Consider the following 56,013-nt stretch of genomic DNA (forward strand, 5'->3'; position numbering starts at 1 on the left):
ATCCTCGAAGTGATCGTGCGTGCACCCGCCTACGACATCGACTCCGGCACCCCCACCTACCCCGGCCAGGCGGGCAAGCTGCTGCCCGGCGTGAACCTCACCGGCTACCGCACCTTCCGCGACGCCAAGTTCGCCGGCACCTTCGAAGGCCAGTCCCAATTCGGACTCGGACTACGAGCCCGACTGCCCTTCCGCGTACTCCAGCAGGCCGGACACCTCGTCGTGGACGTCGCCCACACCTGGTGAACCAGCCACCACCCCGTACCCGAACCGAGCCGCGCTGCCACGGTCGCTGGCTTCCCGATGACTTCGTCCCCCCTGTCCGGGTGCCGCTCCGCCTCGTACGCGGCATCCGCCTCCGCTACGGCGTCCTCGTTCGCCATCAACCGACGGTGCTGCGCGCGCGGCTGGCGGCCAGCCGGTCGCACCGCGGCGTCGCGTGACGGCTGTGGGAGCGTCAATGCCTGCCGTTGGCCCGGGAGTTGTCACATTATGTGCTGTCTGGCCGCATTTCGCGGCCGGGCTGCCGGGCTGCCGGGCTGCCGGGATGCGTGTAACGGGAGGCTGAGCCGACGTGGGTGTTCCTGCCCGGCAGGGTCCGGGCGAGGATCTGGCCCCTGTGTGGGGGCGGAAGCTGACGGTGCCGTGTCCGCACTGCACCCTGGCGACGCAGCGTCACCGCACCCTGGGCTTCGACGGTGTGAACATCTACCGGTCCCAGGCCGGTCCTGATCCGGCTCGTGTGGTGGAGGGCGAGGATCCGTCGCTGCAGCGGGTGTGGATCGCGCTGACGCCGGGTGACTATCTGGCGAGGCTCTTCGCGGACACCGAGCTCGACCATCTGGTCGGCGGGATTGCCTGGCCAGGCCCGCATCACCGTGACTACGGCAACGCCAAGGTCGACCACAACGCGTGCAGTCCGGGGCAGCCTTCGAGCCGGCCCACGACCACTGGGGGGCGGCGGAGCTGTGGCAGGCCATGCGAGTGCGGCTCACCCGCAGCACCCGTCGTGGTGTCGGATGACGGACGAAGGCGACCAGCCTGGTGGCCGCCTTGCTGCAGAGGCTCGCCACACCACCTATTTGCGCGAGCTCTTACGGGTTGGTCTCGGACGGGCGTCGGCGGGCGAGAGCGAGGCTAGTCAGCGTCGTGATCGCCATGGCGCCGATGCCGACCAGCGCCGCGGTGGTGTAGGCCCTGTCGCCGGGGAAGAGGTGGCCGGGGCCGGTGCCCGCGGCGAGGATCAGACCGCCGATGGCACTCCCAGGGAGTACTCGATGCTGCGGACGACGTAGTTGAAGCTCATGGCGCTCGACGTCTCGCCATTGAGGGTGACGGCCAGGATGACGCCGGGCATCGCGGCCGAGAAGCCGCCGACGCCGAAGCCGAGCACGCCCATCGCCACGAACAGTTCGGCCAGGTCCGACCGGGCCGCCGCGAACAGGGCGAACCCGCCGCCGACCACAACGGCGCTGCCCGCCAGGAGCAGGGGGCCGGCGACCCGCTTCCGGACCCGCGGCGAACTTGCCAGCGACGAACCCCAGCACCAGGAGCAGCGCAGCGGCCAGGACGACCGCGCCTGCCACGTCCACGTGGGCCAAGCGGCCTTCGGGGGCTGCGGGCATGGAGCGCCACGCGGTCAGGAGGGCGGCGGCGGTGACGATCAGGCCGAGGCCGTAGGCGGCCCGTACCCCGCCGAGCTCGGCGAGCAGTGCGGCCAGCGGGTAGCCGACGCCGGCCCCAATGATCGAGACCACCGAGATCAGGGCGATCACGGCCGCGCTGCGCTCCTCGGGGAGGTGGTCCCGGGCCACGCCGATCATCAGCGCCGTCAGCCCGATCCCGGCGCCCTGGGCTGCCCTGCCGGCCAGCAGCCACGCGAACGGCAGCGGAAGCACGGTGAGCGCGCTCCCGGCGACGACGACCGCCAGCGTGGCGAGGATCGTGGCCCGCCGGTGCGGGCCGGCTCCGAGTCGGCCCAGGACCGGCGTGGCGACGGCACCGCTGAGCAGCGCGACGGTCAGCGTCCACTGCGCGCTGCCGAGCGAGACGTGGAACGAGGTCGCCATGCTGGTGATGAGCGGTGTCCCGAGGCTGGCGACCGCCGCCACGACCGGAGCGATGAGCATCAGGGCGGGGGCCAGCAGCCGCGCCTCGGAACGCGCCACCGGGAACGCCTTCACCGCGCCCTCGCTGACCGGCTGCCCGGTCACTGCTTCGGCGCTTCGCGGTTCTGGCTTTCGAGCTCTGGCAGATGCTTCAGCGCCGGAAGGGCCGCCACCAGCGCCTCGACCTCGTCTCCGGTGAGCTCGCCGATCAACCGCTCGAACGCCTGGACGCCCGCCTGGCGCCGCGTGCTGACATAGGCGGCGCCGTCCTCGGTCAGGCACACCAGCGTGACCCGCTTGTCGCACGCGTCGCCCCGCCGCTCAACCAGGCCGGACTCCTCCATCACCACCCGTACTAGGGCGGTCATCGCGGGCTCTGCGGAACTGGCTGCCGCCCTCAGCCCCCGCGAGATCGACATCCTGCGGCTTGAGGCACGCGGTCGGACCAACCGGGAGATCGCCGCACAGCTCTATCTCAGTGAGGGCACCGTCAAGAACCACGTCTCCCGCATCCTCAGCCGCCTTTCCCTGCGCGACCGCACTCAGGCGGCACTGCGCGCTCGTGACCTCGGCCTGCTGTGAACTCCGGCATTCCCGGCCTTCGGATGTTCCCCTTCTCGCACTGGCACCGCCGGTCGCGCATCCGGCCCCGCAGGTACTGCGGGGTGTACCCACCGTGAAGTTGTGGCGCCATCACGCGGCCCAGGGGCAGGCCGACCGGAGCACGGAACTGGCCGCCGAGCGTAAGGAGCCGTGGCTGAAGCGGTAGGTCGGGAAGATCTCCTCGGAGTGGGAGTTCGCCAAGGCGTTGCAACTGCTGGAGGAGGACCCGGAGGTCTACGGCCGGACCGAGCGGTGCGACGCCCAAGCCTGCTGGGTGACAGGTTCCCTACCCTTTGCCTCCTTGCGGAGAACGCGAGTCATTCCTGCGTGACAGCGCAACCGGCGACGGACGGCCAACGAACCGTCAACAACACCGATTCCTCTTCCGCGCACCATGAGTGGTCGACTCCGCGCCCCCAGACGATATGTTGCCCTGCTTCTCGAGAAGGAAATTCCGCCCCGGGAATTCCACGCGAAACCGGCCGCTGGTGACCAGGAGAGCGGTCCGCTCCTCACCCCGCACCCACTTCGCCCGCTCCTCTCCACGCGGATGGATCCCCTTCCCTACGTAAATACTGTCCCTCATGTCTGGGAATATCATCGGTGGATTCAGGGAGGGTGATGTGTAATTGCACACGAGATTGCGTCAAGTGACCGGTATTCGTCGGGCACTTCACGGGGACGGTCAGGAAATGCCCATTGCCGGCGCTGTGGTGTCCGAAGAGCGAGCCCGTCAGGTCGACGTAGAGGGACCTGGACGTCACCCGGTGACGAAGGTGGTCAGGCTCTGAGCGGGCAGTTGTCCTGTGAAGGAACCGTTCGTCACCGTGATCCGGCTCTGGGACGCGAGGTTCCTGCTTGCGTCCGTCACCCAGGACGACACCCCGGACGAGGCGGTGTTCTGGAGGGCGAACTGCTGACCCACCTGTGAAGTCCCCTTGTTGACGGCCACGATGACCACACGAGAGCCGCTTCCCCTGTAGGCCGAGAGGTAGACGTTCTGCTGGGGATTCGCGGTGATCGCGATCCGCACGTGGCCCGGACGGACGAACTTCGAGAAGTGCGCCAGGCTCGCACCGCGCTTGCTGATCCGGCCGTCCTCCCGCATGGGGCCGTAGCTGCGCCGGATGTACCACCACACGTACGCCTGGAACTCGGCGTCCACCAGGGCGCGATGGATGTGCTCCCCGACGTCGAGAGCCTGAGGCCAGAGATCGGCCGAGTCACTGCTGTTGGGGTAGTAGACCTCGGTCATCCACAGCTCCTTGCCCGCCCCTTTCTGCTTGAAGAGGGGGTACGGGAAGTTCTGGAACGGTGTGCCGTACAGGTGCGCCCCGAGGATGTCCATGTTGGCAAGGGCTGCGGAGTCGTTGAGGATCGGGTCCGAGAAGCTCTTCACGTACTGGAAGGACTCCGGTGCGATCACCCTGGTGCTGATCGAGCCGGCGTTCTCGCGCAGGAACCTGGTCATCTCGCTCGGGGTCCACCAGGTCCAGTCATGAGCGTAGTCGGGTTCGTTCTGCACGGAGATGGCGTACAGGTCGACCCCGTTGCTGCGCATGAACGCGACGAAGTCGTTCAGGTGTTGCGCATAGGCGCCGTACATGGAGTAGCGGAGCCGCTTTGCGTTGGTCTGCTGGCCGTGGACGAAGGTCTCGACCATCTGAGCAGGTGGATTCCAGGGCGACGCGAAGACGGTGGCCCCGAGTTCGGCCGCGCGCTTCGCCGTCGCGACCTCGCGGCTCCAGTTCGTCCGGTCCTCGGAGACGAAGATTCTCAGCATGGAGAGTCCGAGCTGTCCGTCACCGTTGCCGAAGGCCGTGTCCCTCTGGGCACCAGTCAGATCGCCGATCCAGAGCGGGTGGTTCATGCCGCCGAATCCGCGGATCGTCTGCCGCGTCGCGGACGGGTCGACGATCACCGCGGCGGCCGCCGCGGACGGTGTGCGGGCTGCGCCCGCGGCCGGGGTCGTGGCGGCGAGCACCGGCAGTGCGCTCATGGTGGCGAGAACGGCGCGACGACTGGGGTGCTCCGGCCCTGCGTCGCCGGATCCGTTGCGGCGTAACGACATTGCTCCTCCTTGTGGACTTCTCTCCCGAAACTTTCGGTCGTTGATCAGGTGGCTCCGGTCGAAATCGCCGAGCGGAATGGAGTGTCGTGAGGCGCGTGGGTGCTACGCGGTGTGGGAGCGCTCGCTTCCCGTCGAAAATTTCGAAGAAGTGAACGATCGTGCGGTGGTGGTAGACCGTAGGTTCGCCGTGTTCCGCCGTCAACCCTTTGGGACACGCGCGGACGACATGCGGGGCGAGTTCAGGTCGTATCGCCTGCGTGACCGGACAACACTTGCGCCGCGGCCTGAGGTGGGGGAGGGGCTCGGCCTTTATGGCGGGCAGCGCGATGGAGAGACTGCAGGGCGTGGATGCGTCAAACCCATGAACTGCCCCGTACTTGAGCCGCAGTTCCTCCAGAGTCTGCTGCACGGCCGCGTCGGTCCAGTTCAGCATGAGGGTCGAGTGCGCCTCGGTCATCGACGGGTCGATGAAACGGTCGAAGGGGACAGCGCCATCGCCTTCTCCGTGGCCGCGACGTAGTCCTCCCGGGCCGCAGGCGGGTTCCCAGGACTGGCCGGGGACTGAGCACCGACGCCGCGGAGCTTCAGTGATCCTCCGGGCGACGCTCCCGGGAGCCGAGTGGGCAGTGACTTTTGGCTGTGCCCGAAACACCTGGTGCCGGTCGCGGGATGCCACGAACCATGAGGGTGTCGTCAGGAACAACGGTTCCGGGCCCGCCCAAGGGAGAAAACATGAGTCCACTGCACTCGCGGAAGACGGTGAGCATGCGCTGCGCCTCGCTCGCACTCGGACTGGTAGCCGCGTCCGTGTTCACGACGGCTCTAGCCTCGCCGTCGATGGCCGCGCCGGCACAGACCGCCTCGTCCCTCCAGGCGGCGGACGCCAGAATGGAGCGGGAGATCGCGGGCCTGCTCCGCCACAATGAGGGTGCCGAGCGGGTGGCGAAGGACCGGGTGCGGCTGGAGCCGGGCGTGGAGATGACTGTCCCGTCGTCCACCCGCGCGGCCGCCGGTATGGGCGACTGCCGACCCGGTTACGCCTGTGTGTGGCAACACGCCAACTACAGCGGCTACCGCCTGGACTTCTACTACTACGGCTCCTATGAACTGGCCAAATACCCCATGCCCGGCGGCGGCACCTGGCAGGACCAGGTCAGCTCCTTCTTCAACAACCAGACCGGAGGCGCCTGGATGGTCGGCAAGGACTGGGTCAGCGCGGGCGGCAGCAGTGGATGGGAGTGGATCTTCGGCGGGCCGGGTGCGTATGCCGAGTCCCAGGTGAGCGCCAACGACCGAGCCGATCTGATCCAGTTGTACGCGTAGCCCTGACCTGAAGACGTGGCGCGGTACCGGCTCCGGCGCGGTGCCGCTGTCCGTCGTCTCCTTCACCGCGTGATGGCAAGGCCGAAAGCACGGTCCCTCGCCCGGACCGCGTCTCGCTGAAGATGACCCGCCACTGGTCACGGCTCGAGAGAGTTCGTCTTCCCTACGGCGGGATACCGCGCGTCGTCCGAAGCGCCGGCCGATCGTCTCGGGGGACATACGCCGGTGAGATCGCGGAATGCTCGATCGCTCCTCCGTAGGGGAGCGTGGCTGCAGGGCCAGCGCCTGAGGCTCGGTCACCTTCTTCACCCGGGACTTCTTCGGCAACTCGTTTACGTCGGCGTTCTCACCGCGAGTACTGGCGTTCTGGTGGTCACGGTCTTGGACTGCGGGACCACCAGACTGAGGGTGGACCACGGATCAGCGCCGGGACGGCGTTGCTGAATCCACCGGATGATCCACCCGGTCACGCTCGCACCCAGGGCGCCGCCACCGCGGACGATCCCGTGGCCCGCCGTTCGAGCGAGAGCGTAAGGCTGGGGTATGGGACCTTGGACCCCCACGGTTCGCGGTCGACGGCTGTCCTACGGGGCAGGGCTGATGTCGCGGTTGGTGTTCATGTTGAAGATGCCCTGGGTCTTGCCGTCGACTTTCAGGTGCTTGAGCCAGTGCTTCGAGAGGTCGTGCACGTGCTCGTGCTGCATCTCCCACACCACCGAGTGCCCGGCGCAGTCCAGCTTGACCATCAGCTTGTGGTCGCCGGCGATGGCCTTGTAGAGCGCGGGGACCGAGAAGTTAAAGTCCGGGTCTTCGCTCGACGTGTTCACCTGCCTGTCGTACTCCCCGTACGCGATGAGAACCGGCACGCTGCCGCCGAGGACGCCGCCCTGTGCCGCGGTGGTCTTGTTCCAGCCCCACCGTACGAAGTTTCTGATGCGATTGAGCCCTTCATCGACCGGCCCCCACGTGCTGCCCACCGGATCGCTCTTCATGATCGCGTCCAACACCTTGTCTTGCATCGCATCTTCGCGCTGCCCATCGCAGTGCACCTCGCTGCCCCACCCGTCCCACGTTCCCCCCTTCGTGCTCACGAACGTCGGGAAGCCGGGCTGCGGCAACGGGTCAGGGTCGTCTCGGGGAGGGCGTGATCGAAGGCGTCGCCACTGATCCCGTAGGCGGGTTCGAGGACGGCCGTGGAGACCACGCGCGTATTGCCGATCGTCCGGGGCGGCAGGAAGGCACGCAGCATCTCGGAGGGCAGTTGCATGCGTTTGGTGCGGGTGCGCTGGACGTACGAGTCCGTGAAGGTGCGCCGGGAGGTGACCATCATCGCCACGAGGGTGGCCAGGGCCTTGCCGCGATTCAGGGAGGCGGCGGTGGGGGAGTGGCAGTAGACGGCTAGGACTCCCAGTCGTTCGGCGCCGTCCAGCAAGGGGAACCAGGCCACCATCGCGCCGGAATCCGCGGACGCGACTCGCAGGGACTGGGTGCGGTACGTCCAGCCCGCCAGGGAGTGGTCGATAGGGAGCGTCGCGGTCACATCGGTGAGCGGTGCCAGGTGACATTGCTGGATGTCGGCGAGATAGGCCACGGAGTGATGCAGCCCGAGGGCCTTGGCGCAGCGGGCCATGGCGGTGGTGAGGGCGACGGTCCGGTTGGCCGAGTCGGCCAGGAACTGGTGCAACTGGTCGTCACCGGCCTAGGGCATCGTCACCTCGTTCCGCCTCCCTCAGGTCGCGTGCCGTGTGGCGCCCATGGTTCAGCAGTCTCAACCGGGGTTACGCGGGCGCATTCGGACGGCCGTCCTCGGGTGACGCGCGGCGCCGGAATCGGAAGCGGTGCTCTGTCGCCGGCCGGGGGCGCCGTCCGCTCACGGGGAGTCGAAGCAGCGATCGTCTGTCTGAACTCGACAGCGAGGCGCGTGTCGGCGGAGTTGTTCTGTCCGGTCAGCCAGAGTCCGCGCCTGTTCCGCACGGACGGCCGCGAGGGCCGATGCCGTGGAGGCCTCAACCGGAGATGCTGTGGGTCGGCGTGGGAATGCCTGGCCCTACTGGCTGATCTGCTCGTGCATCCGGTCGGCTCGTGGGCCTTCGGCGGTTGCCGCGGCTACGGAGGCCCGCGCCGCAACCGGCGCGCGCGGATGGGCTCGGGAGAAGGCTGCCAGCAGACGTTCAGCCATTTGAGCGGCAGTGGGCTCGGCATTGTTCGATTTAGGACGGGTGGTCGCTGGGTTCAGTGTCAGGGGGAGGCTGTGCGGCGGGCGTAGGCGCGGGCGGCGCGTGCGCGGTCGCCGCAGCGGGTGGAGCACCAGTGGCGGCGGCCGTGGCGGAGCAGGTAGCGGTTGCAGGGGGCGGAGCCGCAGGCGGTGAGGCGGACCGCGTCGGGGCCCGTGAGCAGGTCGGCGGCGTCAGCGGCGAGGGTGGCCAGGGCGTGGTCGACGATCGCGGTGGTGCGGTGCGGGGTGGAGCGGTAGGGGCCGGTCTTGTCGTCCCACTGCAGCAGGGGGGCGGTGGGAACGCGGGTCATCGCGTCGTTGACGGCCCTGACCGCGGCGGGGAGGGCAGCCAGCCCTTCGGAGCGGGCGGCGAACAGCGACCTGATCTGTTCGCGCAGCGAGCGCAGTTGCGTCGCGCACATCTCCCGCATACCGGCGTCGACCGGTGCGAGCCCGCGTTCTGTCAACCAGTGGTTGGCCTGCGCGGGGGTGCCCAGAAAATCGACCGCATGGCCGCCCGTCAGTGCGATCGCGCTGTTGGCGAGGGCGAGGGAGAGGTGTTCCTCCTCGCCCTGAGCGGGCGGCAGGCCGAGCTGGTCGGTCAGGGACTCTTTCACGTTTCTCATGTTAGGGCTTGCGTGTATCCGTGAGAAGCGACTACGTTCTTCTCACGGTTAAAAAACTCTCATCCGTGAGGTGCCTCATGTCTTCTCTTCCCGCAACCACGCATCCGTTTCCGGTCAGGGTCTTCGGCGGCCCGACCGCCCTCTTCGAGTACGGCGGCCTGCGCTTCCTCACCGACCCGACCTTCGACACCCCGGGCGATTACGCACGTCCCGACGGCCGGTTCCTCACCAAGACCGCCCCCTCCAGCGGAGCCCCCGCCGATCTCGGCTCCATAGACTTGGTTCTGCTGTCGCACGATGAGCATCCCGACAACCTGGACAAGTCCGGCCGAGCCCTGCTTGCCGACGTCGAGCTCACCCTCACCACCCCCGGCGGCGGGCAGCGCCTCAAGGACGGGGCGAAGGGTCTGGCCGACTGGGAATCCGTCGAGCTGAACCGCCCCGAGGGTGGCACGATCACTGTGACCGGTGTTCCCGCCATACACGGCCCCGGGCCGCGTGAGAAGGTCGAACCCGTTACCGGACAGGTCGTCGGCTTCGTCCTGACCGGAGAGGACCTGCCGACCGTCTACGTCAGCGGCGACAATGCCTCCCTCGACGTGGTCCAGGAGATTGCCGAGCGCTTCGCCCCCATTGACACCGCTCTCCTCTTTGCCGGCGCCCCCCGCTTCCCCGAACTCTTCGACAACCAGTTGATCGTCCTGAGCAGCGCCCAGGCCGCCGAGGCGGCCCAACTCCTCGGCGCCCGTCGCGTGGTCCCTGTTCACTACGACAGTTGGGCCCACTTCACCGAGGGCCGCGACGAGTTGGCCGCCGCCTTCACTGCCGCCGGTCTGGCCGACCGCTTGGACTGGGGCCAGCGAGACTGAGCTTCGGCGCCTTACTGGCCCTAACAAAGCCTTTGGACGTGGCGGTGGGTGATCAGGCAGACGGCGAGTCCGAGGAACGCTTCGTGGATGTCGTCGCGTCGTTCCCAGCGGATGCGCAGCCGGCGGAAGCCGTGCAGCCGCGAGATGGTCCGCTCGACGACCCAGCGGAAGGTGCCCAGGCCGGTGCCGTGTGGCTGGCCGCGTTCGGCGATCACCGGGCGAATGCCCCGCTCACGCAGGAGGCGGTGGTACTTGTCGTGGTCGTAGCCGCGGTCGGCGAAGAGCATGTCGGGTCGGCGTCGTGGCCGGCCCACGAGTCCCGCGACTGCTGGGATCTTGTCCAGCAGGGGCAGGAGTTGGGTGACGTCGTTGCGGTTGCCGCCGGTCAGCGACACGGCGAGCGGGATCCCTTGGCCGTCGGTGATGAGGTGGTGTTTGCTACCCGGGCGTGCGCGGTCGACCGGGCTGGGCCCGCTTTTGGGCCCCGGCGGGCGGCCCGGACGTGGGAGGAGTCGATCACCGCCCGGGACCAGTCCAGCTGGTTCTTCGAGCGCAGCTTGGTCAGCAGCAGCCGGTGCAGCTGGTCCCAGACACCGGCCTCGTTCCAGGCCGCCAGGCGGCGCCAGCAGGTCATGCCCGAGCCGAAACCGAGTTCCTGGGGCAGGTACTCCCACTGGATGCCGGTGTGCAGCACGAAACAGGATCCCGCACAGAGCCTGCCGGTCGGGCACCCGCGGCCAGCCCTCCACCTGCTTCGGCGGTGGCTCGGGCAGCAACGGTTCGATCAGCGACCACAGTTCGTCCGACACGATCCACGGCCGCGACTGACGCTTCCCCATGCGCGCACCAACGAGCGATCAAGCCGACAGTCACATGATCAACTCGCCTTTGTTAGAGCCAGTGATGGCATTCGGGTGAGGCCGGTAGGTCATTGCCGGTACGGTCGAGGCCTGAGCCCGCAGCCCGTCCTTCGGTGTGCTGTGCGAGGAGGCCACTCTGTTCCCGTTCGCTGCGATGATGGCCCGACTGGCCGAACCTGCCCTGAGCGACCTGCTGGAGCTGTCCAGGCGGCGCGGGGAGGCGAAGAGCGGTACGAATCCCTTGCTCGAAGCGACCGTCTCCATCGGGGGCGACAACGAGGTGTCCTACACGCGGGTCAGTCTGAAGCGGTCGTCCCCTGGTGCCACGGTGAAGATCTATGTGTACAGCTGGGACGTCAACCATGATCTGGCCCGCTACGTGGGCGGTGATCCCCCGCCGGACGAGGAGGACGCATTGCTCCGGTCGCGCGGTCCTGTGAGCCCACACCGCAGCATCGGCAGTTGGCGTGTCGCCGAGGAACTCTGCAGGATGGTCGGCGGCACCGGCGTCACCAGGGGGGACGACGGTCTCGCGTATTTCTCTCTCACACTAAGTTGAGCTTGTCGTTCAACGTCCGGCGGGTCCTGCGGGACGTGGCATTCTTCGGCAGTGCGACTTACTGATCGAGCAGGCCGCATCGGCCTGCGGCCGCTCGATACCAGCTTCCAGTGGCCAGCGGTGATCGCTGAGGGCCATGAACGGTCGGGCAGGCCGTAGGGCAGTGCCATCAGCACGTCCAGGCCGCCGCAGCCGTAATCGCTGGCCGACGGCCAAGCCGGTGGCGTGACGTCGTTCTGCTCTGCGTCGTCAATGTCGAGCTGGAGCTCCGCGACGCCGAAACCGGTAGCCGCAGGAGCTGTTGCGCACACCTCTCCTCCTCCTACAGGGCCAGGACGAGGGCCACAGCGCTGGCGACATCGCCCGACGCCGGGACATCCAAACAGCGCGCCCCAAATGTCCCGGCACAGGTCGCCACCCCGCTGCGAGCTCGGCGGTGAGCAGGGTTGGTTGCCGCTGCAGCACCGGCCGCCCTCGTAGCGACGACGGGCCATCGATGCGCAGGATTGAGAGGTCCCTCACTCATGTCCGACGTCAACCGGCGCAGATCCCTCCAACTGGCGGGCGCCACCACCGCCTTCACGGCTCTGTCGAACAGCATCCAGCGCGCCGCCGCGCTCCCGGCCCACCACCGCACGGGGACGATCGAGGACGTCGAGCACGTCGTCGTGCTGATGCAGGAGAACCGGTCCTTCGGCCACTTGTTCCTGCTCCGGCTCCAGCCGTGCGGCGACTACCGCCACCCTGTTCTGCACGAAGCTGGTCAGCGGACGGAGCCCGGTGAATACGGTCTTCGAAGTTGAGCGGTGCGGTGGCTCGGTCTACGGATGGGACGTCACAGTAGGTGTTGGGCCGGGGGGCTTGGCCCTGGATGCAAGATGCCCGGGCCCTGCGTGATCATTTATGTTCTCTCCGCAGAACGATCACGCAGGAGTCATAAGCTTGCTTAATCGACGGGCCCACCGGCCTTCTGCCTCAAGGCGGCGGTGAGGAGAACTGTCAGGGTTCCCCGGCATGTGTTTCGTCGGCAAGAAGGCCCAGCAGGATGATGTCGAGCGCCCCGGCGATGCGCTCGTGCAGGTCGAAGGGGGCCGGTTCCTCGCGGATCCAGCGCAGGATCGTCGAGAAGTAGCAGGCGGCCAGCAGTTGGCCGGCCTGATCGCGGTCGACGCCGGCCCTGATCTCCCCGCGTTGCCGCCCTTGCTCGACGATCCTGGCGAGTTCGTTTTCCAGAGACCGATCCTGCAGAAGGCTGCCGTACCGCGCGGAGGCGTCCATCAGGACGGTGGTCTCGGCGCGGGAGGCGACGTTGAGGTCGGCCATCGCCTTCAGGTAACGGCGCAGCCGGTCGCCGACCGGCAGGTCCTCGGCGTGCTGGGAGCCGAGGATCTCGTTGACGCGGGCGCGGCGGCGGACTCCCCATTCTTCAAGGAACCCGACCTTCTGTGAGAAGTGGTTGAAGACGGTGGCCCGGGCGACGTCGGCGGTTTCGGCGATCTGGTCCATGGTCGTCGCCTCGTACCCCTGGGTGACGAACAGGTGCAGCGCCGCGGCGTAGAGCTGGTCGCGCGCCTGCTGTCGCTTGCGTTCCCGCCGTCCGGCGGGCGGCGCTGCGGGCACGACTTCGACTCCGGCCTCCGGGATCTTCATGGCCTCCAGTACAGCACATGGCTGCACGGGTATTGACGCCTCCACACGACCTTCTTAGATTGTCACCCATTGATGGACCCCAGTCCAATAATGTACCTAGGTCTCGCTATTTGATGCGGGGCGAAACAGGAGGCAACGTGGCTTCCGTGGCATCCCGAACAGGATGTGTCGAGCTCGGACACGGCTGTTACGCCTGGATCGCGGACACTGTCGGATGGGGCATGAGCAACGCCGGGCTGATCACCGGCGGGGGCGAGTCACTGCTCGTCGACACCCTCTACGACCTGCGGCTGACCAAGAACATGCTCGACGCGCTGACGCCACTGACCGCCACCGCGCCCATCGCCACCGTGGTCAACACCCACGGCAACGGCGACCACTGGTTCGGCAACCAGCTCGTGGCTCACGCCGAGATCATCGCGGCCCGCGGGTCCGTGGCCGACATGCGTCAGGTGGGTCCGGCCGAGATGCTGGCACTGACCGGCATGGACAGCCCCGCCGGACACTTCGCGCGACGGATCTTCGGCCGCTTCGACTACACCGGCATCGAACCCGCCCTCCCGAACCGGATCTTCGACGGCGAGACAGTCCTGGACATCGGCGGCACCGAGGTCCGCCTCATCGACGTGGGACCCGCGCACAGCGCCAGCGACACGATCGTGCACGTGCCGCAGGCCCGGACCGTCTACACCGGCGACATCGTCTTCGCCGGAGCAGCGCCGATCGTCTGGCACGGCCCCTTCGCCCACTGGCTCGCCGCCTGCGACCTGCTGCTGGGCCTCGACGCGGACACCGTCGTGCCCGGCCACGGCCCCGTCACCACCAAACAGGCGGTCCGTGAGATCCGCGACTACCTGGAATACGTCCATGAGCAGGCCACCGCCCGGTTCACCGCCGGTATGCCGGTCATGGACGCGGCCTGCGACATCCGCCTCGGCCGCTTCGCGGACCTGCACGAGAGTGAACGCCTGGCCGTCAACGTGCACACCGTCTACCGGGAGCTCGACCCCAGCCTGCCCCCGCTCGACGGCCCCGGGCTGTTCGGCTGCATGGCCGAGCTCTGCCCCGCCTCTGACGACGCCCCACCCTCCGCCGACCGGCGCACCGCCCCTTCCGGTGCGTACTCCTCGCCGTCCCCTCGGGCCATACGTCCCGCCAAACCCTGCAAGGAGGAGACATGGTCTCCGCCCCCTCCTACGACCCATCCGCCGCCCCGTCGCCAGATGCCACACCGGCCTCTACGGCACGCCACACCCGCACGATCATCGCCGGCTGTCTGGCCGTCTGCCTGGCCCAGATCGGACTGGTCCTGCCCGCCGCGATCAACGGCGTCATGCAGCGCACCCTCCACGCGTCCGGCGGAGAACTGACCTGGATCAGTGACGCCTTCCTGGTGCCCGCCGCCGTCCTCGCGCTGACCTTCGGCGTCGTGGGCGACCTGTACGGCCGCAAGAAACTGGTGGTGGGCGCGGCACTGGTGTCCGCCGTCGGCTACCTGGTGTCCGCCACCTCGGACTCGGCAGCCCAGCTGATCACCGGTCAGGCGATCTCCGGCATCGGAGCCGCCGCGCTCTTCCCCGCCTCCCTGTCCATGATCACCGCGGTCACGACCACCCCGGCCGCACGGGCCAAGGGGCTGGCCTCCTGGACCACGGCACTGTCGCTCGGCGCCTTCCTCGCCCCCCTGATGTCCGGCGGGATCGTCGAACACGCTTCCTTCCAGTGGGCGTTCGGCGTGACCGGCGTGCTCGCCGTGATCACCGCGTTGGGTGCCTGGCTGCTGGCCACAGAGTCCAGTGCCCCCGAGGGCCGCTCGCTCGACTGGCCGGGCCAGATCGCCATTGCCGTGGCCATGCTCGCCCTGCTGTACGGCATCATCCAGGGCCCCTCCGACGGCTGGAGCTCGACACCCGTCGTCGCGTCCTTCGTCGCCTTCGCCGTGTTCATCGTCGCGTTCGTGCTGGTGGAGAGCCGCAGCGCGGCCCCGATGCTGCGCCTGGAGCTGTTCCGCATCCCGGCCTTCGCCGCGTCGGCCGGGATGGCGGTGATCGGCATGTTCGGCTTCCTCGGCGGCGCGTACGACCTGAGCATCCGCCTCGGCGTCATTCAGCACCAGAGCCCCTTCCAGGCCGCAGTGCCCTTCCTGATCATCCAGGGCGTCACCCCGCTCATCTGGCCGCTGCTGGTCCGCCTGCTGCACCGGGTGGGCCCCGGCCCCATGCTCGTCACCGGGTTCGTCTCACTGGCTGGAGCCCAACTGTGGCTGCGGGCGGTGCCGATCCACGAAAGCGGCCTGATCCCCCTGCTCGGGCCGCTGGTGCTCAACGGTGTCGGCTTCGGTCTGGTCGTCGCCGCGCTCACCGCCGCGGCCGTGAACGTCGTACCGCCCAAGCTGACCGGCATGGCGGGCGCCACCACCAGCCTGGTCCGCGACCTCGGCCAGACCCTCGGCCCCGCCATCGTCGGCGCCGTCGCCCTCGGCATGGCCGCACGTCAAATCACCGGCAGCCTTGCCGACGCGGGCCTGACCCCCAAGGAGCACGGCATCGCCTCCACCGTCCTGCACGAGGGCGGCCCGCTCGCGCTGCACACCGCCGACCTCGGCCCCCTCAGCGCCAAGCTCGCTCCGTACACCACGGAGGCACTTGCCCGCGGCTACAACAACGGACTGATCCTCACCGCCGTCGCCTGTCTGTCCGCCGCTGTGATCGCCGCCGTCTTCGTCGGCTTCCGACCCAGCGGCACGCGGCCGGCCGAGGCGGAAGGGAGCACGGCGTGAAGTTCGCGACCTTCGTCCACGACGGGAAATGGCAGTCGGGACTCGTCGCCGACGGTCAGGTCCACCCGTTCGAATACCCCGTCGAACTGCTGGACCTGATCGCGGAGGGCGAGCAGTCCCTGCGCGGGGCGGGTGAACGCGCCCTGACCGGCTCCCTGCCGGTGCCCCTGGCCGACGTACGGCTGCTGCCACCGCTGCGACCGCCGACCGTACGCGACTACATGACCTTCGAGGCCCACGTCGCGGGCATCGCCCAGGGATACGGCGACACCGTGCCCGACGAGTGGTACGAAGCCCCCGCGTTCTACTTCACCAACCCGTACTCGGTGATCGGCGCCCACGACGACGTGCCGGTACCGCCGGGTTGCGCACGCTTCGACTTCGAACTCGAAGTTGCCGCCGTCATCGGCAAGCCCGGCCGGGACCTGCCCCCCGACCAGGCACGCGAGCACATCCTCGGCTACACGATCCTCAACGACTGGTCCGCCCGCGACCTCCAGGGCCGCGAGATGAAGGTCAAACTCGGCCCGGCCAAGGGCAAGGACACGGCAACCACCCTCGGCCCCTGGCTCGTCACCGCCGACGAACTCGAACCCCACCGCAACCCGGAAGGCTTCCTCGACCTCACCCTGACCGTCCAGGTCAACGGCGAGACCGTCGGCCAGGACCGACTGGCCAACATGGCCTGGACGTTCGAGGAGATGGCGGCGTACGCCTCCCGCGGCACCTGGATCCGCCCCGGCGACGTCCTGGGCTCCGGCACCTGCGGCAACGGCGGCTGCCTGGCCGAACTCTGGGGCCGCAACGGCCTCCTCGAACCCCCGCCCCTCGCCCCCGGCGACACGGTCACCATGACAGTCGAGGGCATCGGTGCCATCAGCAACACCGTCGTCGAGGGCGTCGCCCCAATCCGTCTGCCACCTGCCCGCAGCAGCCGATGACCACCGCGCGCTGAGCTCTGGCACCACCCCGGTGCCGGACACCCCATCCGGCACCGGAGAAAGGCATGAACAACGTGGACAAAGTCATGGCCTGGGCCGCCGACGCGGTCGTCGACATACCGGAAGGGACCTCGCTGGCGGTGGGCGGCTTCGGGCTGTGCGGTATCCCCACCGTGCTCATCGGCGCCCTGCTCGCGCAGGGCGCCGGCGGCCTGCGTGTGGTCTCCGACAACTGCGGCGTGGACGGCCAGGGGCTCGGCATCCTGCTGGCGGCCGGCCGCATCGCCCGGGTGACCGGCTCCTACGTCGGGGAGAACAAGGAGTTCGCCCGCCAGTACCTCGCCGGTGAACTGGAAGTGGAACTCACCCCGCAGGGCACCCTCGCCGAACGGCTTCGCGCCGGCGGCACCGGCATTCCCGCCTTCTACAACCCCGGCCGGGGTCGGCACCCAGGTCGCCGAGGGCGGACTGCCCTGGCGCTACGGCCCCGACGGCAGCGTCGCGGTGGCCTCCCCGCCCAAGGAGACGCGAAAGTTCCGCGGCCGGACGTACGTCCTGGAGGAGGCCATCACCACCGACTTCGCCCTCGTACGGGCCGCCCGCGGCGACCGCCACGGCAACCTCGTCTTCCACCACAGCGCCGCCAACTTCAACCCCCTCGCGGCCATGGCCGGACGGACCACCATCGCCGAGGTCGAGGAACTCGTCGAACCCGGCGCCATCGACCCCGACGCCGTCCACCTGCCCGGCATCTACGTCGACCGGATCGTGGGCCCCGTCCTCGCCGACGACAAAGGCATCGAGAGGCGCACCGTCCGCACGCGTGAGGAGCAGCACTGATGGCCTGGACCCGCGACCAGATGGCGGCCCGCGCCGCACGCGAACTGCCCGACGGCTCCTACGTCAACCTGGGCACCGGACTGCCCACCCTCATCCCCAGCCACCTCCCGCCCGGCATCCATGTGGTTCTACACTCGGAGAACGGCATCCTGGGCACCGGCCCCTACCCCTACGACGACGAGGTCGACCCCGACCTGATCAACGCGGGCAAAAAGACCGTCACCGTGCTGTCCGGCGCCGCGTTCTTCGACTCAGCACAGTCCTTCGGAATGATCCGCGGCGGCCGCATCGACGTCGCCGTGCTGGGCGGCATGCAGGTCTCCGCGGCCGGTGACCTCGCCAACTGGACCGTACCCGGCAAGACGATCAAAGGCATGGGCGGTGCCATGGACCTGGTGCACGGCGCCCGCAAGGTCATCTTCCTCATGGAGCACACCGCCAAGGACGGCTCCCCGAAGATCGTCGATGAGTGCACCCTCCCGCTGACCGGGCGCGCCTGCGTCCACCGCGTCATCACCGACCTCGCCGTCCTCGACATCACGGCCGACGGCCTGTCCCTGGTAGAACTCGCCCCTGAAGTGTCCCTCTCGGACGTTCGCGAGCGCACCGAACCGGAGGTGGGAATGGCACTCTCCGTCCCCCACGGCTGACTCCGCCACCAGGAAGAACCTCCGAATGTGTCCTGTCCTCACCCGACCCCTTCAGCAGGCAGCGGCTCACCGGGGCCGACTGGCGCCGCTTCCTCCATATACCGGAGGGACCGCGGCCGTCGGCGGACTGATGTGTACTGGGACCACGAAGGCCCTCCCGTCCGCCGGACGGGGCCTATGACCAGGCGTTTTTCTGTGCCCCGGCAGGTTTCGAACCTGCAACACCCGCTTCGAGCGATACGACGGTGTTGCTCGGTTTCGGCGGGGCGTCCGTCGCCCGGGGCGAGCGGCTGGCGGATGGGAGATGCCGAGTCCGCTCGGTCACGGCCGATGAGAGGGCCCGGGCCTGCCCGGTCTGCGGAGTCTTCGCCACCCGGGTGAAGGGCTCCGCGACCACCCGGCCCCGCGATCTGCCGTACGGCGTGAGCGGACTGGAGTTCCGTCGGCACAGGCGTCGCTGGTGGTGCCGGGAGCCCGGCTGCTGCGCCGGTCCTTCACCGAGCGGGTCCCGCAGCTACCGGCCGGCGCGCGGATCACCGTGCGACTGCGCGGTGCCGCCGGGCGGCGAATACGCGACGCCGCCTCCACAGTCATCGAGGCCGCCCGGGATCTGCACCTGTCCTGGCCGACCGTGATGGACGCCTTCCGCGCCCGCCGCACGCGAGGTGATCGAGGCACCGCTGCCCGAGGTGCCTGCCTACCCGTACGGACGGCCGTCGGCCTGCTGGCCGGCCAGGGCCCCGCGCGCCAGGAAGTGGTGCCTGACGTCTCGTCCCGGAGATGGAAAGCCCCGATCGCCCAGCACCTGACTTCCCTGCCATCCATCCTGGACACATGACGTCCAGCGACCTCGCCCCGGCACACGCGCAGCGAAGAGGGCTGGTCCAAGACCGGCGGCTACTACCTAGCGGACGGGCTGCTGCCCGTCTTCACCGAGGCCTGGAACCGCATCAAGCAGGAGAAGGCAGGGAAGAACACATGACCGCAGCCCCAGCACCGCGAACACCAGCTGATGGCTGGCGCCGGCACCCGCGGCGCGCTTCCTGGCCCCGCCCCGCGTCGCATGGCGACGACCCTCGATCCCGGCCTGCCAAGGCTCGGCCAACTCTTCGACCAGGCACGCAAGATGAGATTGAGAGAGCCCCGTAAACAGCCGATGTGACAGTACTGCCCGATTGACCATGATCGCCACAGCGGGATCATGCCATCCACCTGGCACGACACCTCACCCGTTGTCACGCACCAACTCGTTAGGCATCGGGCTCCCCGTTCCGTCGCAGTGCGGTCGCACAGACCCACGCGGGCAAGAGGCCCCTTCCGCTCGGCGGAGGACCTGGACCCGCGCATCCTCGACCGCCTGCGCGAGATGGCCCTGCACACCATCGCCAAGCACACCCCGGGGGAGCGGAACTGGCATGTGCCGATGACGGATACCTGGGCCCGGGTGCCCGAGATCGACGTCCCGGTGCTCACCGTCAACGGCACGCTGGACTCGCCGGACCTGCTCGCCGACGCCGAACGCTTCGCGAACACCGCGTGCAACGGCCGCTCGGTCCTGGTGGCGGGCACCTCGCACTTCCCCATCTTGGAGAAGCCCGTGACACCCCGCCGACGCCGACCGCTTGTGCGAGTACCCGAAACAACACCGGCGACGAGGAAGGAGACGAGGACTGCGGGTCCCGCCGTACCGTCCGCCACTGTCCCGGACGGAGTGAAGGTGCCCGCACCGATGATGCCGCCTACGCCGATTGCGGTCGGCGGCCACAGCCCGAGCGACCGTTCCAGGCCGTGGCCGCGCCGGATTCCGTCTCCGCGCCGCCCTCGATCGGTTTGCGGCGGAGAATCCCCTCGCCCATCCGGAACCGTGCCATGCGCCTCACCTCTTCGCGTTCGGCAAAGGGGTGACGGCAGATCATGGCGACCCCGAGACGCCCGGGACGGAAGGCGCCGCGCAATACATGGCGGAAGCAAGTGAACTGAACGGCCGTTCAGTTCGTGGGTCGGAGTAGTTTGTCCCGCAACCACTGAGCGGAGTTCTCGGAGGTTCCAGAATGACCACTGACCCACATGTCCCGGCGCCCTTGCGGACGTTCCGGCTGCCGACCGCCGTCGACGGCACGGATGCCGACCGGGCCCTCGGCCGAGCGCTCGTCGCCGCCTGGCAGTCCGACGGCATCTTCCAGGTCCACGCCACCCCCGCCCAACAGGAAGCCACCGAAAGGGCACTGGAGGCATCCCGGGCCTTCTGTCGCAGACCCCTCAAGGAGAAGGCAGGGTACGTCTCGGACCTCAGCTACAGCGGCTACGTGGCCTCCGGCGAGGAGGAGACGGCGGGGGAGCGGGACGGCTCGGAGATCTTCACGGTGTGCCCCGACATCCCGGCCGACGACCCCCGCGTCATCGACCAATGGCCCTGCCACGGCCCGGCACCCTGGCCCTCACCCGGCTACGCCCGCGCCATGAAGGGCTACATGACGGCCGTCGGCGAGTTGGGGCACCGCCTGCTCCGGCTCACGGCTCTCGGCCTCGGCCTGGACGACCCCGACCACTTCACCCGGCTCACCGCGGACGGCTGGCACCACATGCGGGTCCTGCGGTTCCCGCCCGCCGACGCGCGCTCCGAACGCGGCATAGGCGCCCACACCGACTACGGCTTGCTCGTCATCGCAGCGCAGGACGACGTCGGCGGCCTCTACGTCCGGCCACCCGTTCCCGGCGAGGAACGCGGCCGAAACTGGCTGCCCGGCGAGTCCATGGCCGGCCGTCACGAACACGAGGAGCCGTGGACCTACGTCACCCCGGTCCCGGCCGTCCTCACCGTCTTCCCCGGCGACATCATGCAGTTCATGACCGGCGGCGCCCTCCTGTCGACCCCGCACAAGGTCCGCCTGGCCGACCGCGAGCGCTACACCCTCGCCTATTTCCACGAACCGGCCTTCAACGCGGTGGCCCGCCCGCTCGACACCGCGGACCCCACCGAGTACATCCACTACGGCACCCACTTCACCCGGATGTTCATGCGCTGCTATCCGGAGCGCGTGACCACCGCCCGCATCGAGACGGAGGGCCGGCTGAAGGTGCTGGACCGGCTGCGCGAGGAGGCACTGACCTGAACCGACCGACGTGCGCCCGACTCGGCAGGGCCGGCACCGGGCCGCGGCCCCGCCATGAGCCCGGCTACGGCACCACCGTCACCGGCCACCGCCCCGCCTTCACCAGACGCACGGCGACCGACGCGACGATCCGGTGCGGCGCCTTAAGACCGTGTCCTACGTGGTGAGGCCGACGGTGACCCGGTATGGGGCGGGGTACTTGGAGTTGGATCGGGCCGGACGGACTGTATGACATTGCGAAGCCGCTGATCCCAGAGCAACGAACGCGGCCGCAGGGCGGCGGAACAGCCAACCCCCTGGTGAGACGCTGTTCGCGGCCATCGTCTATGCGTTGGTCAGCGGTCGGCGACGGCTTCGAGTGCGAGGGTTTGTCGTCGCCTGCCTCGAGGGTGAGCTGCCGGGTGGCCCGGGCGGCGGGCCGAAGGGCGTCAGCGCGCAAGGTGATGCTGTGGACCCGGGCGCGCTGGAGCCCGAGGGAGTCGTGCACCGCGTACGCGGTCCGGGCCAGGAGGAGCGCCGCCGTCACCGCACGGCTGTTGCTCGCCGCCGGCTTCGTGGAACCGGGGACGCACCGCATCGCGCTCGCCGAAGAGGCCGTCCGCACTGCCCGCGAGGCCGACGACCCAGCCACGATCCACGCCCTCGAGTACGTGCGATCCGACCGGCCGGAAGCCGGCCGGTCCCGTCCTCAGCGCCATGCCCGCTCACGAGCGGCACTCGTTGCCACCTGGGGGAAATCCCGCCCGGCACCCGGCCCACGAGCGGATCCCGGTCGACTGCCACGACCTCCGGACCGACGGTGCGGCACGTCGACGCTATCTCCGTGCCGAGCAGCCCTGCTCAGTGGACCAGGACTCTGCCGGCGCGCATCGGGTCCGTCTGTGTCGCTGCCTGCTCTGCCCCACCCTCGTTGCGGTCCCTACCTGTGATGCGGCGGCGGAGGGGGCGAGGGCGGGATGCCGGACAGGCCGGGGGCGTGCTCGGGCCACACCAGCAGCACAGGGCAGGGGGCATGGTCGACGACGAACCGACTGGTCGGGCCCAGGCTCTTCGGGCCCAAATGGCTGCGGTCACCGTCGCGGGCCACGATGAGCAGGCCGGCTCCTTGGGCCGCGGCGACCACTTCGCGCTCGACACGGCCGGTGCGCTCGATACGGGTACAGGGCCGGTCGAGACGGTCGGCCGCCTTCTGCAGCAGCTGCCGAGCGGAATCGGCGGCCAGATGCTCCATCTGGATGCCGGGATCGCGTTCGGCGCGGCCGCGGCCCAGGAGGCCGGCGAACGCGCCGTGCCCCACCCCCGCAACCTCTTGTCCGGTCACGTGCAGCAGCGCGATGTCGGCCTCCTCCGGTGCGTGCACGCGGGCGGCATCCACACACGCCGGCCAGGTGCCCTCGGCGATCCAGACGACGATGGCCATACGGATGATCCTCCCAGCCTCCCGCAATGACTTGCCCAACGTCCGATCATGCGCAGCACGCCCAGACGGTCACCACCGAACAGGCCGTCGTGCGCCTGGCACGGTGCACAGACGCCCGGTGACCTCGCCCAGCTCCCCGTCAGTGTCGCCCTCGCGCACGGTACGCCGCCATACCAGCGTCGCCGGGGATCCGGCGTAGGTGAGGTAGGGGTCGACGTTGAAGTCCAGCAGCACCGGGAGGAGCGCCCCAGGACAGACCAGGGCGGTAAGCGGCGGGAATACCACGGCTGCAGCACGCGATCGAGGAGCGCAGTGCCCCTTCCGGCTTGAGCTGCAGAGCCCAGAGGTTTGTCGAAGTGGGCGGCATTCGTGTCCCGATGCAGGGCATCCGGCGCCACCGCGACGCCTGGGTCGGCCGCGGGATTCCCGCAGCGGAGATCGACCGCGCCATGGAATTTCAGGACCGCTGGGGCGGCCTTGCCCTGCCACCGGCTCCGTTCTACGAGGGCGGTCCGCGCATCCTGGGCGCCGACCATCCCGAGGGCTCGGCGACGAAGGGCTGGTCGTTCCCGGCCGGGAGCGGGCGGGTGTCCATGGCCTACGGATTCATGATCGGACCTGGAGGCGAGTTCGGGATTGATGCCAACTGCTGGACGCCCCTGCACGCCAACACGGACGGATGGGTGGAGTCCTTGGCGCTCGCTGCCCATGCCGGACGCTGGGCCAAGACCGTCACCAAGATCAGAGGCAAGGCCGTCGAGTCCCTGGATCTCGGCGGGTATGAGCCGGTACCTGAAGTGCGGGGCCTGCCCGACACGTGGTGGCGAGGCAAGGACTCGCTGATCGCCCTCTACCGCGGCGAAGCTGTTGGCCTTGACGCACCTCAATGCCTTGAGGCTCACGTCTACGGAGGCCTCGATGAGGGGGCCTCCACGGTGGCTAGCCGCTCGCCAGCCCCTCCGGATCTCCTTACAGCGCAGGGGCCGTGCAAGGTCTGAAGAAGTGGCTTGTTCCCAGGTCGGATGTCAACCACGATCACCTCATGACGACCAGAAAGGGCCGTGCCGTCTAGGCGCCCCGCTCCGCTCTCCACCGCTCGCGCACCGCCGTCGCCGCACCGCAGTGCCCGATGGCCGTGACCGACCGCCCACTCAGGAGAGCCAACCCGTGCAGCAGACCGCCCTCGTTCCCTACGCCCACCTCCCTCAAGCGCACCATGACCGCCACGTCCTGACCAGTACCGTCGACATTTGCGGCGCCGCCCACTGGCTGCTTGCCGAACGCGCTCCGCAACCCGGCGGCGATGTCCTGCCCTTTGACGCGCTAGTCGTTTCCGTCGATTTGGGCGGCAACGTCGAACTCACCGAACTAAGCGCCGTGCGTGCCGGCTGGCCGCACCTGGACCGCCGGATGCGGCCGTGCCGGGTTTTCCGTCGCCAGATCGGCACCAACTGCCGGTGCAGAGCGCGTGCTTCGGCCCGGAGTGCCCCCAGTGCGGTGGCCGGCAGCTGCCGGTGTGACAGCAGGGGGTCGCGCCAGGTGCCGATCAGGGCGGTGGAGATGGCTTCGTTCCACCGGGAGCTTCACGGCAGCACCAGTTCCCGGGCGGCCAGCCGCGTGAGTGAGCCCGCGGTAGGCCGGATGATGCTCCTGCGGCAGATCGTCGCCGGACGACGCCTCTGTCACCCCCTGGTGGGGGCCGCGGACGGCTCGGCCGGGTCCCGGGTGGCCGACGTGGCGGACGAGCGGGACGCGGCGGGGCGGGAGGGGGACGAGTACGAGGGGACGGCACGGGTGGCGGGCTCGGTGGGCCGGGCGGTCTCCGACGGGCTGCCGCTGGGTTCCCGTGCGGTGGGAAGCGGGCGCGGGGTGGTGGTGGGTGACGCGGACCGCTCGGGCACGGGGATGGTCGCCGAGGGCGGAGCCATGGGGATCGTCGGGGAGCGATGGGTACCGGAGGCGGACGGCCGCAGGGGCAGGACGACGAGCGCGGCGACACCGACGGTCAGGGCGGCTCCGGCGGCGGCGCGCAGCACCTTGCGGCGGGCTGCACCGCGGCGGATCGCCTCGTAGCGGCCCGGAGGTGCGCCGAGGTAGTCGGAGGGGGGCCGCAGGAGGACGGTGAGCGGGTCGTCGGGGTCGCGGTCCGGGCCCTCTTCAGCGTGTGTGATCAAAGCTTCTCCCCAGGTGGGCGCGGAGCAGTTCACGGGCCGCGTGGAGGTCGGCCTTGACGGTGCCCTCCTTTCGTCCGGTCAGCATGGACACCTCCCGGATCGGCATGTCGGCGTAGTAGTGGAGCAGGATCGGCACCCGAAGCCGTTCGGGCAGGGACTGCACGAGCAACCGGACTGAGGGATCCGCCTGTTCGGAGGTCGGGCCGATCGCGGACTCGGTGGTGGCCCGGCGTAACGCCTTGCGCTCGCGCTCCAGTTTGCGCCAGTGGTCCCGGACCAGGTTGGCCGCGGTGACATAGAGGAAGCCGCGCGGTTCGTCCACGGCCGTCCAGCGGGCCCACAGCCGGGTGAACGCCTCCGAGGCGATCTCATGGGCCGTCCCGTCGTCGTCGACGAGCCGGCGGCACCAGCCGGCGAGACGTGGGTAGAGGGCGGCGAACAGCTCGGACGCTTCCTTCTCGCGGGACCGTTTCAACGTTCTCCATAGGGTGGTGGCGTTCACGGAGCAAGACCCCGGGCCGGCAGACGGGGTTCCCGCCGGCCCGGGGCGCGGACGCCGTCAGGGGCTCGCGGAGCGCAGCACCGCGAAGACGATCACGTTGTCGAGGTAGCCGTCGCCGGTCCGGGCTCCGCCACAGGTGATGAGCCGCAACTCCGGCCGGTCCACGTCGCCGTAGACCTCCTTGGTGGGGAAGTCGGCCTTGGCGACCGTGCGCACCTCGGTGACGGCGAACACAGTGGATGTGCCGTCCTGAAGACGGGCCACGATCTCGTCGCCCTTGCGCAGGTCCGCGAGGTGCCGGAAGACGCCGTCGCCGTAGGAGCCGACCGTGACATGACCGAGGATCACCGACGGTCCCTTCTGCCCTGGGGTCGGCGAGTGCTCGTACCAGCCCGCCCGGTCGTGCGCGGCGATCGGCGGCACCTGCACGCTGCCGTCTTTCGCGAGGCCGAGCCGGATGAGCGGCGTGTCGACGCCGATGGCCCGCACGCGCAGCGAGAGGGGCACCGAACGTCCCACCGTGGTGACGGACTTGGCGGCGGGCGAACCACTGACGGAACTACCGCCCGTGCCCGCCCGACCCGTGTCCGCCCCACCCGAGCCGCCGGGCCCACCACAGGCCACCGCCACAAGGGTCAGGGCAGCGACGAGAAGGGCACGTACGGCTACGGCGGCCGGGAGGAGACAGGTCCGCCCGGCCGGCACCCCGGTGCCGGGCCTGTCGGTGGTCACGCCTCGTTCGCGCGCCGGCGGCGGAGCAGCAGGACCGTGCCACCGCCCAGGACGACAACCGCGGCGGCGCCCCCGCCGATCAGGGCGCCGTGGGAGGAGCCCGAGGAGGTCGGGACCTCACCGGTGTCCGGGGCGCCGCTGGGGACGACGCGGACCTGACCCTCCGAGGGAGCCGCGCTCGGAGCCCGGGTCGGCTCGGCGCTCTCGCTCGGGGCTCGGGTCGGCGCGGTGGTCGCGCTCGGCGCCGCGGAGGGGGCTGTGCTCGGGGAAGCGGACGTCCCGTCGGCGAATGCGGGCATCGCGCCCGCCATGACGGCTGCGCACGCGAGGGCCAGGGCACTGAGGCCGGTTCGACGCATGGATCGCTCTCTCTTTCATCGGTCGACCCACCGGCGGGACCGGCGGTGGGTGGCATGGATCGAGCGGAGAGACGAACGGGACGGGAGACGGGTTGCAAAGAGAAGGCAAAGCCACGCGGGCCCGAGCGCATCGATGCGCCGCGACGCGCACTGCCGCACTGTGCGATCGCCATTCGGCATGTCGTTGGCCTGCCGTCGGCCTTCAGCCCAGTGCACGGACGCTCGCCGCTCTCATTCATGACGAGCCGAGTCGAAGTTGAGCAGCCCGGGCCCCGCGTGACGGAAGAAGTGAGCTTGCTCCGCTTTGACGGACATCATTGGTGCGGTGGTCAGGATGCGAGTGCGGTCTCGTATTCGACGGGACTGCGGTAGCCGAGGCTGCTGTGCAGTCGGTGCAAGTTGTACCAGCCCTCGACGAAGTCGAAGATCGCGGTGCGGGCCGCAGCCAGGCTGGGCCAGGTTCTCGTGTCGAGCAACTCCCGTTTGATGGTGGCGAAGAACGACTCGGCGAGCGCGTTGTCCCAGCACTGTCCGGTGCGTCCGACGGGCAGATGGACGCCGAACTCCGTTGCCAGGGTGGGGAATTGCTGACTGGTGTATTGACAGCCACGATCCGAGTGAAAGATCACCGGCCGGGTGGGACGACGCTGTCGGCAGGCCGCCGTGAGGGCATCGGCGACCAGATCGGCCCGCAGGTGATCGGCCGTCGCCCAGCCGATTACCCGGCGGCAAGCGATGTCGATGACCGTGGCCAGATAAAGCCAGCCCTCCTCGGTCGGGACGTAGGTGATGTCGCCGCACCAGCGGGTGTCGACGCCGTCCGGGTCGGGATCGAACTGCCGCAGGACGAGGTCGGGCCGGGAGGCGGCGTGAGGGTCGGGGACGGTGGTCAGGTGCCGTCGCCTGCGGTGGCGGCCCTCCAGACCCGCCGCCTCCAACCGTCTGCCATGCCATGTTGCGCCCTCCGGACAACCGCGGCAGGCTGCGCAGTTCGGGGCGTGAAACCCGAGGGGTGGACTGCATGATCTCCACCAGACGCGCGGCAGTGGCCCGCAGCGCGGCCAGCTCTTCCGGAGTCGAGATCAGAACAGCGGCACTGGCACTCTGCTCGTCCCACGCCGGGGTCATGTCGGACCGAAGCGCGATTCACTCCTTGGCCTGCAGTGCGTCCGGCAGAAGCTGGTCAGTTGTCGTGATTGTCTGCGGGTGGCCGACGAGTTGCTCGGATACGCCCTGCTCCAACAGAGCGAGCGTCGCGGCGGCGCTGGTGTCGAGGACCACCCGCCCGTTCCGGGCGGCCTGCACCGCCTGAGTCTCAGCCGGGTCAACCGGGATGCCGACGGCGTATGTGACCGGCCGTTCTGCGGTGCGGCGCATGCATGCCTCGGCATAATTCCGGCCTGCGGCCAAAGAGAGTATTCCTACGGGCAGTTCGCCGCTGGCGACCTTCTGGCGGACTCTTTGGTGCGTTACCCCGCCGCCGTCGCATCGAGTTGGCCGCAGGCTCCTGTGCACGAGCTCCGGCCGGGTGCCCCGGGTGGCGGACGCCGGGCGGTGGCGCCATCGGCCGCTGGGTCGTTGCTGCTACAGGCGGTCCCGGCAACGCTTCGCCGGCCGAGGCAATCCGTCGGCGGGCGTTGCCGTAAGCGACGCCCCGCTCGGGTCGTAGGGCGCATCGTCCGTCTTCGTGTCCTGCGCGGGCGCCGGGCGACACCACCCGCATGACATGCCGGTGGTGCCGAACGCACCGCGCCCGCCCGCGTTGGGCGTGCCGCAGCAGGTCTGGGAGGATGGCCGGCAGCTGTCCGTCCTGGGTTCGGAACCCGCGGGCGGCGAGAGGCGGGCGGGCGCGGGCAGCGGTCCGGCGGACGGAAGAGCGGAGCGGTAGGGCACGTGCCGGAGTACCCGGAGTATTTCGCAGCGGTCGTGTTCGCCGCGGGCGGCGGCGTCAGCGCCCTGCTGGCGCCGCACCGGTTCTCCGCCGCTGTCCTGTTCTGCCTCGCGGTGACCTCTGCCGGACTCGGCGTGGCCGGTCGCAGTGCGGCAGCCCACCCGACGATTGCCACCGTCCTCGCCGTGGCCGCCCTGCTGCTGGCGCTCGCGCTGGGCCTGTTGCTGCTGGCCGACGGCGTCATTCTGGTCCGGTGCTACGGACCGCAGGCGGGCCTGCTGGCGACCGGGGCCGCCGGCGGCGCGGTGCTGGCGGTGGTCGGCCTCGACGTGGTCTTCCGCGCGGTCGGCGGCGAGGCGTTGGGTGTCCTCGTTCTCGCGGTGAACGCGGTCGCGGGGTACCTCGCTCTGCTCTTCATGGTCTTCGCCGGCTACGTGTTCGTCCGGGGTCGTAGCACCCCCTTGCCGGAAACTACCCATGTCGTCGTCCTGGGCGCCGGGCTCGATGGCGACCGGCCCGGCCCGCTGCTGACCCGCAGGCTGGAGCGCGCCCTTGCCATCGACGCCACCAGCGCACCGGACACGCCTCCTGTGGTGTTCGTCCTCTCGGGCGGCCAGGGCGCCGACGAGGTCCGCTCCGAGGCGGACGCGATGGCCGACTATCTACGCGGACGCGCAGTGTCCGCCGACCGGATCGTGCGGGAGGACCGCTCCGTCAACACCGGGCAGAACCTGCGTTTCAGCGCGGCCCTCGTGGACAACACCAGTCCCGGCCACCGTGCCACGGTGGTCACCAGCGGCTTCCACGTCTACCGCACGACCCTGCTGGCCCGCCGCGTCGGCGTGCCCGTGCACGTCGTGGGCGCGCCGACCTCCCCCGCCTACTGGCTGGCCGCGACCCTGCGCGAATTCGCTGCTGTCCTGTGGCTGGACCGCCTCGCCCTGGTCGGACTCAGCCTGCTGCTGGCGGTGCCGGTGGCGACGGCGGTATTCGAGCGCTGAAGCGCCGGCGGCAGCCCTCGTGAGATGTCCTGACGAAGACGCCGTACATGGTGCGGTTGAGGAGGGGAGAGGACCGGGTGGGCCGCCCGACCGGTGCGCGCAGCCCCTCGACGGCTCCCACCGTCGCCGCCTCACCACAGCTGGGTTCCCGGGGCGCCCTTGAACGGTCCGCGCACCTCCGCGGTGATCCAGCCGCCGTAGAAGTCGCCCTCCTGCGCCATGACCTGCACTCCGTCGACCGTGCAGCGGTCCATGCGGCTGGGATAGAAGGCGAAGAAGTCGGCGAGGGGTGCGTAGCCGGGCTCGGGACGGGGATAGCTCCAAGCGGCGCGAGCGCGTACGTCGTCTCCCACGATGACGTCCCAGTACTGGGCCGGTCCCTTCCATTCGCACCAGGTCCGGCCCGAGACCGCCGGGAACAGGAGCGCCGTACGGACGTCCTGCGGAGGGATGTAGAACACGGGGGGATGGCTGGTCTCCAGTATCCGCACGGCCCGGCGGGTCTCGGCCACCACCTGCCCGGCGCACTCCACCCGCACGTCACGGTCGTCCTCCCGCATGACGGGCGGCCGCGGGTAGTCCCAGACCGACTCGGGCGTCCGCGAGGCGGAACGCGGCAGGGGATCTTCCAGCGGGCCCAGATACGCCTCGTCCTCGTAGCACCAGGCCCAGTCCCGGTCGCGTGCCAGGGTGCGTGCCACCGGGTGTGCGCTGGAGTCGAAGTGGGCCGTGGCGTGAGCGCCACGAGAGCTGTCGCTGCAGCCCACGTGGCCGCAGGTCAGGCACAGCAGCAGGTCGGCCGGTGCGCGTCCGCTCGCCGCGCAGGACGCGCACGTCTCACTCAGCGGGGGTGGGTCCGCCGTCCAGGTGTGGGAGCACGGTTTCCCTGAGGGCCGGCCGCCATCGGGCCGGGGCGTCCATCTCGTCATCGGTGATCACCGGCCTGTGCGGTCGGCATCGCGCTTCTCGGCATCACTGCGCCCCGGCCCACGCTCGTGTAGCTCACGCTCTCTCCTGTGTGGTCCTCGTTCTCCTCCCTGTTTCGCCGCGACACCGCGCGGGAGATGCACGCCGCCCGGTACGCCTCCCGCCGGGTCGGCTCACCACGCCGGAGGTGTGCGCCACCGGGAAGGGGCCACGGTCACCATCGTCTGGGAGGGAACCGGCAGCCAGGTCTTCCTCACCTCACACTTGCCATGGAGCGCGCTCGAAGTCATAGCGTGGAGGACGCAACGGCGCACGAGGCCGACTCAGCGCCCGCTCCTCCCGGCCGAAGCGTGGTGCTCAAGGCGTCCCGGCAGCGCTCCACAGCCTGTCGTTCCTCGGGTTCATCGACCGACGTCAGGACAGCCGCATGCCACCGATGGACGAATCGGTCGACGTTATGGCGGGTCATCGGGAGCAGGTTGAACTCGGCGAAGTCGAGCTCCGCCAGCCAGTGTGTGCCCACGGCCGATGGGCGGGACGTGACGAGGAAGAAGGTCCCGGGGTAAAGGTCGACGAGATCATGCAGCCAGCGCCGCACTACGGGTCGTTCGCTCTCGGATACTTCGTCCACGCCGTCGATGAGGACCATGCCGCGGCCGCTTGCGAGCACTCGGTCAGCCCAGTGCTCCGGCTGGAGAGCGTGCAGTATATTGCCCGCTGCGCCGAGGAATTCCTCGGGACGTGGCAGCCCTGTGTGTTGGGCGAGTGCGCGCAGGGGGAGCATGAACGGTACGCGGCCTCGCAATTCCGCCAGCCCTTCGGGAAGGCGTCTTGTGCAGAGGAGACGGCCATCCACTGCAGCAGGGGGTCTTGCCCGATCCCGCCATTCCCCGCAGCATCGCCCGGTTGCAGTCGGAAAGGGCTTCCTTTACCCGCCGACGGTTCGCCGATGGCGAGGCTCCGGCACGTTGCGAGGCCAGTTCGAGGTTCAAATAGGCGGTGTCCAGTGGCCAGCGAGCTCGGTTGGGGTCGCTCAGGTCGAGGCCGAAAATGTTGAGCTTGCCATACTTGCGTTCGATGTGCGCCAGATAGCGGGTCTCGAATTCCTCGTCGGCGCTGCCGGGATGCGGAATGCGGTCCACGAGAGCGTCTAGCGTGCGCAGTGTCTCGTCAAGCATGCGGGTCTGGGCCACCAGAGCATTGGCGATGAAGGTCGAGCGTTGAGTGAAGAAGTGCAGGATGTGGAGACAGCTCAGATCGAGGAGGCTGTCGTAGAGAGCGGTGGCATCTGCGGACAGGTCGCGCGTGGCGTCCGGGCGTGCTGCCTTCAGGCGGTGCGCCAGTTCCTCCGGCCCGAGACGGACCGCCTGGACGTCGTCCAGACGACGAGGACGGCGAGGACGGTCTGGCGCCGGAGGATGAGGAGGACGAGCCCGAGGGCCATGTCTTCCCCGCCCTGAAGATCCTCAAGGACTCGGTCGGCCGCTCGAAGATGCACCCGATCCGCGTCATCCGCAAAGAGGAGCGCGACAGCGGCCCGTGGCCGCTGATCAGCGAGCACATGGACGGCGAGCCCCGCTGGGTCCACCCCGACGTCACCGCCACCCGCGTTCCCCACATCCGGGCGAACGGCAGGCGCGTGCGCCGCGACCAGCTCGACGTACCCGACTCGTTCGGCGAGGGCGTGCTGTGCCTGATCGACCGCAACGGCAGCTTCCCCTCCGCCTGTTCGGCCGTCCCGCTCGCCCCGAACAAGCTCCTGCACACCGGCCCGCTCGACGCGTACGACAAGGCCGCAGCCGGCATCTACCTCATCGACATCCCCGCCTGGACGCGCACCGACATGCCGCACCCCCTGGGGCGGATCGCCGACCGGCCCGACGAGGACGGCCGAGCGTGGGTCACCACCCCCCACATCAAGCAACTGGTGAAACTCGTGAGGGACAACCACCTCGACGCGATGCCGACCATCCACGACTCCTGGACCGGCAAGGCCAACGAGTCGCTGTTCAAGCCGTTCTACGAAGCCACCCGCAAGGCACGCACCGAACTCGTCCAGATCCGCGGCGACCCCTACAAGGCCTACAAGACCCGGCTGTCCATCGCGCTGCGCCTGCTGTGGCCCAAGCGCCCCTCCCAGCGATCCCCGTTCTGGCGGCCGGACTGGCGCGTGAGCATGGTCGCCGAGGCCTCCGTGAGGCACTGGACCGTCGCCTTCAAGGCCGTCCAGGAAGGCCACACCCTCGTCGCGCTGCGCAACGTCGACCAGGCCATCTTCTGGACCCCACCCAACACCCCGCCGTCCACCTACCGGATCGGGACCGGCTTCGGCGAAGTCAAGAGCAAGTTCGTCCAGGCCGGCGAGACCATCCTCGGAGGTGACGACTGATGGCCGGACCCACCGGACGCGGCACCTCCCTCGGCGCCTCCTCAACGACCTGCTGCGCTCCCAGGTCACCCCCCGCCACCGGCTGTCCTCCTACAACGCCAAGCACTGGCACGCCCAGCTCTCCCAGCTCACCGCGCCCCACCGCGGGCAGCAAGCCCTCGCCGACGCCGGCCTGAACGTGACGACCAAAACCCTCATCAACTGGCTGTCCGACGCCGAGTACAACATCCGCCGCAACTACCGCGACCTCATCCACACCGCGTACGAGAACGTCGCCATCGTGCCCGCCGACCCCATCCCCCGGCACATCAAGCGGGGCCAGTACGAGATCAGCGGTGTCGTTACGACTGGCGACGACGAACGCGAACGCGGCACCGCAGACGCCGCACCCCTGCGCATCGACGGCAGCCGCGGCTACTGGGACGCGATCGAGGAGCTCTGGCTCGCCGGTGAACTCACCGACGACGAGTTCGAGGACCACTTCATCGACGACGTCATCGTCGAGGACTCGGCGAAGGCACCGACGGCTGGCAGTTCACCGGCGGCTCCTACTCCGTCGAACTCCGGTAGCAACCGGCACGAACAGCCGAACCACCCGCCGGAACAGGGGAATCCACACCACGGTCCATCCACCCAGAACGGCGGACGTTCCGGCGGATACCGGCGCGCCCCGCAGCATGGCAGCTCCACACGGACGTCGGACGCCACGACACCTTGATCCTTTCGGCTCCGAGCCTGTTGAATCAGGAGATGACTGAGACCGGTGTGGACCTTGGCACCGTCAACGCGCCCTCCGGGATGCTCGTGCTGGGGATGGCGGGCTGGATCGACTACTGGCCGCAGGTCGGGGGGCCACTGTCCGAGCGGGCCCGGGCCGCAATAGCCGGCGGCGGCGGTCACCTGCACGGACCTGAAGACACCGAGCCATCCGCTTGGATGTGCGAGGCGATCGCCGTGGCAGCAGCCGCCGACCAGCCCTTGCAGGTTCGGGCCCGGACCTCAGCCTCACCCTTCGACGGGGCACCGACGATCGCCGTCCTGGAGGTAGAGCTCGGCTTGCCCTGGCCCAACCCCGATGGCCGCGAGCCCGTGCAGCTCGGAGACCTGCCTGTCGACCGGTGCGGCATGGTTCTCGGCGACGCCCGGGCGCTGGACGGCTTCACCGGCCTGGGCCAGTCCACCGACGGCCTGGCGGACGTCACCTACTGGGGCAAGTACGCAGACACCGTCCATGCCCAGTTCGGTGGCGACCGCACAGCGGACACGGCCCGCGCGGATGGCTCGACCTCCCGTTGGACGAGGCCGAAGCTGTCGCCGAACGGCTCCGGGCTTGGACCCGCGAAGGACCCGGCAACGGCCTGAGGGTCGCCGTCGACGCCCACACCGACTTCCATCGACTCACCCGGGCCGGATGGGGCCACCCACTGCTCGCGGGCACCATCGACCTCGACGCCTGCCAAGTCCTCGGCCTGGGCTGGGATCCCGGGGATCACTCCATGCGCCACCGCGGAGAACGGGCCTACGGTCAGGTCTACCCCGCCACACTCGAAGCCCGCGCGGGCGCAGCGGTACTGCGCTGGACCATCCCGCCGTACGAGCCTGGCCGGTGAACCGCACTGCGACTGGAAGAGCGCCAGAAGAACGCAGTTGAGCGGGATGGTACGGCGCGGCACACGCGCCCGATGAGCCACAGCACGCAGCCAGGCCGCTGGAACGGGCCCTGGTACAGGGCCGACGTCGCCAAGCTCATCGCCGTCAGCCGCGCACCGGCCGACACATCCGTCATCCTCGAACGATCTTGCAGGACCTACTCGTCGCCTTCACGACTCTGGACTCTCGACGGGAGCTGGCCATATGAGGTCGATGAGCCAGGGCCGGACAACCTGCTCCAAGTCGCGCGAGAACTGGTCCCCGCTGCCACCTGCCATCCACTGTGCCCATTGGCGCGTCGCGCCCGCGGCCCAGTCGACTTGACCGAGATCCCTGCCGCCTCCGCCTGGTGCCTGCCCTAACGGCCAACGTCACTGCTTCCGTCATGTCAGTGAGGGTGGGTTCGATGCCCGCCGGGCCACTCGATCAGGTGATCGCGGTGGTCCGCCTGGGCGAGTCTGGTTCGGAGCGCCTTAGCTTGACGCTGTGACGATCTCCGCAGGTCTTTCATCCTCAGGTACCCGTGTGCCCTCTCCCTCCGCGGAGCCGGTCACCCGTCCGACGCCTTTCGGCACGCCGCATCCTTCTGCAGGCCTCGAATGGTGGTATCTCAACGGGCATCTGAGCGGTGCTGACGGCCGGGAAGCCCATTGGATGATCATCATCATCCGGCATGAGGCACTGCACGACCCGGGAGCCGAGCCAGGGTACTTCTGCGCGTTCACCTGCGACGGGGATCCAGGCGTGTTCTCGGGAAGCTGGGTGAGTCCGGCCGGCCTCGGCGTACTGCGGGATGCGCACAGTGGTGATCTGGTTGAGGACACTCAGTTGCGGGCTGCTCTCTTGGAGGTTCTCGCTGAGGGCGTGCCGCTGCCCGACCGGCTCATCGAGGAGCCGGTGCGAAGCAGTGACACCGTGCTGGATATCGCTCTGGGGGAGTTGGGGGCGCTTTTTCGCAGCGAGAGCGGGGGCTACCGCCTGAGCTTCCACGGTGGGGGACTGCCGCAGCTTGACCTTGAACTCATTCCGAAGAAGCCCTCTGTGGCGCAGTTCCACGAACACGGCCAAATGAGCGGGCGGTTTCCCGACGGAGGAGACACGCAGACCACACGCATTTTGCCGCGGTTGGATGCGCAGGGAACAGTGACCTATGCGACTGGCGAGCAGGTCGCTATGCAGGGGCAGGCGTGGTTCGAAAACACCTGGGGTGGCGCGATGGGACGTACCGAACGTCGCAAAAGCGCGGGTGACCTTTCGTGGGAATGGGCCGGCGTCCAGTTGGACAATGGCTGGGAGATCAGTGCTCTGCAAAAGTACGTGGCAGACGTCGTCACCGGCTCACAGCGGGACCAGGTCATCGTAGCCACAGCGGTCGCCCCGGAGGGGAGCGTCGCCCATCATGAAATGATCTGGCAGCCCCTGCGTCACTGGACGTCCGCAGCCACGCTCAACACGTTCCCCACCGCGGTCCGCTTTCGCATCCCAGCACTCGACATGGACCTCGAAGTCACCGGACCTGCCGACGGACACGAGATCCGCACCCTCATCGCCGGCAGCGGATGGTGGGAGAGCCCGGCGATCGTAACGGGCACCATGGGCGGGACTCCTGTCCGCGGCCAGGCGTTCCTGCAGACACTCCCGGTCGGTACCATCGACAACATCAGCAGCGTCACGCGTCGCGCCTTTGCCATCGCCCGCGACGAGGCCGCCGCCGTCTACCCGAGCAGTCCCAGGAGCGCACTGGCAGCGGTGACCGGTACTGAGCAGGGCCCGCCACTCGATACTTCGACGCAGGACCGGCTCCACGAATCGCTCGTGCAGCCGGTGCGCATGCTCCTTGACGCACCTGGCCGGGCCTGGCGGCCATACACGGCCCTGTCCGTCCTGTGTCTGTTCGGCGCCGACCCGGAACCCTACCGGCCCCTGGCCGCCCTGACCGAGCTGCTGCACACCGCCTCGCTGATCATCGACGACATTCAGGACGGCTCCCCGCTGCGGCGCGGCCGCGCCACCGTCCACGAAGTCATCGGGACCCCGGCTGCCATCACTGCAGGAACCGCAGCCTTCTTCGCCTTCGAGCCTCTCCTGCAGCGCATCCCCCAGCACGATCCGGCCACCATGCTGCGCGTATACCAGCTGTGCCTGCGCGCCTTACGCGCAGGGCATGCGGGCCAGGCGCTGGACCTCTCCTCGCACCAAGCGGCCTTTGATCATGCCGTCACCACCGGCGACAACCGTCAGCTGCTCGCGGACATTCGCACCACGCACCGGCTGAAGTCCGGCGTGCCGGTTCGCTGCATCGCCGAGGTCGCGGCGGTGCTGGCCGACGCCGATGAGGCTCAGATCCGGGCCGTCGGCGACTACTTCGAAACGGTCGGCATCGTCTACCAGATCAGCGACGACGTCGCAGACTTGGACGGGGTGAGCACAGCCCAGGACCGTCGTCAGGGCCGGACGGCCAAGCGTCCGGCAGAGGACCTCCTCAACGGCAAGGTCACCTACCCCGTCGCCCATGCCGTCGCGCGGCTGGACCAGGCGGACCGGTTCCGGCTGCGCGACGCCCTGCGCCTGCGTACACCCGCGGGAGCCGCCCAGGCCGCCGAACTCCTGACCCACAGCGGATCTCCGCAGATCTGCCTGGAAGACACCCACGACATGATGACTCGTGCCTGGGCTGCACTGGCGCCTGTCCTGCCACCCACGCAGCACAAGGCGCTGATCTGTGCCTTGGGCTGGTACGCCGCCCAGCGGATCCCCGACCAGGCCGGTCCGGACGCCGAAGAGGACGCGCGGTGACCAGCACGCCGGCCGACGATCCTGTCACCGCATCGCACGGTAAATCCAGCGTGGGGAGCACCGAAGGGAAGCCAGCCACGGGCGCATCGGGACGCGGGGCCCGGTTGACGCTGGAAGAGGTCTGGAAGTCCTACGGGCGCCGACCGGTACTGCGCGGTGTCGATCTCGTCGTGCCGGCGGGCGCCCTGGTGGGCATCGTGGGCGAGAACGGGGCAGGCAAGACCACTCTGCTCCGCACCGTGATCGGCGAGTTGGTACCAGATCGAGGAAAGGTCAACCGGGTCGGCGAGGCGGGGTACTGCCCGCAGGAAGCCGTGGTCAATCCACTGCTGAGCGTGGCCCAGCACCTAGAACTCTTCAGGGTCGCCCACGAGCTGGCGGACGTGAAGAGAGCCCGGGAGCTGCTGGCCATACTCGGCTACGCCGAGCCGCTCGAGCAGCGAGTCGGGACACTGTCGGGCGGAACCCAGCAGAAGGTCAATCTGGTCCTGGCCCTGATGCACGATCCTCCGCTGCTGGTCCTGGACGAGCCCTACCAGGGCTTCGACTGGCACACCCACGAGCGGTTCTGGGAGCTCGCCCGGCACCTTAAGGAACGCGGCCAGTCCATCGTCGTCGTCTCTCACCTGATCCATGACTTGGCACATTTCGACACCGTCCTCGAATTGCGCGACGGCAAGCTGCACCAGGGGGTCTCGACGGCATGACACGTGGATCTGTGAAGTGCTTGACGGCGCTGCGGTTCACCGTCGCCGCTCACCTCCGCAACCGGCTGGCGTTGGTGCTGGCCATCACGTTCGTCCCCACGTGGATCCTCGTAGTACGCGCGTGTGCGTACGGCGCAACGCTGCACTTCCATGAACACGCCGCGGGCGGGATCATCGCCGCCAGCAACAATCGTGTGACGCAGGTCAACAGTGCCCTGAATGCGGTGACGGTGATCACCGGATTCATGATGTTCATGGAGGCGTTCAAGTCCGGTCCCCTCGACCGCCGTCTCGTCCTGGCCGGGTTCCCGCGCCGCTACCTGATGGCGGGCAGGGTCTTCGCTCTCGTTGTCGTCGCCGCCGTCCTCGCCGTGTACACGGCAGGACTCCTGGAGCTCTCGTGGCATCAAGACCAGTTCGGCGCGCTGGTTTTGGCTATCTTCGCGGCGAACACGGCGTACGGAGGGATCGGGCTCCTGCTGGCCACCCTACTCCGCGGCGAGCTCGAGGGCTTCTTCGTGATCATCATGCTCAGCCTTATGGACGCCGCACTGCAAAACCCCGGCATGAACCCCCTCGCCAACCAATGGGGCCTGCGATACGTACCGATGTACACCGCCTCCCAATCCGCCTACGCCGCCTCCTTCACTCACGTATGGCCAGGCAGCTACCTAGCCGGAGGCCTGGTCTGGTTCATAGGGTGTGCAGCAGGGGGCCTGCTGATCTTCGCGCTGCGAACCCATTCCTACCGCCGCTCTTCCACCCACGTGGGGCCACGGCAGACTCCCGCGAACAGGCGTCGCGACCCTGTCCGGCTTCGAGTGCGATAGCACCTCTCGTTCCATTTCGACCTGTAAGCGGTAGTTAGCCGGGAGGCGCTCTGCGTAGAGGGCTTTGCTGGTCTCCTCAACGACCTGACCGGCGTCGACGACATCGCCCTCAACACCCCCACCGACCGGACCACCTACACCCACGAAATCCTCCGACCGCCCTCCGCCACCCCCGACCGGGAAAATAACCTTCGTGAGTCTGCGGTGTGCACAGTGAGGTAGTGGCACCGTCGCGTTCGACGGCGGTTCGCGAGGCGTGCGGGCGTGTTCCCTTCTATGTGCCCTCAGGCCGAGGCGGAGGCATGGGGCTGCTATAGCGGGCGTGCGCGTTTCCCACTGGACGTAGCCGGCGCTGTAGTCCTTCATGGCTTGGACGCAGTCGCGGCCAGCCGGGTCGAGGTTGAGACGCGTACAGCCGCAATCCGCCGCCTCTCGCAGGACTGTGTCGCGGTGGCGTGCGAGCCCGGATCGGCCGACGGCCGCGAGATGACCGACGGACAGCATCGCGAAGCCGCCGCCAAACTGAGCCGCGTATGGGAGCGGATCGGGTTCGAACCCTTCCAGGACGGCGTACACATCCTGGACTGCCACCTGCAGCGGCCCCAGGACCTCCTTGCCGAACGCCAGGAGGAGTTCCACGCGCTGTGCCGCGCCTGGTGGGAGCCTCACCGGCCGTAGGGCCCACGAAGCACACCCCTGAACGTCAGCACCGATCGTTTGAGATCTGTCGCGGCAGGCTGGAGCCGTCCGAATTTCGAGCGTCCTGTCGAGGAGCTGCGGTTCCGGATGTTCGACGGCGGCAGTGGGCGCGTGATCGCCGTCAACGGCCGTGGTGGTGACGCCGGCATCAACGTACAGGTCACCACCGACGCCGGCCTTCGGAGAGATGCCGTGCGGTCGCAGCCACGGCCTCAGTGAGAGGCGAAATCAGTGAGGTGTGGACGATCACGTATTTCCCCAGGGCTGCGGTGCCGGGCGGGGTGAGTGGGCGTCTGTCCTGTGGCGGAAGGAAACTGTTCGACGGGCCGGGCCGGAACAGGCCATGATGCGCGCTCGTGACGGCGATGAAGCAGTTCGTGATCCCGGCCGCTGCCCGCAACAACGCCGAGTGGTGCGCGGCGATGAGCCGATCGCACGGCTTGACGGGCGAGTTCGGGGTGCAGGCGTGGGCCGTTTCGGCCCGGCCGCCGCTGTACTACCCCGACGCGGTGACGCTGGTGCCGGGGGCCGATGCGGCCGCGCTGGTGGACCGGATCGATACCGCCGGTGCCGGTGCCTGTGTCAAGGACAGTTTCGCCGACCTCGACCTGGCTGCCGCTGGCTTCAAGGTGCTGTTCGACGCGCAGTGGATCCACCGTCCGGCGAGCGCGCCGGTCACCTCACCGGATCCCGCCTGGGACGTGGTCAGCGACCGGGACATGTTGCGGGCCTGGGCCCTTGCCTGGGATGACGGGGACGGCAACGCGGACCTCTTCCGTCCCGAATTGCTCGATGACCCGGCCACGTCCGTGCTCGTCGGACACTCCGCTGACGGCCTGGTGGCCGCCGGGGCGGTGGCGAGCCGCAATGACCATGTGGTCGGAGTCTCCAACGTCTTCGCGGTGGAGGGCGGCGCTGACCGGGCCTGGCCGGTGGTGCTGGACGCAGTGCACCGGCTGTTCCCGACCCTGCCCGTAGTGGGCTATGCGCACGGCGCGGACCTGGATGCCGCTATCCGCCATGGCTTCGAGGCGGCCGGCGCGCTGCGGGTCTGGCTGCACGGGTAGTTGATCGCGGGTCAATTCCTGTTGCTGGGGTTCTTCGGGCGCTTGTCAGGGCGGTAGCTGGGGCCGTTCATGATGACCTGGTGGCTGGCGTTGATCAGCCGGTCCAGGAGCGACTCGGCGACGACCGGGTTGGGGAAAGCGTGGATACCAGTCGCTGGGCGCCCGGTTGCTGGTGATGATCAGGGATCGGCCTTGCCGCTCGGAGACGAGTTCGTAGAGGTCGTCGGCCTGCGGTGCGGTCAGCTGGCGCATGGCGAAGTCGTCGAGGGTGAGCACGTCGGGCCGGATGAGTTCGCGGAATGGCGATCCCGGACTTCGGGCTCTGTCAGTGGGGCTCTATACCGTTCGGCCATGGGATACACAGCAGATGAGCGTCTGGCGGCAAGTCCGGAAGAGAGCCGGTACTTGGGGGCGGTGTTCACACTGGGGGCGCAGGTGGGCACGCCTGCCGAGGATCCGGCGAGAGCCGTGTACGTCGTCGAGGTGACGGAGGTGAGCCCGATCCGGGTGCCGAGCGGCCGGCTCGTCGTCGCCTCGCCCTGGCCGGATGATTCCGACTGGGAGTTGCCCACCCCGGCTGGCCGGGAACTGAAGGACCGGATCCCTCCTGGCGTTCACCGGGTGCAGGTCTCCTGGACGGAAGCGCCGTACGAGTACAACGGCGAGCAGTTCGACGGTCGCGAGGAGGTCGCGGTCCGCCTGCTTGTCAGCGATGCCCCTGTGGCCTGCTGGGAGGCGGCCCTCGGTGTCGGTGAGAGCATCGAGCGAGTCGTCCCCGGTGAGCGGCCGATCTTTGACTCGGAGGAAAATATGGGGAGTTTCGCCGACGCCACCGCCTGGCCGTCGCTGACCGAGCCGTTCCGCCAGTTCTGGCTCGACGTCGATGCGGGCAAGCAGGATGCATCCCGGGCCACCGAGTCTTTGGACGAGTCGTTCGAGCGGGTGAGCGACGAGGCTCTCGAAGCCGACCTCGTGACGTTCCCGACCGGAGGAGGGACCATCGTATGGCTGGGGCGCACGGAGACCGGGAGCATCGCCTCGATCGTCACGACTGGACCGGCCTTCTTCCATAACGAGCCGATTACGTCCCGTGTGAGCCGGGCCTGCCGGACGCGGTCGTAGCCCACCCGGCGCACCGCGTCCTCCGCCGGGCCGACCGCAGACGTGTCCTTTGCCTCTTTTGCGGGCTCGCATCCTGACACGGCCCTGACTTCGGCATTCACTAGATCGCTGGCAGAACCAAATTCAAATAGCGCCATCACCCTTCGGGCGAGCTCCCTCGGTATCCGCTTCGGCACCGTGGGCGTCGTTCTCGAACCGCCAACTGCCGCTGCGCAGACGGGGATCGGCAAGCGCCTCGACACCGACCAGGCCATGGGGGACGAGACGCTGGAGTTCGAGGCGGGCCGGGTGATGGCGGAGGAGACCGCGGGACTGCTGGGAATTACCGGTACAGGACGATCGAGTTGATCGGGGTCAGGTTCAGGTACTCGCCGTAGCCGGGCCCCAGCACTTTGCTGCAGTCGCCGGTGTATCCGGTGCACAGCTTGACGTACGCGTCCTCGAACGGGCCGTTCTGGTTGTTCAGGACCCAGTGAAACCCTGCAAGAGAGGTATCTACGGCCGGGCCTCGTTCGGACTGCTACGGACCTGCATCCTCGGCAACGGCCCGTGAGACAGTCGGGCACGGCTGACCGGTCGTCACCGAGGAGAAGGATCCATGAGAGCGTTGCCGGCCATTACCGGCCGTGATGAGTTCGACGTCCTGGTCGTCAGGACCGATTACCACGATGACCAGGCGTGGCAGGACGTGATGGCGGCGTTGATGGAGCCCTGGGGGGACAGGCAGTACGAGGCACACGTCCACGTCATCGACAACCCAGCCTGGGCAGAAGCGACCGTTGACGAGGCGCTGAATGCGGTCTGCGCCGACCAGAACCTGGCCGTTGTCTTCCTCGCCGACCGAACAACCATGCAGGCCGAAAGCCACGCGCTGCTGGCGGTCACCACGCTGACGCGGGAGGAGTGCGTGGACGACGAGGACTACGAACAGTTGACCGAGTTCGGCCGTGAGTTCCGCACCGTCCCCGCGGGGGTCCACGACGTCCACGCAAACCTGAGCATCGGCAACCTGGGCTTCGAGGAGTACGCCGCATGGGCTCACGATGATCCCGAGGGGATCTACCGGTCCTTCTGAACAGGGCTCACGGAACTGCGGACGGAGCCATGCGCAGAGAGCTCCATCAGAGCAGCTCAACGCCCTGCTGCGCTGGGGGTGGGAGGACGCGGGTCGAGCCCCGGAGCTGACCACCATGGCAGGCAAGCTCAGTGGTTGCGGAACGATTCCCAGGGGTCGGGGAGGGGAGCGGTGGGGCCCTCGCCTTCGGCGGGCAGGCCGACGTAGGCGCGCAGGGCGGGGCGGGTGCCGGGGAGGCCGTACCGGGTGAACTGCTCGTGGAGGTCTGAGCCGAACGGCAGGGGTTGGAAGTCCGCGGCGGTCAGCAGCTCGGCCAGGACCCTCAGCAACTCCCGGCGTCCGCGGGAGAGCTCAGTGAACACCGGTACGGCGTCCGCGGGTTCGAACAGGGCTTCCAGCAGGTTCCCGGCACGGGCTGCCAGCGGGCAGGGCACGACCGCGGTCTCCTTGATACGGGGCAGGACGCGGACGATCTCCAGGAGGACCCCGTCCAGGTCCTCGGCGACGCCCATCAGGTGCAGCAGGCTGCGGACGGTGTAGCTGTGCAGGTCACCGTCGTGGTGGACGGTGGCGGGCTCGGGGGCGGACCTGGCGCCGAAGGCGGCCAGCTCGGCGGCGATGCGCTGCGCCGGCGGCAGGCTGGGTGCGGCGGCCGGGTGAGCGACCAGCACGCGGGTCAGGGCGGTGGCGGCGGCCCAGCGCGGCAAGGGGTACTCGTGATCGAGGTGGTGCCGGAGTCGGCCGTCCGGGTCGTGGTCGGCGAGCAGCCCGACCGCGACGAGGACCGTGGCGGCGCAGACGGGGTCCCGCTCACCGTCGAGACAGGCCAGCAACGCAGGCAGGGTGGAGTCGGCCTCCTCGGGGAACCAGCCCAGGAGGTACGCGGTCTTGGTGCGGATCTCCAGGTCGCGGTCGCTGAGCAGTGCGAGCAGGGCGGGAAGCTGGGCGCGGACCGCGTCGTAGGAGCGCAGTGCCCCCTCGCGGGAGTCGACGGGGTGCCCGGCCGCGCAGTACGCCCGTGCCTCACGCCAGCCCTTCAGCTGCTCCTCGTCGGTCTCGGCGACGATCTGCTCGTCATACCAGCGCAGGGTCTCTTCGGGGCTGATGGCTGCGGCGCGCCACGCGGCGGTGTCGATACCAAGCGGGAGGTCATATTCGTCGTGCCAGTCAACGGCCAGACGGGTCAGCAGCATGAGGGCGTCGACCCGGGCGTCGGCCGGGCCTGCGACAGCGATGCGGGCGAGGAACGGCACGGCGTACGGAGAGGCCGAGTACCGGGTGCCCTGGTGGAAGATGTTGCCGAACAGGCTGCGGAAGGCGCTCTCCCGGGTCTCCTCATCCGGCCCGTACACCGCCCGGAGCTGGCCGGGCACGTCCATGGCGCTGCCATAGGCGTGCCCCAGGACTGCCCAGTCAATGTCGTCCAGCCCTACCAGAAGATCATCCGATCGCTTCATGATCCGTATGCTCGCAGGCGGCACTGACACCGAACCCGCAGACGATCGATCGAGAGAACAAGCTGAGTGCCTGTAGCTGAAAGTCTGGTGGAGGCGTGCCGAGAGCTCCGCCGACGGGCTGTGCTGAAGGCCGCCGGAGTCCCGGGCAGCATCGTCACGACCATGCCTTCGGCCTCTCTGGCCGTTCCCTGACCTGAGCCCGTGGGTACGAGCGGCCGTACGTGCGGGGATCCGGCGGATCAGCTCCTCCCTCCCCGGGATACGCTCGCGCCCTTGCCTGGTCAATTTCTCGTTCCAGGCTTCTTGTTCCGACCTTCTTCCGGGGGAAATCATGGGGATATCCGTACGCCGGTCCGTGTCGCGGAGAGTGGCGAGTGCAGCCCTCGTGTGCGTGGTGCTCGGCGGAGGAGCGGGGGCCTGTGGGACGGGTGGCGAGAGTAGTTCCGGCAAGTCCGCGCAGACGTCGGCGCCGGCCCTGACGCCCTCCGAGGCCGTGGCGAAGGCCGCGGAGGACTCCGCCGACATCACGTCCCTCCGTTACCGGATCACCGGATCCGTGCCGGATCAGGGCCAGTTGACCGTCGACGCGGCCATGAGCACGGCGCCGCTGTCCATGACCATGGAACTGACCATGGCGGACCAGCGCGCGAAGGGCCCGCTGAGCATCCGGTTCGCTGGCAAGGCGATGTACGTCGGCGGTGGCGCCCTCGACATCCGGAAGTTGGGGAGATCCGCGAACCTGGACCCGGACAAGTTGAACGGCAAGAGCTGGCTCCGCATCGAGCCGGCGGCCTGGGGTCTCATCTCCGTGGACAACCAGTCCTACGGCGTACTGCCCCACCAGGTCGAGGGCAGCCCGATCGTCCAGTCCACGCTGCTGACCGGCGCCAAGAACGCGAAGAAGATCGGGGCCGAGACGATTCTCGGCGCCCGCACCACGCACTACCGCGGAACCGTCACCTTCGACGGATTGCGGGCCGCCCAGGATGCTGCCACCGACAAGGCCAGCCGGGAACGCCAGACCCGCAGCCTCGACCAGTTCATCGCGCTGGAGCTCGACAAGAACCTCATCATGGATCTGTGGATCGACGACGACGGGCGCACCAGGCAGTTCCGCATGCGGGGCGCCACCTACAAGATGCCCGTCAAAGCCGGCGAAGAGCCGACCGTGGGCGATCCCGTCGACATGACCGTCGCCTTCCTCCGGATCAATGAGCCGGTCACCGTCACAACCCCGTCCGCCGGGGACACCACGGACGTGGGCGCCCTGCTGGACGCGCAGACCGGCTGAGCTTGTCCTGCCGTCCAGGCGCCCCGGCGTCGGCGCCGAGGCCGGCACCGTCGGCACGGCGCATCGAGTGCGGCGCGGGGCTGGAGGTCGTGCTGCTGGCCGGACGGCGTTACCGAGGTGCGGCAGGTGCTGTTTCGTCAGCGCTGATGGCCTCCAATGCCGTGTCGTCGTCCCTTGGCTCTACGCAGCCGTCGGTAACCCAAAGGATTTTCAGGTACGCCTCGTTGCTCTGGTGATCGGGATCGGGGGTTGCCAAGGCAACCTCATTTCCAGCGCTGAGCCAGCGTGCGGTGTTCTTGAAGCTCTCTGTTGATGCCGCTTCAGTAGCGATCCGGCATTCGGGCCATAGCTGCACGGTGGTTGCGAAGGAAAACACGAGATCGACGTCGTCGAGCGGACGTACCTCGGACCCACGACGCATCGATCCGTTGTGGAAGATGGCAGACCACAACCGGCGCAGGCCTTCTGTTTGCCTCGTGAGTACGGAGTGCCGGCGCAGCCGTCCAGCCTCGCCTCCTTCGACGCCAGCACGCTCAGGCAGGCTGTCCCTTGCCCGAGCGCGGGCCTTGAGGATTTCGTCGAAGTACGCCAACGCCCCAAACTGCACCGTGCACACGCTGGAGGAGGTCCACAAGAGATGCTGCATTGCGCCCTCCATCGCCAGCGCAGAGGACTGCTGTTGTCGTTCATCGCGCACACCACCGGGCCGACCGCTCAAGCTGAAGGGGATCGCCTGAGCATGCTGCGGTGAATCATCGATGAGGACCGGCCAGGCTTTCCTTGCACCGGTAGGTGCTTCAGCAGCACGGCGTGCTTTCTGCATGAGCAGCTTGGCCTCATGCTGCAACTGCTGTGCGTCGCATAGCAGTTGCGCGGTGGCGCGGTGGTCCGCAGCAATCTGATCACGGGCCTCGTCCCGTGCGCGGTCGGCCTCCTCGCGCGCTGTGGTGATCAGTTCGTCGGCCGTGCTGCGGGCCTGGTCGAGGATCTGCCGCGCTTCGGCCCGGGCAGCGTCCATTGCCAGGCCGGCCTGCGTCCAGGTGTGCAGGAGCGAGGCCCACTTCTCCACGTCAAGCGGGACAGCATGCGAGGCGCCGGTCGCGCACAGATCCGCATCCGGCGTGACCTCGACGGTGGCCGGGTGGGCGGGTTCCTCCACCGCCGGACCTGATTCGATTTCCTCGAGCGCCTGCTCGGCGCCGGGGACGCCGTGTTCGGCAGCCACGCGCAGCCATCGCTTGGCAGCGACGTAGTTGTTGCGCCGGAGGTTCTCATGGCCCAGTGCGTACGCCTCGTGGCCGAGGATCGCGGCATCCGCCTGTGCCCGCAGCCGGGCACGCTCCTGCTCGCTGCGTCCCTTCAGCCGCTTCATGACCGCGGCGAAGCCGTCCGTTTTCTCGGCGGTACTCAGGTGGAGGGCCTCGTGCCGCTCACCGTCCTGGGGGGAGATGGGGTTCACCGGTGCGCCTCCTTCGCCGTGCTGACGATCTGGTAGCTCTCCATACGGGGTGACCGGCGTAGCTTGGACAACGCCGTCTTCAGGATCTTCTTCATGTTGTCGATGCCGACTTCCATGACCTCGGCGCAGTCCTTCACGGGAAGATCGGCCACGTACCGCAGGCCCAGGGCCTGCCGTTCACGCTCGGTCAGGTCTTGTAGAGCGGCGGCGAGGTCGACACGCCGCACGACATCGGCGAGGTCGTCGTGGTGGGAACCGTCGGCCGCGGCCTCTGCGAGGTCCTCGGCTTCGAGAGTCTCGACCCGTCCGTGGCGGCGAAGGTAGTCGTTGAGGCGACACCGTCCGATGCGGTAGAGCGTCGCCACCGGTTTGGGGTGCTCGGGATGCTCCGGCCACCACGCGAAGAACTCCTCACAGACCTGGCTGAGAAGCTCCCCGCCGTCGTCAGGGCCGGCCTTGCGGGCCAGGAACCTGAACAGCTGGTCCGCGTGCGTCTCGTAGAAGGTGGCGAGCATCGTCTCGTCGACCACCGGTGCGCCGACGATCGGCCTGTCGGCCTCGACTTGGTCGAGGCCGAGCAGCATGTCCGAGTGATTCTGCATGGTCACCGGCGCCGCCTCGCCGGTGCCGTACGACTGTCCCCTGTGAGGATTTCCCGCTCTTGACCGTGTCCGGTGCCGGTCAAGGACCACGCTTTGGCGCCACCACCGTGGTGCACGTGGACGTCCCTGCGACCACCGGCAACATCGGCCACCATCGCAGCCAACAGCTCCTGCTCCCGCACGCGGCGCTTCTCACGGGCCAACTGCACCCGCCTCCACTCCCGTGCCCCGACGGCGGCCACCGCTGCCAGGAGGGCGATCACCCCCTCGGGCGCTAGGATCTCCTGCACCTTTTCCACCGCCCTGTTCCTCGACCTCACTTGCCCCTGCACCCTGTTCATCGAGTGAACACCCCGGACCGGGTACCGACGAATCCAAGATCTTTTGCAGAGTGGTGCACCAGCTTTCGGCCTTGGTCAGCCGGCTGCGTTCACGTCGATCATCGCGGTCTGTTGGTTTTGCCCTCCGGTACGGCGTCGGCTTGCCCGGCGCCGCGTGCACCCGGTCACGGCAGCGGCCGGCCCCGATCAGATGGCCGACCGTCACGGCCCGGCCGCGGTGACGGAGCGGCAATGACTGCGGCGACCAGGCGGTATCCCGACGACTCGGATGAAAGGGCCTTGGCCAGGAAGGCCGGTGTCCCTGCGGCGGATGAGGAGGTACACGGTGCTGCCGACGCCGGTGGCGGCGACAGACACGGCGCCGACCGGGAAGGAGACAGGCCGATGAAGGTCACCGCGCCGGTCGCCATCACACAGCAGGTGATCTTCAGTGCGCAGCTGGCGGTCGCGGCGGCGGTCCGCCAGGAAGTTCTTGATTACCGCGCCCGTGTCCACGGCCTTGGCCATCGTCGACACCGAAGCCGCCGACTGGCTCACCGCCACGGCTTGGAGAGATCTGATCCGGGCCGAAGACGTCACGGGCCCCGGGAAGCAGTGGCATCCGGGGCCCCGCTCGGGGCGCCGCAGGACGGCACGGATCTACCGATGTCAGTGGGGGCTGCGACCATAGAAGCGGGGCGAAACCGCCCTCACGGGACAGCAGTTGACGATGGAGACAACGGCACCATGAGACTGGCACTGAGCTTGTTCTTTATGGTTTGAGTCGATTTCGTTCGATTATGCTCTCGGGCCGTTTCACGGTCTTGCCCACGTCGTAGCGGGTGGCGGACCGCTGGTTCTTCAAACCAAGTGGCCTTCCGGGGACCGGAGTTGAGGGATTGGGTGCACGGGCCGGACAGTGCAGGTGCGGGCGGAGGTTCCGAAACCCCCGGCGGACTCGGGCCGGGGTGAGCCGGCCAAGCTCGACGGGCTTCTCCCACGGCCGCCGTAAGTCGACGGCGGCCTCGCGGAGAAGGCGGATCTGGGTGTGGGCGGCGATGATCAGCCAGGTCCAGCGCTCGCCGGCCTCGGGGGTTCGCAGCTTCGGACGGGTCCACCCGAGGGTCTGTTTCATCAGCCTGAAGAGGTGCTCGATGTCGAACCTCCTCAGGAACGCCTGCCATCGCACGTCGACGGCCTCGCTGTTCAGGCCGGTGGCGGACGACCAGAGCCAGAGCGGGAGCGGGTCGCCTCCGCCAGGCAGGCGGTCGACCTCGAGGCGGATCAGCGTGCCTTCAATGATGGGGAGCTCGCCAGTGTGGTCGATCCAAGCGGAGCGGGTGGTCAGACGGGGGTGGATGCGGTTCCAGGCCATCGCCCGGGCGGTGCCGTACCGGTCGGTGACCTGCGTCGTGGCCGCGTCCGGATCGCCCCAGGTCTCCGGCTTGGCGAAGCGGAACTCCTTGCCGTGCTTCGGCGGCCGCCCGCCCTGGGGATAGGACAGGGCGTACTCCTTGAGCGAGGGCGTCGGCCGTCGCATGACGCGGTCGGAGCGCATCCTCCCCAGCACCTCGACCGGGAGACCGTCGAGGAGATAAGCCATGCGCGGGGCGTCGTAGCCGGCGTCGAAGACGATGAGGATGTCGCGGTCACCGACGTGCCAGCGGCCCATCTCGATCAAGTCCGTGACCACACGGCGGAGCTGGGTGGCGGTGACCTCGGCGACGTCGTCCTCGGGCCCGAGACGGACGGCATCCAGCAGCTGGCACCAGGACGTCCGGCCCGATTCGAGGGCGGCGACGAAGAAGTACGGCCAGCCGGGGATGAACTGGTCCGAGGACCGTCCGCTCCGGCCGTAGACGTGGCAGAACAGACGCTCCGCGCTGGTCGGCGCGTCGAGGCGGAGCCAGTTGCTGACGTCGACCGCCAGGACGAGGCGCCCGTCGGCGGCCCGCGGCATCGGCAGACCGGCCAGCACCTGCCGCAGCCGGGGCACGTCCACGTTCCCGCGGTTCAACGCCTCGTACATCGCGCCGTGCCCACGCCGGTGCTCGGCCACCAGCGTGAGGTCCACCGGCGAGGTCACCGGACCGTCCACGCACAGCAGCGCGTCGGCCAGCTCGAACAGTTCGTCCCCGCGTGCGGTCAGGCAGTCGAAGAAGTGGTCCCGGAAGCGTGACGCTTCGGCGAACGCTCCCCCTGGGACATCGAGGTGCGGCAAGCTCATCCCCACGGCCTTCGTTCTGGTTCGGTGCATTCCTTGGTCGGAGCACAGAATCGGACGGAGGCCGCCCCCACGTCTGATGAACTTCCGCGTGAGGGAGCCAGTTCGACGGACAATTCGACACTACGGAGCTCGGGAGCTCAGGCAACCAGCTCGAAGCCGCGGCTGAGCTGAAGGGAGCGGTAGTGAACGGGACGTGGTGGCTCACACAGGGCGACACCCGGATCGGCGAGCTACGGCAGTACGCAACTGATCAGCCAACGTTCCTCTGCCACTTCATCCCAGGGCCCGGATGGGAAGGGGTCCGTGTGCTGTTCGAGAGCTGGGCGACCCTGCACGGCCCAGACCCCGACGGCTCTCGAACCGCGCAGGCCATCAAGCCCATCATGGACCTCGGACTAACGTTGGTTCCCGAAGACGAAGGTCAGCCCATGGCGCTCTTCAAAGAGTGCATCGTCCGTATCGACGGTGACGTCGCCCGCGTGCGCTGCTGACCTCAACGAAGTCGCCGACCATAAAGAACAAGCTGAGCAGTGCGGCGGTCAGGTCAGCGGCGAGCCTGGTCGGGTCGGAGAATGGATCGGGCTCGCCTGGCGTACGGACCACCGGCTTGGGTGATCAACGGGCTGGAGGCTGCTTGCGCCTGCAGGGATCAGGTGCAAAGAAGAGCCCCGCCAGATCGTGGCGCCCTTTTTGGGCCTGATCTGGCGGGGCTCCTACAAAGCCACCGCTTCGCGCGCTCTGCGTGTTGCGGTTATTTCAGGACGCCACCGGTCACCGCTGCAGCAGCCATGCCCGGTGGGGAGTGGACCCGTCCCGGCCGCGCCTGCGATGCCCAGTCAGGCGTGCCCGCATGACGGTGATGGCCGCGAAGCCAACAAGCAGGGTCACGCACGTGGTCGAGACGACGATGCCGGACGAAACGCTGTCAACCATGAGGACTACCGAGATCGCCAGGATCAGGACGGCTGCCAGACCGCCCGTCAGGCGTGCGGTCCGATGTGATGCCCAGGGCCTTTGACGCATGGCTGGCGCCGGCTCGTCTTCCTCTTCCGTTCCCTCCTCGTTGTGCAGGTAGATGCTGCTGTCGTCGTCGGTGTCGGTCTCTGCCCGAGCTGCGATGCGGTCCATGTACGAAGCCCACTCACTCGTAGCAGGCTGCGGCGTCCCCTCGGAGCTGCGCTTGCGAGCGGGCTCGCGCAGCAGCTCGATCAGGGCCTCGTGAGCATTAGATGCCACGTCAGCCATCCTTCCTTGTCTTGTCCTCCAACCGGCACTGTGCCGGTCACGACGCAGAGGTTCCTCTGCGCGCCTGTGGGGGCGGGCCCCCTCCCAGGGCCACGGAGCTCAGGGCCTGAAGTGCTCCATGACCAAGGGGGGTGGCCCGCCTCAGCGGAGGTGGTCGAGCTCGTCCGGCGGCAGGGACTTCAGCCGTTCCTCGGCCCGCGCCAGCCGGGCCGAGACTGTGCCCCGGTCGATGCCCAGGCGCTCGGCGATCTCCTTGCGCCTCATGCCCTCGCCGTGCGTCATGAGCCACACCTGCCGCTCAGCATCGGGGAGGTGGCGCCGGAGGAAGGAATCGATGGCCCCGTTGAAGTCGACCTCCTCCATGGCGCAGGGACCGGGGTCGGGGAGGGGCAGAGCCTCGACGTCCTGCGGGCGCTCGCGGTTCTTGTGCTTGTCCCTCAGGAAGTCAGCCTTGATGAACTTGTAGCAGTTCATCAGGAGCGGCCAGGGCCTGCCGTACCGGAGGGGGACTCCCTTCCTCCTGGCCTTGTAGTACTTGACCTGCGTCTCCGCCCGCAGTTCGTGGACCTCTTGCTCGTCGAACCCGTCCTTGGTGATCCGCCGGCCCAGAGGCACATGCGTTTCCTCCAGCTCAGCGCTCACCTCCTCATGCGTGGGTACGACGGCGTCCTCAGGCTTCTCGCCCTCGGAGGGATCCGGCTGAGCCGGGATGATCGCCCTGCCGGATGCTCCCGGACCTCCGTCGGCGGACGCCGCCACGCTGGCGTCCTCGGACTCGGAGAGCTCCGTGACCGGCAGAGCGACTGCCTCGGGGGGCGACGCGTTGCCCATCCCGCGCTCACTGGGTCGTCCTGTCATTGCCTCTGACTCTTTTCTGCGAGGGGGTAGGCCCTGCTGCAGAAGGAGTCGGTCACCACGAGCCAGATGCGGGGGTTTCCCCACAAAACTTTCGAGGGGACGCACGAAGTCGGTACAGGCGGCTGCTCGGCACGGCAGAGAGGCCCTCAGCCCGACCAGCGGCTGAAGGCCTCTCAGGAACGTCAGGACAGCTACTTGGCGTGCAGCATCTTCCACACGAGCGTCGCCACCGCGACGCCCGCGCTGATGGCGACCCCCAACGCCGGGTTGCCGAGCGCAACCAGAGTCACAACCACGAACACCAGTACGACCACCAGAATGATTGCGCTCAGGCGCTTCTGACTCATTGTTCGGACTCCACGTCTCAGATGATCTTCACTGCGGGGCAGGCAGGGTGGGGGCGTCTCCGCTTCGCCGCCCATCACCTCTCTTGTAGGTGTGAGTCGCTCTGCGTCGGTCAGTTGGGGGAATGGCGCGGCCCCTGGGGGTGCCTGACGTGGTGTAGGCCCGTAGGACGAGCGTGAGCTCGCGCAATTGGTACAGCGTGGCCAGCGGGCAGGGTTGCGGACCAGCACCCGCCCACCCTGATCCCTCACACCAGATGGGGATCTTCCTCTCTCGTAGTCCGCCGGAAGCGGAGCAGAGCACCTGAAAGAATGTCAATAGCCCTAAAAGGCGAGCGAGTTGCACCAATGAGATCAGATCCGCCCCCGCGTACGCGAGGGGGAAAATCACCCAGCGGCGTCAACTCGACAGCGGGTAGCGTCCCGGGCCATGTACATCGATGTGAGCGCCGATGAGGCGTGGGAGCGGCTGCGGGCCAGCCGCTGGAAGCCACCGGGCAGGGCCAACAGCGGATCCCGCCGCAAGACCTACGCGGCCGCCCTGGAACAGACCGAGCAGATGTTCCGCGCCGCCGCCGTCGTGGGTCCCGCCACGCGCCCTCTCCAGGTCTTCTACGGTCTGAGCCAGGCCGGCCGCGCCATCGCGGCCGCCGCGGTGACCCTTAAGGGCGAGGACTGGAGGCTTGTCGCCCACGGGATCAAGGCCTCCGGATTCGACAAGCCCTTCCCCGACATCGAGATCCGCACCGACCCGCCCGGCACCCAGGGCAGCTTCGTCCGGGTCAGTGAAGTCCTCGACTCCCCGGTATGGGAGAAGGACGCGGCGCGCCTGGAAGACATGTGGGACCTGCTGCCCCCGAACATCAGCTACCCGCTCACCGGGCGGGAGCGGCCCACCCCGCTCTACGCCGCCGCGAGCAGCATCCACGACCAGGACCACCCCCTGCTGAGCGTCCCCGTGTGCGACATCCCCGACCGGGTCATTGATGCCGGCAGCCGCCAGGCCCTGGCTGACTTCCTCATCGCGTACCCGGCCATCGCCCGACACGAGAGCTACGTGACCCGCCGTCCACTGAGTTTCGGATTCGAAGCGCCTCCCGACTACACCCGCTACGACCACGGCGGCGGCGAACTGGTGGTCAACTGGGAGATGCCCCAGGGATCGGCAACCGCAGCCGAGCGCCTCGAGTACCTGCTGACCATGACCCGCCCCTACGCGGGCCAGCGGTACTTCCTGCCTGTCCTCGCTCCGATGTCTCGCGAACTGCACCCGCTGATGGCCTGGTGGGCCGTCCTGTACGCCCTGTCGATGCTCGCCCGCTACGAACCCGCGAGCTGGGTGACCAAGATCAGCGTTGACGACAACCCGCACGCGGTCTCGATCGAACGGCTCCTGGAACGCGCCCTCAGCCACCTGCCCGTTCTGATCGCGGACACCATCAGCGAGGTGAGCACCTGATCCAAAGACCGCACGGCCCAAAGCCTCTGGGACGGGGCTCGCCGGCGCTGTGCCGTCCTTTCACGGGCGCGTGCTGACGAAGCGTACGGCCGGTCCCCAGCCGGCCTTTACCGGTTCCATGCACCACTGGCAGAGCGGGCTGCCGCCAATGCCGTATCGGTGGGTCTTGCGCTGGCAGCCGGTGCAGGGGCCGACCTTGTCGCCGGGGCAGACCAGGGCCGAGGGGTCGGGTTCGGTGATCGGTGGGGGAGCGGGCATGGTGGTTCCTGTTCCGGACGGCGCGTACGAGCCGCTCAGGTGTCAGAGTAACGAGGCTCTTGGCACGGCTGTTCGAGCCACGCCCGGCGGCCGGGCGTGCTCGACGGGGCCAGGGCGGGGCCGACGGGCGGCGTATCGGGCCTGCGGTTGGCTAAGTCGATGATGTGGAGCTGGGTGCCGGGCTGGCAGTGGGTGCAGGCGCGCAGTCCGTCGGCCAGGAGGCGGCGGGCTTCGTCGCGGCTGATGGGGCGGCGGCGGGAGCCGATCATGTGGCAGGTCCCGGCGTGGACCTGGACGGGTGGCTTGCCGATGCCGATGCCGACCTCGACGACCCACTCCGGCGGCTGTGGCCGGTTCCTCCGGCCGTGTTCCTCTTCTGCCTCGCGGCGCTCGAGCCGGGCGATCTTCGCGTCGATGCGGTGCAGCCATAGGGCGTGCCACACCCGCAGGGTGCGCAGTCGGTCCAGGTCGAGGGGCAGATCATCGAACACATTTTTGATTCTATGCTCATGATCACGCCTCGTCCCTCGCGTGTTCGATTTTATGTTCGATAACGTGGTGGGGGAGGTGAGCACGATGAGCACGCAGTCAACGGCAGGCGGCGCGCAGGGCGTGGTGATGCACGTGCGCTGCCCGGACCGGCTGCCGGAAGAGACCTACCGGCAGGTCCTGGAGGAGCTGGCCGGGCTGTCGCCGGTGGTGCAGGCGCTGCCGCCGACCGCGGCTCTGGTGGATCTGCGCGGCGCCCTGCCGTACTACGGCGTCGACGCCCGACGGCTGGGGGAGGTGCTGCGGATCAGAACGATCTCCCGCCTGGGCGTCGACGTCCGCGTCGGCATCGGCCCCACCATCACCGTCGCCGCCACCGCCTCCGGCCAGATCCCCCGACCCGGCGGGGTCCTCGCGATCACCCCCGAGGAGGTCGCGGGCTGGCTCGGCCCGCTGCCCGTCGACGCCCTGCACGGCATTGGCCCACGGCAGGCCACGGTGCTGCGGGACTACGGCGTCCACTGCGTGGGCCTGCTCGCGGCACTGCCGCCCGCCACGGTGCAGCGCCTGCTGGGCGGAAAGGCCGGCCGCCTGGCCGCCGACCGGGCCCGCGGCATCGCCCGCCCCGTCGTACCCCGCGCGCTGCCCGCCACGGCGAGCGTGCGCTACCGCTTCGATGAGCACACCCTGGACGGCGCCGTCGTCCGCGCCGCCCTGCTCGAGCTAGTGGTCCGGCTCGGCACCCGGCTGCGAGGCCGCGACCAGGCCGCCCGCGCCCTGACCCTGTCCCTGACGTTCGCCGGCGGCGGCAGCTGGGACAAGACCCGCCGATTGACAGCCCCTTCCGCCCACGAGGACGACCTGCGCCAGCTCGCCTACCAGTTGATGGACGCCGCCGGTCTGCAGCGCGGCCTCCTCACCGGCCTGGTCCTGAAAGCCGAGGACCTCCTCGACGCCGACCAGGCGCCCCGGCAACTGTCCCTCGACGACGCCCGAGAAGCCCGCCTCGCCACGGAAGGCGCCGTCGACCGGATCCGCGACAAGTTCGGGACCAGAGTCATCGGCCCCGCCGCCGTCTTCCGCCGCGCCTCATAACCCCACGCCAACCTGCTCCCGCTGGAGGTAGACCCGTGCTGTTGGACCCGCCAGGACCGCGCGGCGCACCTCAGGGGTTGCCGCACTGGCCCTACGTCCAGGCCGTCGACGACGCCCTCACCCATCGGGGTATCCCGCCAGGCACCGTCGGGCCAGCCACCACGGCATGGAGCGCGGCCTGACCACCTACATGACCCTCGCCTGGGACGTCTCCCGCACCAGCGGCCAAGGCGGCATCCGCCTCGACTGGGAGGAACGCCAGGGCTGGTACTACGCCCTGACCGGCCTGAACGCGTACGACGTGCTGCTTTACACCGTGGTCACGGCCCTGCGCGCACCCGTGGCGGACCCGGAGCGGGTG

53 protein-coding genes and 13 pseudogenes (2 of these 66 cut by a window edge) are annotated in these 56,013 nt (G+C 68.8%); 33 read left to right on the top strand and 33 right to left on the bottom strand.

The window, feature by feature from the left end; genetic code table 11:
* Positions 1–246: the final stretch of a hypothetical protein gene (locus D1369_RS41865; RefSeq protein WP_050789634.1), read on the top strand. The gene continues 330 nt to the left of window position 1, outside the view; the window shows 246 of its 576 coding nt (coding positions 331–576); its start codon lies beyond the left edge, outside the window; its stop codon occupies positions 244–246.
* A gap of 848 nt (positions 247–1,094) precedes the next feature.
* Here D1369_RS41865 and D1369_RS41870 read toward each other — a convergent pair.
* Both D1369_RS41870 and D1369_RS41875 read right to left on the bottom strand, forming a co-directional pair.
* Positions 1,095–2,213, bottom strand: coding sequence for an MFS transporter (locus tag D1369_RS41870; protein WP_007379197.1), 1,119 nt, complete (start codon positions 2,211–2,213; stop codon positions 1,095–1,097).
* Positions 2,210–2,485: pseudogene (locus D1369_RS41875) on the bottom strand (MarR family transcriptional regulator); the annotation flags it as partial. The pseudogene D1369_RS41875 and the gene D1369_RS41870, both read right to left, overlap by 4 nt.
* Between D1369_RS41875 and D1369_RS41880 the strand changes: the two are divergent.
* Both D1369_RS41880 and D1369_RS44365 read left to right on the top strand, forming a co-directional pair.
* Positions 2,397–2,690, top strand: a complete 294-nt coding sequence (locus tag D1369_RS41880) for a response regulator transcription factor (protein ID WP_082319532.1) — start codon at positions 2,397–2,399, stop codon at positions 2,688–2,690. The pseudogene D1369_RS41875 and the gene D1369_RS41880 sit on opposite strands and share 89 nt — an antisense overlap.
* Positions 2,691–2,787: 97 nt before the next feature.
* A pseudogene (locus D1369_RS44365) lies at positions 2,788–2,949 on the top strand (ribulokinase); the annotation flags it as partial.
* Positions 2,950–3,028: 79 nt separating this feature from the next.
* On the opposite strand, the pseudogene D1369_RS44370 reads toward D1369_RS44365, so the two are convergent.
* Positions 3,029–3,270: pseudogene (locus D1369_RS44370) on the bottom strand (signal peptidase I); the annotation flags it as partial.
* Positions 3,271–3,471: 201 nt separating this feature from the next.
* Positions 3,472–4,710: a glucuronoxylanase gene (locus tag D1369_RS41895; protein ID WP_237557570.1), complete on the bottom strand. Its 1,239-nt coding sequence runs from the start codon at positions 4,708–4,710 to the stop codon at positions 3,472–3,474.
* Between the two features lie 804 nt (positions 4,711–5,514).
* Between D1369_RS41895 and D1369_RS41900 the strand changes: the two genes are divergently transcribed.
* Positions 5,515–6,105, top strand: a complete 591-nt coding sequence (locus D1369_RS41900; RefSeq protein ID WP_106433448.1) for a peptidase inhibitor family I36 protein — start codon at positions 5,515–5,517, stop codon at positions 6,103–6,105.
* 584 nt (positions 6,106–6,689) lie between these two features.
* On the opposite strand, the gene D1369_RS41905 is transcribed toward D1369_RS41900, so the two are convergent.
* The 3 genes from D1369_RS41905 to D1369_RS41910 all read right to left on the bottom strand — a co-directional run bounded on the left by D1369_RS41905 (position 6,690) and on the right by D1369_RS41910 (position 8,946).
* Positions 6,690–7,223: a hypothetical protein gene (locus D1369_RS41905; RefSeq protein ID WP_237557569.1), complete on the bottom strand. Its 534-nt coding sequence runs from the start codon at positions 7,221–7,223 to the stop codon at positions 6,690–6,692.
* Complete coding sequence (locus D1369_RS43325; RefSeq protein ID WP_162950988.1) at positions 7,193–7,789, bottom strand: hypothetical protein; 597 nt, start codon at positions 7,787–7,789, stop codon at positions 7,193–7,195. The genes D1369_RS41905 and D1369_RS43325 overlap by 31 nt, the downstream gene beginning before the upstream one ends.
* Before the next feature lie 554 nt (positions 7,790–8,343).
* Complete coding sequence (locus D1369_RS41910; RefSeq protein WP_007379191.1) at positions 8,344–8,946, bottom strand: ABATE domain-containing protein; 603 nt, start codon at positions 8,944–8,946, stop codon at positions 8,344–8,346.
* A gap of 77 nt (positions 8,947–9,023) precedes the next feature.
* Between D1369_RS41910 and D1369_RS41915 the strand changes: the two genes are divergently transcribed.
* The gene (locus D1369_RS41915) at positions 9,024–9,815 is read left to right on the top strand and encodes an MBL fold metallo-hydrolase (protein WP_007379190.1); all 792 of its coding nucleotides are present in this window, start codon (positions 9,024–9,026) and stop codon (positions 9,813–9,815) included.
* A gap of 20 nt (positions 9,816–9,835) precedes the next feature.
* Here the strand turns inward: D1369_RS41915 and D1369_RS41920 are convergent.
* Positions 9,836–10,654: pseudogene (locus tag D1369_RS41920) on the bottom strand (IS5 family transposase).
* Between the two features lie 175 nt (positions 10,655–10,829).
* Here D1369_RS41920 and D1369_RS41925 point away from each other — a divergent pair.
* Together D1369_RS41925 and D1369_RS41930 are read left to right on the top strand one after the other, a co-directional pair.
* Positions 10,830–11,234 carry a hypothetical protein gene (locus D1369_RS41925; RefSeq protein ID WP_158680090.1) on the top strand — a complete coding sequence of 135 codons (405 nt, stop codon included), beginning with the start codon at positions 10,830–10,832 and terminating at the stop codon, positions 11,232–11,234.
* Positions 11,235–11,758: 524 nt separating this feature from the next.
* Positions 11,759–12,037, top strand: coding sequence for a hypothetical protein (locus tag D1369_RS41930; RefSeq protein ID WP_007379187.1), 279 nt, complete (start codon positions 11,759–11,761; stop codon positions 12,035–12,037).
* Between the two features lie 196 nt (positions 12,038–12,233).
* Here the strand turns inward: D1369_RS41930 and D1369_RS41935 are convergent, their stop codons facing one another.
* The gene (locus D1369_RS41935) at positions 12,234–12,884 is read right to left on the bottom strand and encodes a TetR/AcrR family transcriptional regulator (RefSeq protein ID WP_046916616.1); all 651 of its coding nucleotides are present in this window, start codon (positions 12,882–12,884) and stop codon (positions 12,234–12,236) included.
* A 221-nt stretch (positions 12,885–13,105) separates the two neighbouring features.
* Here D1369_RS41935 and D1369_RS44375 point away from each other — a divergent pair.
* From D1369_RS44375 to D1369_RS43530, 6 genes and pseudogenes are all read left to right on the top strand, one after another.
* A pseudogene (locus D1369_RS44375) lies at positions 13,106–13,681 on the top strand (MBL fold metallo-hydrolase); the annotation flags it as partial.
* Positions 13,682–14,061: 380 nt separating this feature from the next.
* Entirely contained in the window at positions 14,062–15,663 is a 1,602-nt protein-coding gene (locus D1369_RS41945) for an MFS transporter (protein WP_007379184.1), read from the top strand.
* Positions 15,660–16,604, top strand: coding sequence for a fumarylacetoacetate hydrolase family protein (locus D1369_RS41950; RefSeq protein WP_007379183.1), 945 nt, complete (start codon positions 15,660–15,662; stop codon positions 16,602–16,604). The genes D1369_RS41945 and D1369_RS41950 overlap by 4 nt, the downstream gene beginning before the upstream one ends.
* 74 nt (positions 16,605–16,678) lie before the next feature.
* Positions 16,679–17,444 (top strand): annotated as a pseudogene (locus tag D1369_RS41955) (CoA transferase subunit A).
* Complete coding sequence (locus tag D1369_RS41960; protein ID WP_037898524.1) at positions 17,444–18,094, top strand: CoA transferase subunit B; 651 nt, start codon at positions 17,444–17,446, stop codon at positions 18,092–18,094. Before D1369_RS41955 ends, D1369_RS41960 begins: the two are co-directional and overlap by 1 nt.
* Before the next feature lie 460 nt (positions 18,095–18,554).
* Positions 18,555–18,932 (top strand): helix-turn-helix domain-containing protein, encoded by a 378-nt coding sequence (locus D1369_RS43530; protein WP_007379182.1) that lies wholly within the window; start codon positions 18,555–18,557, stop codon positions 18,930–18,932.
* 162 nt (positions 18,933–19,094) lie between these two features.
* Here the strand turns inward: D1369_RS43530 and D1369_RS43535 are convergent.
* Positions 19,095–19,277 (bottom strand): annotated as a pseudogene (locus tag D1369_RS43535) (IS5/IS1182 family transposase); the annotation flags it as partial.
* 452 nt (positions 19,278–19,729) lie between these two features.
* A pseudogene (locus tag D1369_RS44380) lies at positions 19,730–19,965 on the bottom strand (amino acid permease); the annotation flags it as partial.
* Between the two features lie 180 nt (positions 19,966–20,145).
* Between D1369_RS44380 and D1369_RS41985 the strand changes: the two are divergent.
* A complete protein-coding gene (locus D1369_RS41985) occupies positions 20,146–21,207 on the top strand; it encodes a 2-oxoglutarate and iron-dependent oxygenase domain-containing protein (protein WP_007379180.1) in 1,062 nt (353 codons plus the stop codon).
* 64 nt (positions 21,208–21,271) lie between these two features.
* Here the strand turns inward: D1369_RS41985 and D1369_RS41990 are convergent.
* Positions 21,272–21,352, bottom strand: a pseudogene (locus D1369_RS41990) (universal stress protein); the annotation flags it as partial.
* Between the two features lie 40 nt (positions 21,353–21,392).
* Between D1369_RS41990 and D1369_RS43540 the strand changes: the two are divergent.
* Positions 21,393–21,550, top strand: a pseudogene (locus D1369_RS43540) (IS5/IS1182 family transposase); the annotation flags it as partial.
* A 576-nt stretch (positions 21,551–22,126) separates the two neighbouring features.
* Here the strand turns inward: D1369_RS43540 and D1369_RS42000 are convergent.
* Positions 22,127–22,627, bottom strand: coding sequence for a universal stress protein (locus D1369_RS42000; protein WP_037898523.1), 501 nt, complete (start codon positions 22,625–22,627; stop codon positions 22,127–22,129).
* Positions 22,628–22,914: 287 nt separating this feature from the next.
* Here D1369_RS42000 and D1369_RS42005 point away from each other — a divergent pair.
* Positions 22,915–23,570 (top strand): annotated as a pseudogene (locus tag D1369_RS42005) (hypothetical protein).
* Between the two features lie 739 nt (positions 23,571–24,309).
* Here the strand turns inward: D1369_RS42005 and D1369_RS42015 are convergent.
* The 6 genes from D1369_RS42015 to D1369_RS42040 form a co-directional block, all read right to left on the bottom strand.
* Entirely contained in the window at positions 24,310–24,801 is a 492-nt protein-coding gene (locus tag D1369_RS42015) for a hypothetical protein (protein ID WP_007379174.1), read from the bottom strand.
* Positions 24,785–25,276, bottom strand: coding sequence for an RNA polymerase sigma factor (locus tag D1369_RS42020; protein ID WP_007379173.1), 492 nt, complete (start codon positions 25,274–25,276; stop codon positions 24,785–24,787). The genes D1369_RS42015 and D1369_RS42020 overlap by 17 nt, the downstream gene beginning before the upstream one ends.
* Before the next feature lie 84 nt (positions 25,277–25,360).
* The gene (locus D1369_RS42025; protein ID WP_118083086.1) at positions 25,361–26,035 is read right to left on the bottom strand and encodes a class F sortase; all 675 of its coding nucleotides are present in this window, start codon (positions 26,033–26,035) and stop codon (positions 25,361–25,363) included.
* Positions 26,032–26,394 carry a hypothetical protein gene (locus D1369_RS42030; protein ID WP_007379171.1) on the bottom strand — a complete coding sequence of 121 codons (363 nt, stop codon included), beginning with the start codon at positions 26,392–26,394 and terminating at the stop codon, positions 26,032–26,034. The genes D1369_RS42025 and D1369_RS42030 overlap by 4 nt, the downstream gene beginning before the upstream one ends.
* Before the next feature lie 329 nt (positions 26,395–26,723).
* Positions 26,724–27,332: an IS3 family transposase gene (locus D1369_RS42035; protein ID WP_158680088.1), complete on the bottom strand. Its 609-nt coding sequence runs from the start codon at positions 27,330–27,332 to the stop codon at positions 26,724–26,726.
* A gap of 208 nt (positions 27,333–27,540) precedes the next feature.
* Positions 27,541–27,771, bottom strand: a complete 231-nt coding sequence (locus D1369_RS42040; protein WP_007379169.1) for a hypothetical protein — start codon at positions 27,769–27,771, stop codon at positions 27,541–27,543.
* A 516-nt stretch (positions 27,772–28,287) separates the two neighbouring features.
* Here D1369_RS42040 and D1369_RS42045 point away from each other — a divergent pair.
* On the top strand, positions 28,288–29,286 hold the full coding sequence (locus D1369_RS42045) for a YdcF family protein (protein ID WP_118083087.1): 999 nt from the start codon (positions 28,288–28,290) through the stop codon (positions 29,284–29,286).
* Positions 29,287–29,417: 131 nt separating this feature from the next.
* Here D1369_RS42045 and D1369_RS43545 read toward each other — a convergent pair whose 3' ends face one another.
* The 3 genes and pseudogenes from D1369_RS43545 to D1369_RS42055 form a co-directional block, all read right to left on the bottom strand.
* Positions 29,418–29,846 (bottom strand): DUF427 domain-containing protein, encoded by a 429-nt coding sequence (locus D1369_RS43545; RefSeq protein WP_237557733.1) that lies wholly within the window; start codon positions 29,844–29,846, stop codon positions 29,418–29,420.
* A 90-nt stretch (positions 29,847–29,936) separates the two neighbouring features.
* A pseudogene (locus D1369_RS43550) lies at positions 29,937–30,131 on the bottom strand (UBP-type zinc finger domain-containing protein); the annotation flags it as partial.
* Between the two features lie 368 nt (positions 30,132–30,499).
* Positions 30,500–31,069 (bottom strand): NACHT domain-containing protein, encoded by a 570-nt coding sequence (locus D1369_RS42055; protein ID WP_276147331.1) that lies wholly within the window; start codon positions 31,067–31,069, stop codon positions 30,500–30,502.
* 462 nt (positions 31,070–31,531) lie between these two features.
* Between D1369_RS42055 and D1369_RS42060 the strand changes: the two genes are divergently transcribed.
* From D1369_RS42060 to D1369_RS42100, 8 genes are all read left to right on the top strand, one after another.
* Positions 31,532–32,602: a hypothetical protein gene (locus D1369_RS42060; RefSeq protein ID WP_240436150.1), complete on the top strand. Its 1,071-nt coding sequence runs from the start codon at positions 31,532–31,534 to the stop codon at positions 32,600–32,602.
* A complete protein-coding gene (locus tag D1369_RS42065; RefSeq protein ID WP_240436151.1) occupies positions 32,592–33,320 on the top strand; it encodes a hypothetical protein in 729 nt (242 codons plus the stop codon). Before D1369_RS42060 ends, D1369_RS42065 begins: the two co-directional genes overlap by 11 nt.
* A gap of 32 nt (positions 33,321–33,352) precedes the next feature.
* On the top strand, positions 33,353–33,964 hold the full coding sequence (locus D1369_RS43555) for a hypothetical protein (protein WP_063649533.1): 612 nt from the start codon (positions 33,353–33,355) through the stop codon (positions 33,962–33,964).
* A gap of 774 nt (positions 33,965–34,738) precedes the next feature.
* Positions 34,739–37,048, top strand: a complete 2,310-nt coding sequence (locus D1369_RS42080) for a polyprenyl synthetase family protein (protein ID WP_050789632.1) — start codon at positions 34,739–34,741, stop codon at positions 37,046–37,048.
* A complete protein-coding gene (locus D1369_RS42085) occupies positions 37,045–37,755 on the top strand; it encodes an ABC transporter ATP-binding protein (RefSeq protein ID WP_240436152.1) in 711 nt (236 codons plus the stop codon). The genes D1369_RS42080 and D1369_RS42085 overlap by 4 nt, the downstream gene beginning before the upstream one ends.
* A 20-nt stretch (positions 37,756–37,775) precedes the next feature.
* Positions 37,776–38,585 carry a hypothetical protein gene (locus tag D1369_RS42090; RefSeq protein WP_158680086.1) on the top strand — a complete coding sequence of 270 codons (810 nt, stop codon included), beginning with the start codon at positions 37,776–37,778 and terminating at the stop codon, positions 38,583–38,585.
* A 486-nt stretch (positions 38,586–39,071) separates the two neighbouring features.
* Positions 39,072–39,263 carry a hypothetical protein gene (locus tag D1369_RS42095; RefSeq protein ID WP_240436153.1) on the top strand — a complete coding sequence of 64 codons (192 nt, stop codon included), beginning with the start codon at positions 39,072–39,074 and terminating at the stop codon, positions 39,261–39,263.
* Between the two features lie 377 nt (positions 39,264–39,640).
* A complete protein-coding gene (locus tag D1369_RS42100) occupies positions 39,641–40,351 on the top strand; it encodes a hypothetical protein (protein WP_007379158.1) in 711 nt (236 codons plus the stop codon).
* Between the two features lie 45 nt (positions 40,352–40,396).
* Here the strand turns inward: D1369_RS42100 and D1369_RS42105 are convergent, their stop codons facing one another.
* Entirely contained in the window at positions 40,397–40,603 is a 207-nt protein-coding gene (locus D1369_RS42105) for a hypothetical protein (protein WP_272920835.1), read from the bottom strand.
* Positions 40,604–40,702: 99 nt separating this feature from the next.
* Between D1369_RS42105 and D1369_RS42110 the strand changes: the two genes are divergently transcribed.
* The 3 genes and pseudogenes from D1369_RS42110 (at position 40,703) to D1369_RS42120 (ending at position 42,548) form a co-directional block, all read left to right on the top strand.
* Positions 40,703–41,473 carry a DUF4241 domain-containing protein gene (locus tag D1369_RS42110; RefSeq protein ID WP_082319328.1) on the top strand — a complete coding sequence of 257 codons (771 nt, stop codon included), beginning with the start codon at positions 40,703–40,705 and terminating at the stop codon, positions 41,471–41,473.
* A 234-nt stretch (positions 41,474–41,707) separates the two neighbouring features.
* Positions 41,708–41,821 (top strand): annotated as a pseudogene (locus tag D1369_RS42115) (DUF5063 domain-containing protein); the annotation flags it as partial.
* 250 nt (positions 41,822–42,071) lie between these two features.
* Entirely contained in the window at positions 42,072–42,548 is a 477-nt protein-coding gene (locus D1369_RS42120) for a hypothetical protein (RefSeq protein ID WP_007379156.1), read from the top strand.
* 128 nt (positions 42,549–42,676) lie between these two features.
* Here the strand turns inward: D1369_RS42120 and D1369_RS42125 are convergent, their stop codons facing one another.
* Positions 42,677–44,005 (bottom strand): hypothetical protein, encoded by a 1,329-nt coding sequence (locus D1369_RS42125; protein ID WP_158680084.1) that lies wholly within the window; start codon positions 44,003–44,005, stop codon positions 42,677–42,679.
* Positions 44,006–44,372: 367 nt separating this feature from the next.
* On the opposite strand from D1369_RS42125, the gene D1369_RS42130 reads away from it, so the two are divergent.
* The gene (locus tag D1369_RS42130) at positions 44,373–45,296 is read left to right on the top strand and encodes a hypothetical protein (RefSeq protein ID WP_240436154.1); all 924 of its coding nucleotides are present in this window, start codon (positions 44,373–44,375) and stop codon (positions 45,294–45,296) included.
* A gap of 109 nt (positions 45,297–45,405) precedes the next feature.
* Here D1369_RS42130 and D1369_RS42135 read toward each other — a convergent pair whose 3' ends face one another.
* The 4 genes from D1369_RS42135 to D1369_RS42155 all read right to left on the bottom strand — a co-directional run bounded on the left by D1369_RS42135 (position 45,406) and on the right by D1369_RS42155 (position 49,904).
* Positions 45,406–46,755 (bottom strand): hypothetical protein, encoded by a 1,350-nt coding sequence (locus tag D1369_RS42135; protein ID WP_007379153.1) that lies wholly within the window; start codon positions 46,753–46,755, stop codon positions 45,406–45,408.
* On the bottom strand, positions 46,752–47,357 hold the full coding sequence (locus tag D1369_RS42140; RefSeq protein WP_237557732.1) for a sigma-70 family RNA polymerase sigma factor: 606 nt from the start codon (positions 47,355–47,357) through the stop codon (positions 46,752–46,754). The genes D1369_RS42135 and D1369_RS42140 overlap by 4 nt, the downstream gene beginning before the upstream one ends.
* Positions 47,358–47,899: 542 nt before the next feature.
* The gene (locus D1369_RS42150) at positions 47,900–48,205 is read right to left on the bottom strand and encodes a hypothetical protein (RefSeq protein ID WP_158680082.1); all 306 of its coding nucleotides are present in this window, start codon (positions 48,203–48,205) and stop codon (positions 47,900–47,902) included.
* A gap of 244 nt (positions 48,206–48,449) precedes the next feature.
* Positions 48,450–49,904 (bottom strand): NF041680 family putative transposase, encoded by a 1,455-nt coding sequence (locus D1369_RS42155; protein WP_037898520.1) that lies wholly within the window; start codon positions 49,902–49,904, stop codon positions 48,450–48,452.
* A 305-nt stretch (positions 49,905–50,209) separates the two neighbouring features.
* Here D1369_RS42155 and D1369_RS44385 point away from each other — a divergent pair, with 305 nt between their 5' ends.
* Entirely contained in the window at positions 50,210–50,395 is a 186-nt protein-coding gene (locus tag D1369_RS44385; protein WP_237557567.1) for a hypothetical protein, read from the top strand.
* Positions 50,396–50,675: 280 nt separating this feature from the next.
* Here the strand turns inward: D1369_RS44385 and D1369_RS42165 are convergent, their stop codons facing one another.
* The 3 genes from D1369_RS42165 to D1369_RS43335 form a co-directional block, all read right to left on the bottom strand.
* A complete protein-coding gene (locus D1369_RS42165; RefSeq protein ID WP_007379147.1) occupies positions 50,676–51,149 on the bottom strand; it encodes a hypothetical protein in 474 nt (157 codons plus the stop codon).
* Between the two features lie 141 nt (positions 51,150–51,290).
* The gene (locus D1369_RS42170) at positions 51,291–52,007 is read right to left on the bottom strand and encodes a sigma-70 family RNA polymerase sigma factor (protein WP_082319327.1); all 717 of its coding nucleotides are present in this window, start codon (positions 52,005–52,007) and stop codon (positions 51,291–51,293) included.
* A 191-nt stretch (positions 52,008–52,198) separates the two neighbouring features.
* Positions 52,199–52,354 (bottom strand): hypothetical protein, encoded by a 156-nt coding sequence (locus tag D1369_RS43335; protein WP_158680080.1) that lies wholly within the window; start codon positions 52,352–52,354, stop codon positions 52,199–52,201.
* 427 nt (positions 52,355–52,781) lie between these two features.
* Here D1369_RS43335 and D1369_RS42175 point away from each other — a divergent pair, with 427 nt between their 5' ends.
* Positions 52,782–53,810: a YaaC family protein gene (locus D1369_RS42175; RefSeq protein WP_007379144.1), complete on the top strand. Its 1,029-nt coding sequence runs from the start codon at positions 52,782–52,784 to the stop codon at positions 53,808–53,810.
* Between the two features lie 60 nt (positions 53,811–53,870).
* Here D1369_RS42175 and D1369_RS42180 read toward each other — a convergent pair whose 3' ends face one another.
* Together D1369_RS42180 and D1369_RS42185 are read right to left on the bottom strand one after the other, a co-directional pair.
* Positions 53,871–54,068: a hypothetical protein gene (locus D1369_RS42180; protein ID WP_007379143.1), complete on the bottom strand. Its 198-nt coding sequence runs from the start codon at positions 54,066–54,068 to the stop codon at positions 53,871–53,873.
* 35 nt (positions 54,069–54,103) lie between these two features.
* Positions 54,104–54,559: a DUF6233 domain-containing protein gene (locus tag D1369_RS42185; protein ID WP_240436155.1), complete on the bottom strand. Its 456-nt coding sequence runs from the start codon at positions 54,557–54,559 to the stop codon at positions 54,104–54,106.
* An 85-nt stretch (positions 54,560–54,644) separates the two neighbouring features.
* On the opposite strand from D1369_RS42185, the gene D1369_RS42190 reads away from it, so the two are divergent.
* Together D1369_RS42190 and D1369_RS42195 are read left to right on the top strand one after the other, a co-directional pair.
* Positions 54,645–55,652: a hypothetical protein gene (locus D1369_RS42190; RefSeq protein ID WP_118083089.1), complete on the top strand. Its 1,008-nt coding sequence runs from the start codon at positions 54,645–54,647 to the stop codon at positions 55,650–55,652.
* 166 nt (positions 55,653–55,818) lie between these two features.
* Positions 55,819–56,013: the start of a DUF6292 family protein gene (locus D1369_RS42195; RefSeq protein WP_007379140.1), read on the top strand. Its footprint extends 270 nt past the window's final position; only the first 195 of its 465 coding nucleotides appear in the window; the start codon lies at positions 55,819–55,821; its stop codon lies beyond the right edge, outside the window.

Source organism: Streptomyces sp. CC0208 (assembly GCF_003443735.1).
Lineage (GTDB): Bacteria > Actinomycetota > Actinomycetes > Streptomycetales > Streptomycetaceae > Streptomyces > Streptomyces sviceus.

Bases quoted from the DNA above. Each gene is read 5' to 3' on its own strand.
- D1369_RS42110 (WP_082319328.1), top strand. From the start codon at position 40,703: ATGGGATACACAGCAGATGAGCGTCTGGCGGCAAGTCCGGAAGAGAGC.
- D1369_RS42000 (WP_037898523.1), bottom strand. From the start codon at position 22,627: ATGGCCATCGTCGTCTGGATCGCCGAGGGCACCTGGCCGGCGTGTGTG.
- D1369_RS43335 (WP_158680080.1), bottom strand. From the start codon at position 52,354: ATGAGTCAGAAGCGCCTGAGCGCAATCATTCTGGTGGTCGTACTGGTG.
- D1369_RS42150 (WP_158680082.1), bottom strand. From the start codon at position 48,205: ATGGCCAAGGCCGTGGACACGGGCGCGGTAATCAAGAACTTCCTGGCG.
- D1369_RS42140 (WP_237557732.1), bottom strand. From the start codon at position 47,357: ATGCAGAATCACTCGGACATGCTGCTCGGCCTCGACCAAGTCGAGGCC.
- D1369_RS42155 (WP_037898520.1), bottom strand. From the start codon at position 49,904: ATGAGCTTGCCGCACCTCGATGTCCCAGGGGGAGCGTTCGCCGAAGCG.
- D1369_RS42040 (WP_007379169.1), bottom strand. From the start codon at position 27,771: ATGCGCCGCACCGCAGAACGGCCGGTCACATACGCCGTCGGCATCCCG.
- D1369_RS42095 (WP_240436153.1), top strand. From the start codon at position 39,072: ATGACCGACGGACAGCATCGCGAAGCCGCCGCCAAACTGAGCCGCGTA.
- D1369_RS42180 (WP_007379143.1), bottom strand. From the start codon at position 54,068: ATGCCCGCTCCCCCACCGATCACCGAACCCGACCCCTCGGCCCTGGTC.
- D1369_RS41960 (WP_037898524.1), top strand. From the start codon at position 17,444: ATGGCCTGGACCCGCGACCAGATGGCGGCCCGCGCCGCACGCGAACTG.
- D1369_RS41895 (WP_237557570.1), bottom strand. From the start codon at position 4,710: ATGAGCGCACTGCCGGTGCTCGCCGCCACGACCCCGGCCGCGGGCGCA.
- D1369_RS41985 (WP_007379180.1), top strand. From the start codon at position 20,146: ATGACCACTGACCCACATGTCCCGGCGCCCTTGCGGACGTTCCGGCTG.
- D1369_RS42125 (WP_158680084.1), bottom strand. From the start codon at position 44,005: ATGAAGCGATCGGATGATCTTCTGGTAGGGCTGGACGACATTGACTGG.
- D1369_RS43555 (WP_063649533.1), top strand. From the start codon at position 33,353: ATGACTGAGACCGGTGTGGACCTTGGCACCGTCAACGCGCCCTCCGGG.
- D1369_RS42170 (WP_082319327.1), bottom strand. From the start codon at position 52,007: ATGACAGGACGACCCAGTGAGCGCGGGATGGGCAACGCGTCGCCCCCC.
- D1369_RS41925 (WP_158680090.1), top strand. From the start codon at position 10,830: ATGATGGCCCGACTGGCCGAACCTGCCCTGAGCGACCTGCTGGAGCTG.
- D1369_RS42165 (WP_007379147.1), bottom strand. From the start codon at position 51,149: ATGGCTGACGTGGCATCTAATGCTCACGAGGCCCTGATCGAGCTGCTG.
- D1369_RS42030 (WP_007379171.1), bottom strand. From the start codon at position 26,394: ATGCGTCGAACCGGCCTCAGTGCCCTGGCCCTCGCGTGCGCAGCCGTC.
- D1369_RS41930 (WP_007379187.1), top strand. From the start codon at position 11,759: ATGTCCGACGTCAACCGGCGCAGATCCCTCCAACTGGCGGGCGCCACC.
- D1369_RS41900 (WP_106433448.1), top strand. From the start codon at position 5,515: ATGAGTCCACTGCACTCGCGGAAGACGGTGAGCATGCGCTGCGCCTCG.
- D1369_RS42120 (WP_007379156.1), top strand. From the start codon at position 42,072: ATGAGAGCGTTGCCGGCCATTACCGGCCGTGATGAGTTCGACGTCCTG.
- D1369_RS41915 (WP_007379190.1), top strand. From the start codon at position 9,024: ATGTCTTCTCTTCCCGCAACCACGCATCCGTTTCCGGTCAGGGTCTTC.
- D1369_RS41945 (WP_007379184.1), top strand. From the start codon at position 14,062: ATGGTCTCCGCCCCCTCCTACGACCCATCCGCCGCCCCGTCGCCAGAT.
- D1369_RS41910 (WP_007379191.1), bottom strand. From the start codon at position 8,946: ATGAGAAACGTGAAAGAGTCCCTGACCGACCAGCTCGGCCTGCCGCCC.
- D1369_RS43545 (WP_237557733.1), bottom strand. From the start codon at position 29,846: ATGCGGGAGGACGACCGTGACGTGCGGGTGGAGTGCGCCGGGCAGGTG.
- D1369_RS42175 (WP_007379144.1), top strand. From the start codon at position 52,782: ATGTACATCGATGTGAGCGCCGATGAGGCGTGGGAGCGGCTGCGGGCC.
- D1369_RS42105 (WP_272920835.1), bottom strand. From the start codon at position 40,603: ATGCGCCAGCTGACCGCACCGCAGGCCGACGACCTCTACGAACTCGTC.
- D1369_RS41935 (WP_046916616.1), bottom strand. From the start codon at position 12,884: ATGAAGATCCCGGAGGCCGGAGTCGAAGTCGTGCCCGCAGCGCCGCCC.
- D1369_RS42190 (WP_118083089.1), top strand. From the start codon at position 54,645: ATGAGCACGCAGTCAACGGCAGGCGGCGCGCAGGGCGTGGTGATGCAC.